The following is a 57,671-nucleotide window of genomic DNA, read 5'->3' on the forward strand; positions in this document are numbered from 1 at the left end:
GCCTAGTAAAAAATAAAAAGAAAAAAATAGGAAGTAATGATAATGATAGGAACCAAACAAAGAAAAAAGATAGTAACTCGGTAAAGAATGGCATATAGCAATTTTTCATATGTTTTTCTGAATTTATTAATTGAAGCATCGCTACAAAAATGAATGTTAAAGATGAACTAATTAATGTCGTATTTATTATTATTTTAAATAATTTCTTTGTCATTTTAATTTTATTTTAGTTAACCAAATAAAAGATAATACATCTTTTTCCACTGCTATATATTTATTAAAGCTGTCGATGTTTAATCTATTAATGTAATATGGCATAATGTCAATTTCTCCGTTTAAAGGAAATATCACAGCATTTTCATTTTTATTTTGAGTATATGGATTCACTGATCCTTTGTGTCCGTATGAATGAATAGTTCCTCCGTAAGCTTTTAAAATTGTATGTCCTATTTCATGAGCAGAGGTAAACATAAAATCACAATCTTCGCTTTCTTCTTCATAATAGTCCCATCTCTCATTTTTGATATATGCAATATTATAACAAATTGCTTTTCTAGATACTAGATTACCGACTGCTGACATTGGGTCTTCAATTGTATCAGGATTTCCAGATCTCAACCAATTACCATTTGTATTATATATTAATTTTATACCTCCAATTGAATTTTGATTTGTATTTATACTATTTATAAAAACTTCAAAATCTACTTTATTAATTTTTACATTTTTCCCTTCATTATGATTTCTATTCCTTCCCCAATGATAGTTTAAACCTTCAATAGCCAATTTTTCTAATTCCTTAAAAGAACGAGTTCTCTTTTTTATAATTGGTTTGTCCGGAGTAATTATATCTTCAGGTATTTTATCCCAAGGACAAATTTTAGCAACTATGTCTTTAAACGGATCTAGCTCGTTGCTAGTAAAAGTTTCACTACTAATTTCCTCTCCAATTTTAAACGTATTACATTCCAATCCCTGAGCCCCACCATCGGTAAGATTTACTCTCAAAGTTACATCAATTCGTTTTGTTTTTTTATCAATTTTTACATCGGTCCATTTTACCTCATTGTATTTTGTAGAGAAATCTACGGCAATAGTTTTTGGGATGTTGTCTTTTATTGCTGTAATTCTTGCCGTTATCTCTTTGCCATTAAATCGGGTACTATCATAAATATCATCATTATCAAATCCATCCCAACTAATTGTGTAGCTTCCCATTGTGGTGTAATCAACGGGTTCAAAATCAGGACTGCCTATAGTCGCTTCTGCAGAAGCCATTGGAATCTGTGACGTTTTTTCGGTCTTGAAGAAGTGTTCTTTATTTTCATTTTGAATAATTACCGGTTTCAGGCACGTATAAGCATATAGCTGCTCGCCGTTTTCGGCAATTATCTCAAAATAAAGCTTGTCAATATTATTTTTTTCAAGTGTGTATTTAAACCTGAAAAACTGATTCTCTTCTTTATTTTCAAAATCCAATATCCCAAAAGGAACTATTGTATTTTCGGTTTGGTCAAGTTCGAATTTAACATCAAAATCAGGCGTAAAATCAGGTACTGCTAAACCTGTTGTATCCAGATTAATAATTTCGTTGCGTTGTCCGCAATCCCAAATTTTGATATCGACACCTCCGTATTCGCATTTTATGGTACTTCTTAAAAGCACTGCCAACTCATCCTGAAAATAGACCGTTCCGGGATTCTTCCATTCTCCCAATTTCATGACTGTGGCACAAGGACTGGACCTGAAAAAGCTTTTTTTGCAATTGCCTTTAAAGATCAAACTTGTCCTGTCTCTCTCGACCACGGTAACAACGCGCTTGTCTTGTATGCTTGGCGCATCGTAATTTGTTTTTAGATCGCCATCTGGGATTGTGCATAAATCGCACCTGATTTTGGCTCCATCAATAACAAATTTTAAACCATCCTCAGCATCTTCTTTCTCTTCACGCAGTTTTCGTCTTGCAGTAATATCCGGTTTTGCCATTATAGGGTGGTTTTATAAATGTTATACAAAATGGTTTTTTTTTCTTTTTCTACTTCAATTGTAGCCAGATCTATTTGATCTTTTCTATATTCGATAATACCATCATATTTTATAAAATCGGTATCTTGGTTATCCTCAATAGCCGCTGCTTTTACTAAATAAGTATCAAATTTTTCATCTTTTGGATAAAAGTGTTCTGTTATCACAGCTTTTTTACAATCCAGTAATTTTCTTTTCCTCTCGATAGCATAAGAGTTTCTGTAGAGGCTTGAAAAATAGAGACCAAACATTTTATAATCAGAAAAAAAGGACAATAGCTTTCGCTCTTCTTTTACTATCTCTGTAATATTTTGCCTGTACGATTCTGCGCTAAGACCTATATTATCAATTGCTAGTTTGGCGCTTACAATTTTCCATCTTTCCTTTAGTTCTTCAAAATTTAGGACTTTGATGATTTTGCCGTATTCGTTTATTTCTAGTTCTATTTCGTCAAAAGCGGATCCTGTTTTCTTGAGAAAAAAGATATTTTCTACAGACATATTACTTTTGATTTTTATATCTGAAAGAAATACATGAAACAACATCTCATTTCCATCCCGTTGGTATCTTGTGATAGAAATTTCTCTTGTTTGTCTTATCTTTTTTACCTTTTCAGGATTCGAAAAATCCGATGTGAGGGATTCAAATATAAAATCGTTCGTTTTATCAAGTTCAGGGAGTATACTGCTGTAGTCTAAATAATTCATCCTTTTTAAGTATTAGTCTTTATAACTTTTGCTACTTGTATGATTGTTTTAGGAGGAACATTTTTTTACAAATAAGATTTTATAAAGTTTAAAAAGCACAATTATTCCGCTAGCCACTATAAGTTTTATTGGTAACAGAATAAGACTTTTTTAGAAATAAAATATTGCGATAAATTATTGTCAAGATAATTTCAAAAAAAAGACGATACACTTTTCAGCGTATCGTCTTTTACAATTCAATAAATAGTAAAACCTTAAACAGGCAATATAATATGAAACTCGGCACCAATATTTTCTTCGGCTTTAGAGAAGATGATACCTTTATGGTTTTCTACGATTTTTTTGCCAATGGCAAGACCAATTCCGGTTCCGGTATAAACTTCGTTATTGTGTAAACGCTGGAAAATAGTGAAGATTTTATTCTCGTATTGTTTGTTAAAACCTATTCCGTTGTCTTTTATGATAATTTCGCAATAGCTTAATTTGGGATCTAAAGTGGGATATTTTTTAACCTGACCCGCACTCACTTTCTGAGAATATATTTCGACTTTAGAGAGCGAACCATCGTTTTTGTAAAACTTAAGAGCATTGCTTATTAAATTATAAAAAAGCTGATTCATTTGCAACGGAACTGCCTTAATAACAGGCAATGGTCCTACTTTTATTTTAAGATCACGTTCTTCGATCATTAACTCAAAATCGACCATTATATCAGCTATAATTACATTTAGATCCGTGGTTACAAATTGTCTGTCGGGATTATTAAGATACGAATATGCTAATAAATCTTTGATAAGCGTATTCATGCGTATAGACGATTTACTGATTTTTTCGACCAGACCAAGCGCATCGGCAGAAAAGTTTTCGTTCATTTCCAGAAGTCGGCTTATAAACATCAATATTTTGCGCAAAGGTTCCTGCAAATCATGGCTCGCTACATAGGCATATTCCTGTAGCTGCACATTGGCACCGTGCAAATTCTTGATTAAACTTTCGAGTTCTTTATTTGCGGTCAACAAATCGGCAGTACGTTCCTCTACTTTACTTTCGAAACCACTTGATAATACCTGCAATCTTTTCTCGATAATTCTACGTTCTGTAATGTCTTCGATTGCCAGTAAAATCAATTGCTCTTTGCTGTTTTCGTTGGTCACTTGTCTGGCATTTAGCAGCATGATGCTTTCGCCATAAGGCAGGAGATTTACTGAGATCTGATAATCATCAAGCTGTGTTTTTTCAGGAAGCACTTTTTCGAGCATGGCGCGCATCGGAATGTTATCAAAAAGATGGTTCTGAATTTCGTAAATTAGTTTTCCCGTAGCTTCTTCTTTGGCAATATTATACTTTTTAGAGAACGCTCTATTGATGTTTTTAATCCTTAAATTGGTATCCAATACTACAATAGGTTCTCGAAGAGTCGCTACAATAGCCTCCGTGTAGTTTTTAGAAATATTAATTTGTTGCTGTTTGTTTAAAAGCTCCTGATTAATTTGCAAAAGCTCTTCGTTACTCGATTGTAACTCTTCTTTTGAGGTTTCCAATTCTTCATTCAGACTTTGCAACTCTTCGCTCCCACTCAATAATTCTTCGTTGGCACTTTGCAGTTCTTCGTTTGATGCCTCTTGTTCTTCGCTAATTGCGTTTACATCATCGTGTATTTTTGCGAGCTCTTTTTCGAGTTGGGCAATTTTTCTTAAGTTCGCATTCTCGCTAATTTCTTCTGCCGTAAATTCGCCAGAAGAGATATCTTCTTTTCTAAGGATACTTTTATAAAACAAAACTAAAAAATAAGGCTCTGAAGTATCTTCAAGCGGGCAAATTTCGATCGTAACTTCACTAATTGTTCCTCTACTTTTTACCTGTATCCCTTCTTTTTTTATCAATGAACCTGCTTCTTTGGCTTTATGCCAGGTATTTCTAAGTTCAAATGCCAGGCCTTCGCGAGCCATTTTTAGTAGATTAAAAGTGGGTTTTCCGGTAGAAAGCTCAATAAATTCGGCTATTGATCCGTTAATATGCACGATATCCATTTGCTCGTTTACGATAACACTTGCCGGAGTATAATTGGATAGTAATACTGCTTCGGCACTTTTTCTAAAATCTTCTTTGATAATTTCTTTTCTTGGTATATTGGTTTTCAACGTTTTTAATTTACCATTCGATTGCATACCAGAATGTACGAATCTGCCGGAAACCTGTTTGCGGGTATAAATTTTTCCTGCTTTCTCAAACGGCTGAAAAAGTTCAGCAGCAGGAACAGCAGTTTCTGATTTTCCTAACAGTAAAAATCCGTTTTCTTTTAAGGCATAATGAAAAGTCGCCAGTGCTTTTTTCTGCAACAGCGAATCCATATAAATAAATACATTTCTACAGGTAATTAAATCCATTCTGGCAAAAGGCGGATCTGTTAAAAAATTATGAACCGCAAAAATGCATAAATCCCTAATTTGTCTTTTAATTTTATAACCGCTGGTATTGGCTGTAAAATATTTTGTCAGAATGGTTTCAGACACATTTCGCATTTGCGATTTTCTGTAAAACCCTATTCTGGCTTTTGCAATCGCTACTTCTGAAATATCCGAGGCAAAAATCTGGATTTCTTTTCCCTCCAGGTTTTCACCTAAATATTCGTGTAGCGCAATTGCCAATGTATACGCTTCTTCGCCTGTAGAACAGCCTGCAATCCAGATACGTATTGAGTTTCCTTCGGTTACCCTGTTCGTCAATATCGGAAAAACTCTTTCTCTCATGATCTGAAATATCTTGGTATCTCTAAAAAATTCAGTCACAGGAATCAATAAATCGTTAAACAAGACTTCAGATGCTACTTTATCACCCTGAAGTACTTTTAGATAATCTCTTAAAGTAATAATTTTATTCAGTGCCATTCGCCTTGCAATGCGTCTGCGAATGGTTGTTTGTTTATAATAGGTAAAGTCTACTCCGCTATGATGGCGTAATATTTTTATAATTTCCTGAAAAGCCAGTTCATCATTGGGGTCATTTTCTTCGGTAAAATTGTCTCTTGCCCGGGTAAGTTCCATCAATTTTTCTACAATTTGTTTTGGTGATAAAACATAATCTACTACACCTGCATTAATTGCATTTTGTGGCATTTCGTTATTCGCTGCTTCGATATCCTGTGCAAAAGTAATTCCGCCATGTTTTTTGATTGCTTTAAGTCCAATAGTACCATCAGAACCATTTCCGGAAAGCAAAACGCCATAAGCCAAATCAAGATGAACCTCTGCCAATGAATTAAAAAAAACATCTATAGCCTGATTTTTAGTATCTTTTATACGCGGACTCAACTTAAGAACACCATCAAAAGAAGTCAGCATTTTATTCTCCGGAATCACATAAATAGTATTGGGGGCCAAATGAATATCATCGGTGATTTCATTGATTGGAATTTTGGCAACACGCGATAAAAGTTCTGTAAGCATGCTGTCATGCGACGGATGAAGGTGTTGTACAATGACATAAGCCATTTCAGAATTAGACGGAACTGCTTCGATAAATTGTCTAAAAGCCTCTAATCCTCCCGCTGAAGCACCAATACCTACAATAGGAAAATCCTGGCGCGTAGCCTTAGGTAAACTGTTTTTTTGCGTAGACATGATTTCAATTTTTAGGTGTTAAGGAATGATCTGTAAACAATATTCCATGTAAACTCTTTGAAATCTATACTGTAATGATATATGACTCAATTTTTGCATGCTTCAACTTTTCCTGCCAATCTGTTTCGATGACCTTTTTTAATAACTTTTTCAAATCACCAAAAGCAACTGGTTTTACAATGTAAGCATTTGCGCCCAGACCAAAAGTATTCGTGATACCATCAATAGTTGCTGAAGTTGAATAAATAGCAATCATTGGTATATCCTTGAATCTGGAATCTTCCCTAATTTGTTGCAAGGTTTCGAAACCCGACAATATGGGCATATTAAGGTCTAAAAAAATAATATCGGGAATCTCAAATTTTTTGTCATTAAGACGGTCCAGAAGCTCTACACCATTTCTACAAAATTCAACCGGATGATTTAAATGCAGGTCTTCTACTGCTTCGGCAAAAAACTCTCTGTCGTCTTCGTCATCATCAGTAAGTAAAATTCTAATATTCTCGTTTATATTCATTTTGGGCTAGCGTATATCTCAAATGTACACTTTAATAAACGGGAATAGCCAAAACATAGTAATTTACTTAAAAAATTGGCCTTTACATTCTTATTGCATCTCAAAAATAACGGTTGAACGAGCTATACCATTGCTACCTATGATTTGAAATCTATTATTGTATTTTTCTAAAAATCAAAAGATAAATAGTATTTAAGCTACATACAGATAAAAAGTGCGGTTTTTGCTTTCTTTTAAAAATAAAGATAAAGCCTGTGTTCTACGAGAGGTTTTAGAAATGAAATTAATCGTTTATTTTTGTGAGATCCAAAACGAATGGTAACACAGGCTACAAAATGAAAGAAACAATAGCAACGGTTTATTTTTACATTCCGCAACACGTTACACTTCTGGACTTGAGTGGCGTTCTCGAAGTATTTCAGGAAGCGATAAGGCTTGGATTCCCGTATCAATTGCAATTTATTAGCAGTCAATCCAGTGTGGTTTGTTCTTCCGGATTAGAATTGGCGGCACTTACCCACTTTTCTAAAGTAAAACCGCAGCAAAACGATCTTGTTTTTATTTCCGGGTTCAGCACGCATCAAATCGATCTAAATTTAGAAGATGCTTCTTTTTTTAAATGGCTGGAGCTAGTAAACACCAATAAAACAACACTTTGCAGTATTTGTTCGGGTGCATTTATTTTGGCAAAAGCCGGACTTTTGGATCATAAAGAATGTACCACACATTTTAAACTGGTCGAAAAACTCAAGAACGATTTTCCGCTTGCCCAAACACAAAATAATACCTTGTTTACCCAATCCGAAAATATTTATACAAGCGCCGGAATTATAACCGGAATCGATCTGGCATTGCATATTATCGAACAGCGACACAACAAAGAAACCGCAGCTATAATAGCCAAAGAACTGGTAGTTTATAAACGAAGGCACGGAAATGATAAACAGGAAAGTGTTTATTTGCAAAACCGAAACCATCATGACCAAAAAATTCATATCCTTCAGGATTGGATTATTTCAAATCTGGATAAAACATCAACAATCGATTTTTTGTCCCAATTAGTGCATATCGGCCCTAGAAATCTAACCCGAATTTTTAAGAAACAAACGGGAATCACCATTGCTGAATACCGCACTAAATTAAGAATCGAAAAGGCAAAAAGCCTGCTCACCAATTCTGATTATAAAATAGAACATATTGCCCATTTATGCGGTTACAAAACCTCAAAACAATTGCGCGTTATTCTTGAAACACATCTTGAAGCTTTGCCTACAGTCCTTAAAAAAAGACTGTCTTAAAACGACTATCTTTTGTCCTTTTTTGATCCTGAATACAACGGTATATTTGTATCTAATAATCTAATTTATAAAAAGATGAAGCTTAGAGACCAAAATACAGCCTTGATTCTAATTGATGTTCAGAAAGGTTTTAATGATGAAGAATATTGGGGCGGAAACAGAAATAATAAGGATGCCGAAACAAAAATGATTCAGATCCTCAAACAATGGAGAACGCTTGAATTACCTGTTTTTCATATTGTTCACAGTTCTTTGCAACCCAACTCAAAATTGCACGGTTCTCATCCGGGATTCGAAATAAAAGACGAAGTAAAACCTGTTGCCGGAGAACCCGTAATTACAAAAAATGTAAACAGTGCTTTTATAGGAACTGACTTAAAGGAGCGATTAGATGCTCTTAAAATTAATAAGCTTGTTATTGTAGGTCTTACAACCAATCATTGTGTGTCTACAACGACAAGAATGGCAGGGAATTTAGGATTCGATGTTTATTTAATTTCGGATGCTACGGCGACTTTTGACCGAATTGGGATTAACGGAGAAAAATATGAAGCGGAGTTAGTGCATCAAATCTCTCTGGCAAGTTTGCATAATGAATTTGCTAATGTTATTGATACTGCAAAACTTCTTGAACTGGTATAATTTTTTTTGCCACGATTATTTTGAGGAAAAAAAAGTTTGCCACGAATAACACCATTTTATACAAATTATTTTTTTAAAGATTGCGCACAAACTTAATAATGAGTCATTTGACCAATTTATCAACGTAATATTGTCGGTATCTTTGTTTTTTATTCTCAAAGAGCACAAAAGAAATTAGCAAAAATTCGTGCAATTCGTGGCTAACTTTTTTAAACACAAGCACAACAAAAGAAATTAGCGAAAATTCGTGTAATTCGTGGCAAACTTAAAATTAGCGAACTCATTTTATTGACCTATATCAAACTTTTGCGTGTTTAACAACTTTAGATTTGTTGCTTATTAATTTTCAAAAAACATTCAAAGCAAAATGATAAGCACACTCACCTATCCTCTGGAAAAATTTGGTCTAACAAGTATAAAACGTGTAGAAAATGCGTTGCGGCAGTTGCAAAACGGAAAAGGAATTTTATTAACCGATGATGAAAATCGGGAAAATGAAGGGGATTTAATTTTTTCGGCACACCACATGAGTGTTTCAGATATGGCTCTGATGATTCGGGAATGCAGCGGAATTGTTTGCCTTTGCCTGACCAATAAAAAAGCAGATGATCTCGAATTGCCTTATATGGTTCAGGAAAACACGAGTAGTTTCCAGACTCCTTTTACCATTACGATCGAAGCAAAAAAAGGGGTTACCACAGGAGTTTCGGCAGCAGATCGAATCACTACGATTAAAGCGGCAAGTGCGCTAAATGCAAAAGCTTCAGATTTAGCCAGACCGGGACATATTTTTCCGTTGCGTGCCAAAAATAATGGGGTTCTCGAACGAAACGGACATACTGAAGGTAGTGTAGATTTGATGAAATTAGCGGGTTTACAACCGGAAGCAGTTTTATGTGAGTTAATGAATGAAGATGGCAGTATGGCAAAACTTGACAAAATCATTAGCTTTGCAGCACAACACGATTTGGTAGTATTGTCTATAGAAGATATTATTTATTACCGCAAATTTGTGAGAGATTATAACCAATAATGATATACGAACAACTTGGCTCTTATATAAAAGATCGTATTGCGGTTTCTGATGAAGACCTCCGTACGATTTTGTCGTATTTTAAACCTTTACAACAAGGTAAAAATGATTTCTTGCTTTCGGCGGGACAAACCAGTCAGAATACCTATTTTGTAGGCAAAGGCTGCCTGAGGATCTTTTTTATCAATGAAGAAGGAAAAGACGTAACCCGATATATTGCTTTTGAAAATCAGATTGCAACGGCATTGGTGAGTTTTATTACCAAATTGCCTTCTACAGAATACATTCAGGTGGTCGAAAAATCAGAATTATTGTTTATAAGTCACGAGGATTTTGATCATTTAATACAAATTATTCCGCTTTGGAGAGAGTTTTATTGCCGGTACTTAGAAAGGGCTTATGTCAATAATACCAACAGATTAATGTCATTTACGACTATGGATGCGCTCGAAAGATACCAGTTATTGCTCAAAATAAATCCAACGATTGTAAAACGATTGCCCAATAAAATAGTGGCTTCTTATATAAATATTTCTCAGGAAACTTTAAGCAGGTTAAAATCTAAGGTTTGATACTGTTTTGGATATAAAAAAAGCCGGATAAATCCGGCTTTCGTTTTTTATGATTCGCAACTGCTACAGGTAACAAGACTTGCAACAAGCTCTTTTGATACACTCTGACTGCGTTGGTAATATAAACTTTTAACCCCCAATTGCCATGCTTCGATCATTAAACGGTTTACTTCTTTAACCGGCAGATCTGATGGGATGTTAAGGTTTAAACTTTGTCCCTGATCTACATATTTCTGGCGTATTGAAGCTTGTTGTATAATCTCTAACTGACTGATTTCTTTAAAGGTTTTAAATACATCTTTCTCATTCTGGCTTAACTGGCTCATGTGCTGTACGCTTCCGCCGTTTAGCATGATTTCTCTCCAGACTTCTTCATTATCAAGTCCTTTTTCTTCAAGTAAAATTTTAAGGTATTTATTTTTACGCATAAAATTTCCTTTGCTCAGACCTGCTTTATAATAATTACTGCTAAAAGGCTCAATTCCGGGTGATGTTTGTCCTAAAATTGCCGATGATGATGTTGTTGGTGCAATAGCCATTGTGGTGGTATTGCGTCTTCCGTATCCTTTTAATAGTTCAGGCTCACCATAAATTCGTGCCAGATCCTGAGTTGCTTTATCTGCTTTGTCACTTATATGCTGAAAAATTTCTGTGGTTTTCATCTTGGCTTCAAGACCTTCAAACGGAATCATATTTTTTTGCAAATACGAATGCCATCCCAGTACGCCAAGTCCTAGTGCACGATGTCTTTTGGCAAAACGATTTGCTGCCGCCAGATAATAATTACCTTCTGTTTTTTCTATAAATTCCTGCAAAACGGCGTCTAAAAAAAAGATCGCTAATTTTACGGCTTCAGTATCTTTCCACTCTTCATAAAGTTCCAGGTTCATAGACGAAAGACAGCAAATAAACGATTCATCTACACTTGATGGCAACATGATCTCGCTACAAAGATTGCTGGCATTAATACGCAGGTTTTTATCTTTATAAACTTGTGGTTTGTTCTTGTTTACGTTGTCACTAAAAAAGATATAAGGCAATCCTTTTTGCTGACGGCTTTCGAGAACTTTGGCCCAAATTTGTCTTTTATCACTATCGCCATCAATCATTTCCTGCATCCAGTAATCCGGTACACAGATTCCGGTAAACAAATTCTGAATAGGATTTCCGATGCTCTTGATCTTCAAAAATTCTTCAATATCCGGATGATCTACATCCAGATAAGCTGCAAAAGCTCCTCTGCGAACGCCTCCTTGCGAGATAGTATCCATGGTAGTATCAAAAAGTTTCATAAAACTTACAGCTCCACTACTCTTTCCGTTGTCCGTTACGGCGCTTCCTCTTTCGCGCAATTCTCCAAAATAGCCCGATGTTCCTCCACCAATTTTGGTTTGCATGATAACCTCGCCTAATTTATGGGTAATTCCTTCGATTTCGTCAGGAACGTGAACATTAAAACAGGATATTGGCAAACCGCGCTCTGTTCCCATATTAGCCCAAACAGGCGAACTAATACTCATCCAGCCCCGTTCGATCATTTCTACAAAAGACTCTTTTAGCTCCGGTTTATAAAGTCTTTTTGCCGCAGCAGTACAAATTCTGTCAATTGCACCTTCTACAGTTTCCCCCTTTAAGAGGTAACCACGATTTAAAATTTGTTCACTTTCAGAGTTTTTCCACCACATTTTATTATCGGCTTCGCTTAACGGAGCACTATTTCCTGAAATTGTGTCTATTATTGTCTTCATACTTGTCAATTGCTGTTTTTAGAAAAGGTCGTTTGCGGTAATACTTTTGTCATGTTTGGTATATTCTACCGGTCTTTTTGCAAAAAAATCATCCAGACTATTCGCAAAAACTTCTTCCTCAAACCACGCCATTGCTTTATAATCTTCGGGCGCAACATTAAATATGGTTGGAATATTAATTTGAGTCAGACTTTCGTCGATTCTAAATTTCATAAAGTTCACCAAATCTGCTTTTTTGATACTTTCGATTTCACCATCTTCAAATATCCAATCTAATATGTCTGCTTCTACACTTATCGAATTTTTGACTGTTTCACGAACAAGGTCTAAAGTTTGCTCATCGAAATAATCCGGAAATTCTTCGCGTATTTTATTGATAATGTAAATACCGCCATTGGCATGAATTTGCTCATCGATAGAAGTCCATGCAATAATATTACTAACGTTTTTCATGTATCCTTTAAATCTCGTAAACGATAATAAAATAGCAAATTGACTAAAAAGGGATACGTTTTCGATCAGAATACTGAATAATATCAGTGATACTACATATTTTTTATTGTCTTGTGATTTGGTATCTTTAAGCACATCCGAAAGATAATCGACACGCTTGCGCACAACCGGAATATCCATTAATTTTTCGAATTCATCATTATAGCCTAAAACCTCCAAAAGACGCGAATAAGCCTCTGAATGCCTGAACTCACACTCGGCAAAAGTACTGCCTAAACCATTGAATTCCGGTTTTGGAAAGTGCTCGTAAATATTGCCCCAAAAACTTTTTACCGCTACTTCAATTTGTGCAATTGCCAATAAACTATTTTTGATTGCTGTTTTTTCAGCAGCATTCAAATGCGAATGAAAGTCTTGAGTATCAGCCGTAAAATCAACTTCGGTATGAACCCAATAGGCTTTATTGATGGCTTCTGTAAATTGCAATACCTCTGGATATTCAAAAGGTTTATAATTGATTCTTTTATCGAAAATAGACATATATATAATATTAAATGGTGACTTATCAGGAATAAAAATGATTCGTTTATCGGGGAGTTTTAAACGTCATTTCGATCTGTACAAAATTAACCCACAGTTCTTCTTTTGCCCCTCTTTTGATGTTAAAAAACCATTCAATTATCAACAGGTTAAGCGACCCTTAATCCCGGTAAAAAACTACTTTTTATCAACAGCAATATAATAATGGCTAATAGCCGTAACATCAGTTATTTGTATCAAATCTAAATAGAGTTATCAACATAAAAAAGAGGTATCAATCTACCCTTTTCCAAAAACACTTATCAACAGTAAAACTCTAAAAAATAATCTTTTTACTACAAAAAATTAAGGTTCTGAAAAATAATTTAGTCGTGCATACCTATTTTTCAATTGCTATTCCCTGCTTTGAGATTTGTATTTTTTACACTTTTTAAATTCAACTAACTAATTGATTTTAAGTTTTTTAAACCCTAAAAACAAACCCGTTTTAAGGCGCCCTGTTTTATCGAAAACGCAAAAAAAGGAATCGATTTTAGCATTAAACAACTAAAAAACGCCAATATTTAAAAGTTACCGTAATTTTGTAACATCATAAAAGAAAAAACATGACGATTAGAAAAGCAACTTTTGAAGATTCTGAAATTATAGCAACACATTTGTTGCTTGCGATGGAAGAAATAATCTATAAATTTATTGGGATAAAAGAGTATAAAACGGCTTATTATTTCCTGCTTCATTTTGTTGAAACAGAAAATAACCAATACTCCTACCAAAATTGTTTTGTTGCCATAGACCAAGACGAAATTATAGGCGCTGTCTCCGTTTATGACGGAGCAAAAATACATACTTTAAGAAAACCTGTTGTTGATTATGTTCGCCTGAATTTTAATCCGGATTTTGATCCTGAAGATGAAACGCAAAGCGGCGAATTTTATATTGATTCTCTGGGTGTAAATCCCAAATGTCAGGGAAAAGGTATTGGCTCTAAAATATTGCAGTTTTTGATTGAGGAATATGTAACTCAAAATAATCTGACTTTGGGATTGCTGGTCGAAGAAGAAAACCCAAGTGCCAAAAAACTCTATTTAAAATTAGGTTTTAAAATTGTTGGTGTGAAAACTTTGGTTGGGAAAACGCTGGAACATCTTCAGCTAAAAAAGGAGTTTGTTTAGTTTCATTCTTTACTTTAACTATTTTAACACATAGAAAAAACAGGCGTAACAATTTTGTTTTGATAAGATCCTTATGATTTGAATCATAAAATAGAGCTTTGTGGCTGGTTTAAATTTGTAACTATAAATTCTAAAAAGAGTTTAGTACTACTTAAAAATTTAAATCCAAATTCAAATTATCAAAATGAATCCACATCAAAAAGAATTAATCAAAGCTACAATTCCTATTTTAAGATCAAACGGAGAAGATCTAACCACTTACTTTTATGCCCGAATGTTCAAGCATCATCCTGAGTTAAAAAACATTTTTAATATGGGAAATCAGGCAAATGGAAGACAAAAATCGGCTTTGGCAAATGCCGTGCTGGCTTATGCCGAGAATATCGATGCTCCTGGTGTATTGATTCCTGTTTTGAGAGGAATAGGAACTAAACACAGAAGCCTGAACATCCAGCCGGAACAATATAAAATCGTAGGAACGCAATTGCTTGCTTCTATCGCAGAAGTTGTAGGCGATGCTGCAACTCCCGAAATTCTCGAGGCCTGGACGGTTGCTTATTATGAGCTTGCACAAATTATGATCGATCTCGAAAAAGAATTGTATGAGCAAAATGCTGCGAAACCCGGAAGTTGGAATGGCTGGAGAAATTTTGTCATAAAAAAAATAACAGAGGAATCCAGCGAAATTAAATCCTTTTATCTTTATCCGGAAGACGGACAAAAAATTACAGATTTTGATCCGGGACAATTTATAAGCGTTCAGGTTTTTGTTGCTGAATTAGGCTTTCTACAACCCAGACAATATAGTTTATCGAGTGCTTTTAATGCCGAATATTATCGAATCTCAGTAAAAAAAGAAATCGGAATTGGTACTAATCCATCTGGTTTGGTTTCAAAAACCCTTCATTCAAAATCAGAAGGTGATGTAATTTCAATTTCGGCTCCGGCAGGATTATTTCACTTAGAAAAAGATTCCCAAAATCCGTTGATCCTAATTAGCGGTGGCGTTGGGTTAACACCAATGTTGAGTATGCTTGAAACAAATCTAAACGCAATACAAAACAAAAAAACAGTTTGGATACACGGTTGCAGAAACGAAACTGTTCATGCTTTCAGGGATCAGATTGCCACTTTAAAACAAGAGGTAAAATGGCTCGAAACTTTTACTTTTTATGATACGCTACAAAAACCTGATGCATCAGACCAGATTATCGAAGGTCGTGTTGATCTATCTAAATGCAAAGATTCTATTTTATTAGAAAACGCAAAATTCTATATCTGTGGACCGGAAATTTTTATAAAAACACAATATGAGGCGCTGATCGATTTAAATATAAATCAAAGTAATATTTTTTATGAAGAATTTGGACCGCAACTTATTAATCTGAATTAATTTTAACCTTATTCTTCCGTTAACAAGATTTTTACTAAACGACTTGTCGAAATAGGTGTTAACTTTTTATAACTAAAAGGCTATCAGACAAAAAGTTTTATATTTGCACACGAAAAAATTAAAACCACAGTGTAATAAGAGCTGAAATATGCTCTTATTTTTTAATCTTTACTTTTGAAATTTACTTTAAAAAATACTTTTTCCGGCAGGAACTTCTTCATTTTAGGAATCATTTTTATTATTCTTACCTTAATTTCGACTTATGTTTTAAGTGGTTTAATCACGCAGATAACCGAAAAAACAAAAAGTGATACGGAGCAACGTAGTTTGGTAAAAAAACAGGAAACTATAGCCCGGGAATTTTCAAGCTTTCTGGATACGCAAAAAGAAATCGTACATGTTATAGCGATTAGTAATTCTAAAAATTTATCTGATAATCTAAAGGTTTTAAGTGCCATTCATGCCAATGACAGTTTGGTAAAAAACAACTGGTTTAAGATCAACGACCAAAAATCAGAATTTACGACTTCTAAAAACAGTAGTAATCTGGAATCTTCCCTTACTAAACTTATAGTTCAAAACGGAGATAAAGACCAGTTTAATACTATTATAAAAGACGGTTCTGTTTTTTTATGGCGTATAATCTTCAGGGCTGTAGCGGCAAACGGAACCATAGTTCGATATGGGTACGATATTAACCTGCGATCATTGCAATCCTGCTTTATGAATCTGGAACAGCAAACTACCAGTTATGCTTTTGTTTTTGATGAAAAAGGAACAATACTCTATCATCCGGAAGTAAAACTTTTGAAGAAAAATGTTTTTAAAATTTCAAATCTACATCCGGCAGATACGACTTTAACGACCAAATATCCTATTAACAGAACCATTGCAATTTCAGAATATTTGGGACTGGATATTGTGCGCTATACAAAACGATTAAATGTAAAAGGGACGCATTGGTACATATCGATCAACTTTCCTAAAAAAATCTCAAACGAAGATGTCGAAGCGGTTCAAAAGTATGCTTCGTTGATTTACTTTATTACAACGGCAATTCTAATATTGTTCTTTTACCTGTTTACCGTTTTTACGCGCAAAAATTTTCAGGAAAAAGAAGTGCTTGCCGAAGAAAAAAATAATCTTTTGGTCGAAAATGAAAAGATCAATAAAGAAAAAGCCCTAATTCAGCTGCACCAGTTAAAAGAACAAATCAATCCGCACTTTTTATTCAATTCGCTCAATTCGCTTTATATGCTTATTGACAGTAATACCGGAGTTGCAAGAAAGTTTACGCTAAATCTTTCCAAAATTTACCGCTATCTTATTAATCCTCCTGTCAATAATATTGTTACGGTTCAGGAAGAGTTACTATTTATAGAGAAATACATCTTTTTGCAACAAACGCGTTTTACAAACGAATTTGTTTTTACAATTAACATTCAGGACGAAAATATTCTGGCCAAAAAAGTACCGTATCTGGCTTTTCAGATTGCGGTCGAAAATGCCATAAAACACAATATAGCATCTGAAGAAAACCCTCTGCAAATCACAATTGACATCAACGAAAATGTTGTAATTATTACCAATAACTTAAACGAAAAGCAAAACTTCGAGAAAGAATCCAAGTTTGGTCACAAATACTTAGCAAGTATCTATAATTATTATAATAAAAATGATTTTGAAGCCTTCAAAAAAGACGGAGATTTTACTTGCATTTTGCCCTTAATTGGATAAAAAAAAATCATTCACTCCCGAAAAAAAGCCACTCACTCCTTTTTGTTTTTTTTAACGTTAGCCTTGCAATATTTTTAGCAAAAAATTAACCTAAACTTAACTTTCTATGAAAGAAAAGGCAATGTTGAGAAATCTAAAAAATATCGCTTTAGCGGTATTAGTATTGAATGCCGGTACTGTGATTGCTCAAAAAAAGAATAAAAAAAATAAAGAAGACAAAACAGAACAAGTAAAAGATTCATTAAAAAATTCGAAAGGACAAAAATATGATGATCTTATAAAAAAAGGAACTTTCAAGAAAGGATTGTTCAATACGATTCAGGTTAAAACAGATTTATATTTAGAGATCAACGATTCGCTTTTTCAAAGAGAATTTCTGGTTGTCAATAAAATTTCAAATGTTCCTTTGCCGGTTAATGATGCGGGATTAAATAAAGGAATGAATTACGAAAACAAGATCATTACTTTTCATAAAGATCTTGTTGCCAAAAAAGTTTGGGTAAAATCATCTGTGCCTAAAGTTTCCTCTCCTGTTGGAGACGCTATAACTGCATCTGTAAATAGCAATTTTTCAGAATCTATAATAGAAGTTTTTGATATCGAAACCAAAAACAACGATTCGACTTCGGTTGTCATTAAAGCAAACAAAGTTTTTGACGGAAAACAAAAAAGTTTCAATGATGTTTTAAGCAACATTGGTTTTGGAGGATCTGTAAAATCTGAGCTTTCGTATATAGAAAGTGTGAAAACTTTTCCTAAAAATATCGTAGTCAAATCGCAGCTTACTACTTCTGTAAACGAAGGTGGTCCTGCGCTGTCTGTTACGCTTGGAGTAACTTCAAATATTATTTTATTAGACAAAGTACCTATGCAGGCTCGTTTTGCAGACAAACGTATTGGATATTTTGCTGAAAAGCACTGGTATTTTAGCGACAGCCAGCATGCAATGCTCGAAAAAGAGTTAATCACGCGTTGGCGATTAGAGCCTAAAAAGGAAGATATCGAAAAATACCGCAAAGGCGAATTGGTAGAACCTAAAAAACCTATTGTTTATTATATCGATCCGTCGACACCCAAACAATGGCGCTCGTATATTATAGAAGGAGTTCGCGATTGGCAAGCTGCTTTTGAAAGAGCCGGTTTTAAAAATGCTGTAATTGCAAAAGAACCTACTGAAGCCGATACTGATTTTGATATCGATGATGTACGGTATTCGGTTATTACATATGTAGCTTCTCAAAAATCGAATGCGATGGGACCTGCAGTTGTAGATCCAAGAAGTGGTGAGATTATCGAATCTGATATTATCTGGTGGCATAATGTTATGACGTCACTACAAAGCTGGATGCGCATACAAACCGGTGCAATCGACCCAAAAGCAAGAGCAAACAAATTTAGCGACGAACACATGGGCGAAGCGATACGTTTTGTATCGTCTCACGAAGTGGGGCACACTTTTGGTCTTAAGCATAATATGGGAGCTTCGTTTGCTTATCCGGTAGAATCGCTTCGATCTGCGGCTTTTACAGCAAAAATGGGAGGAACAGCGCCTTCGATCATGGATTATGCACGTTACAATTATATTGCACAACCGGAAGACAACGTCGAAGCCATTACGCCAAAAATTGGTGAATATGATAAATATGCTATCGAATGGGGTTACAGATGGTATGCGGATCAAATTGAAGAACACAATGCGCTAAACGCTTTGATTACCAAAAACCAGAACGATCCTGTTTATTTTTATGGAGAACAACAAGATGGTGACAGCACAATAGATCCTCGTTCGCAGTCTGAAGATTTAGGCGATGATGCCATGAAAGCAAGCGAATACGGACTTAAAAACCTTAAAAGGGTTGTTGCCAAAATCCTGGAATGGACGTATGATAAAGACGAATCATATTACGAAACGGGCAAACTATATATAGGTGCAATTGGTCAATGGAATCTTTATAACTATCATGTTTTAACCAATGTTGGTGGTATCTACCTGAACACAACAGTTCATGGCGATAACAAACCAAGTTATGTTGCGGTTCCGGCTGCGATCCAGAAAAGAGCGGTTTCTTACTTATTAAACAATAGTATCAAATTGCCGGAATGGTTATTCTTTAACCCAATTCTGGATAAAACAAACCCATTAAAAGATTCTCCTCTGGGACCTTTTGAGTATACGCCTTATACGCTTGCCAGAGAATTGCAATACAGCGTGATATACAACTTATTAAGCGACGACCGTTTGTTGAGGATTACAGAAAATGAGTTGTTTCAGCGTAATGAAGCTAAAGAAAATGTGTATACCGTAACACAATTATTCAAAACAATACACCAGAGCATTTTTGCTCCTACGATCCAGAACAAATCGCTAACGATTATGGAGCGTATGACTCAGAAAAATTATGTCGATGTGCTGATTGTTTCGACAAATAAGCTTTTTGAAAAAACAGATGCCAAGAAAAGCATTCAGTTAGAAGAAACTTTAAGTATGCCGCATTTATGTGATTATCTCGAAGAATCTAAAATGGCACGCAATATTAATCAGTCTTCCCTAAAAAGAGTTTCTGAAGTTACATCTGATAAAAAAGGAGAATTAAATCAGGTTTTACACTTATTAAAAGCAAAAAGAAATATTGGAAATCAGGAAACCAGAAACCATTATTTTGATTTGATTCAGCGTATCGAAAAAGCATTAAACAACACATTATAATTAACACAAATCCAAAAACAACCCAATGAAGAATTTATTTTACATGCTGAGTTTCCTTCTTACCCTATCTGGGTATGCGCAGGAAAGGACTATAAAAGGAAAGGTGCTCGATGCAAAAGACGGAATGCCAATGCCGGGAGTTACTGTTTTTCTTGAGAACAGTTCCGTATCAAACAACACCCAACAAAAAGGCGTAATTCAAAGTGCCAGCTTAGGAACCGTAACCGATTTTGATGGTACATTTGAATTTAAGATCAACAATAGTATGAAGAGTTTAAGAGTAACTTATGTAGGTTACCAACCTTATACAATTGATATTACAGGACAAAATAACTATACTATTTCTTTAAAATCTGATTTAAGCGAATTAAAAGAAATTGTAGTAACGGGTTACCAAAAAATCGAAAAAAGAAAATTAACATCGGCTGTTGCACAAGTCGAGATGGCAGATATCAAACAAGCGGGTGTTGCAAGTTTGGATCAAATGTTAATTGGTCAGGTTGCGGGTGTAGCGGTAACGCAACAAACGGGAGCTCCGGGAACAATATCTAAAATCAGAATTCGTGGTACAGCCTCACTTTCAGGAGCTCAGGACCCATTATGGGTACTGGATGGTTTACCTCTGGAAGGAAATGATGTTCCTCAAAATTATGACAAAGACAATATCGATGTATTAAACAATTTTTCTATAGCAGGTTTAAACCCTGAAGACATCAAAGATATTACCATACTAAAAGATGCTGCTGCAACTGCAATTTATGGTGCAAGAGCTGCAAACGGAGTTATTGTGGTAACAACTAAAAAAGGAAGAAAAGGAAGCATGAAAGTAGACTTTAGCGTAAATACTTTCGTGACTCAAAAACCTGATTTTTCTAAATTAAACCTTTTAAATTCATCTCAAAAAGTAGATTTTGAACTTTCGCTAGCTTCTAGAGAGGATTTGACTTACAGAGACACAAACGGAGAAATTTCCCGTATTCTAAACCAGGCTAATGAATTAGGAGCCTATAGATCGGGAGGTTTTTCGTCTCTAAGTCCTGCAACACAAAATTCGATCAACACTTTAAGAAGCAATAATACCAATTGGGGTGATTTGTTGTACCAAAGTGCGATCAACAAACAATATGCATTAAGCTTGTCCGGTGGTGGAGAAAAATCTGATTACTATTTCTCTTTAGGGGCGTATGATGAACAAGGTACTACTATTGGAACAGGTTTTAAAAGATACAATCTTACCTTAAAAAACAACTACGAGGTAACCGATAAATTACATGTAGGTATTGGAATATTTGGTACTCAAAGCAAAAAACAATCTTATATTACAGATGCAGATGCTTATACAAATCCTTCTAATTACTCCAGAAATGTAAACCCATACCTAACTCCGCTAAATGCTGACGGAAGTTACAATTATGACAAAGATATCAGAGGATACGCAGGTAATTATATTCCTTTTAACATCTTAGAAGAAAGAGCAAATACCAATTACGAATTAACAACAAGATCTGTAAAAGCGATACTTGATATTGATTACAGAATTGCAAAAGGCTTAAAAGCAAGTACACAAATTGGTTTACAGTTTGACAATAATGCATCTGAAAAATATGCCGCTCAGGAAACTTACTATACCAGAAAAGAAAGAGAAAAATCACGTATTTTTACAGATGATGGTGATACTTTTTTCCTTCCTGCCGGAGGAATCATTCAAAACTCAAACACAGACTTTTTTCAATACAACTGGAAAACAATGCTTAACTACAGCACCACTATCAATGGTAAACATGAGATAGAGGTTATGGCCGGAAATGAGTTAAGAAGAAACAACAGTACTTCTATTGCTACAAAAGGATTTGGTTTTGATCCAAAAACACTGACTACAACTCAAATTACTTTTCCAAATGCAAATTCTGCGGCTAATGCAAACTGGAGAACGTATCAAAAGAATGAAAACGAAAATGCATTTGCTTCCTTTTTTGCAACAGCATCTTATACTTACGATAGAAAATATACTTTCTTTGGAAGTGTTCGTTACGACGGATCAGATTTATTTGGTGCAGATCCTAAATACAAATACTTGCCATTATGGGCAGTGTCAGGTTCATGGTTAGTATCTGAAGAAAATTTCTTGAAAGAAAGTGCTGTAATTTCTAATTTAAGATTACGTGCTTCTTACGGTTTACAAGGAAACATCGACAAAAACACCTCTCCTTTTGTAGTAGGACAAAACCAGACAACGGTTATCTTACCGGGACAAACAGAGCCTGTTATTTCTGTATCGTCACCACCAAATGATAAATTAAGATGGGAGAAAACCACCAATACCAACTTTGGGATGGACCTTGGTTTGTTCAACAATCGTATCAACATTGTAACAGATGTTTATGGTAGAAAAAGTACCGATTTGATTGGTTTACAATCTCTGCCTCTTGAAAACGGATTCGAATTTACAAACGCTAACTGGGCGCAGGTAACCAATAAAGGATTTGAAATTGCTTTGTCTACACAAAACATAAATAATCCAAATTTTAAATGGAGTACAACGATTAATTTCGCTCACAATAAAAGTAATGTAGATCGTATTCAGGTAAGATCAAACAGTTATTTACCTTCTAGAGAAGGCCTCCCGGTCAATGCGGTATTCGCATTAAAAACTGCAGGAATTGATGAAAATGGTTATCCTTTATTTGTAAATAAAAAAGGAGAAACTGTAAACTCACAAACCTTTTTTGCCCTTTATGACCCCTACGCAGATGTATTTCCGGGAGTACTCTCTACAACAAAACTTTCAGATGCAGACACAAGAGACTTGTTTACGTATGCTGGAGATTTAGATCCTAAATTTACAGGAGGTTTTACTAACACGTTCAAAGTGAGTAATTTTGATCTTACTATTGCTACTACTTTCAACATCAAGCAAACTGTAGTACAAAAACCTACTTTTAATGGTACAACATTAGATCGTGGTCAAAACTATACTACAGATGCCTTAAAAGCATGGTCACCAACTAATACAAGCTCAAACATACCGGGTATTACAAGCGAAACTTCAGGAACAGGAGATTCATGGATGGCGTACCAATGGTATTCTGGCGGAAACCAAATCGAAATGTACAACTATCTGGATACATGGGTGCACGAAATGAGTTTTATGCGTTTAAGCAGTGTTCGTTTTGGATATACTTTGCCTAAAAAAGCAACGAATAGTATGTTTATGGATAACATTAGATTTAGTATAGAAGGTAGAAACTTATTCGTAATCAGTTCTGATTACAAAGGGTACTTTGATCCTGAAACATACGGAAATATCTATGCACAACCAATCCCAAGATCATTGTCTTTAGGATGTAACCTAACTTTTTAAACTGACTTAAAATGAAAAATATATTAAAATACGTATTCTTTGCCAGTGTTGCCATCACTACTATAAGCTGTGATCACTATCTTGATGTTAAACCAATTGGTAAAGTAATTCCGGAAACCCTGACAGATTACAGAGCAGTATTAACCAAAGGATATTCTGCTTATCAGGCGCATAAATCATTGTCTGCTTTAAGAACCGACGAATTGTTTTTGAATGAAGATAATGACAACTCTTTTTATTACAGAGACATTTTTATCTGGAAAGATACCAATCCTGATAAACTTACAAACGTTTTTCCGTATGCCGGTTTGTACAACAGGATTTTCTATACGAATGTAATCATCAATGAAGCAAGCAAAAAATTAGCATCATCACCAGAGAAAGATCAATTGATAGGAGAAGCTTATGCCTTAAGAGCACTAACTTACTTTGATTTGATTAACTTGTTTGCAAAACCTTACAATGCAGCAACAGCAGCAACAGACAAAGGGGTGCCATTGGCCTTAGAAATTGATTTAGAACAAGCTTATGTTCCTGAAAGTGTAGCTGTAATTTACAAACAGATTCATTCTGATAAAGAAGAGGCAAAAAAACTGCTAAACTTAGACACTCAGACAGCCGGTATCAATTATCGTTTCTCGAAAGTTGCCTTGTATGCAATGGAATCCCGTATTTATCTGTACCAAAAAGAATGGGCCAAAGCTATCGAAGCCGCAGATAAAGCAATGACCTACAATAATGCTTTAGCAAACCTGAATACAAAAGCCGTTTTGCCAAACCTGTACAATGGTCCGGAATCTATACTAGCGCTTGAAGATACTTTTATCAACCTGCTCAAAGGAGCTTCGTTTGTATCACCTGCATTAACGGGTGTTTACGATAAAACAAACGATTTGCGTTTTGCTTTGTATTTTCAAGCAAGCGGAAGCAAATTCAAGTTTAAAAAAGGAGGCGATATCAATCAAAAATGTACGTTTAGAACTGCTGAGTTATACTTGACAAAAGCAGAAGCATCTGCGCAATTAAGCGATTTGCCAACCGCAAGAGCAACTTTACTGACTTTTATCAAGAACAGATATACGGCGACAGGCTTTAATCAATTAAGCACATCGATTGCCGCAATGACACAAACACAACTTCTTGATTTTATAGCTCAGGAAAGACAACGTGAGTTTGTTATCGAAGGACAGCGTTGGTTTGATTTAAGAAGAACTACTCAAAAACAAATCATCCATACCTTCAATTGTGAGAACTATACTTTACTCGAAAATGATCCGCGATATACATTGCCATTTCCGCAAGAAGCCCGATTAAACAATCCTGAATTGTAATTAAATTAGCTCCGTTTTTAACGGAGCTTTTTTTTTAACTTTACATAAAATTATACCTAATGAAAATAGTTATTATTGAAGACGAACATCTGGCTTCAAGCTATCTAAAATCAATATTAGAACAACAAAGCATAATCTCGATAAACGAAATAACGGTACTAAAATCTGTAAAAGATTCCGTTGCTTTTTTTAAAACGAATGTGGTTGATCTTGCTTTTATGGATATTCATTTGGGAGATGGCAAGAGTCTTGACATTTTTGAACAAGCCCCTGTTTCATGCCCCGTTATTTTTATTACCGCCTATGATTCTTATGCTGTAAAAGTGTTTAAACATTTTACCATAGATTATCTTCTAAAACCTTATGAAGAAGAAGAATTATTAGAAGCTCTGGTGAAGTATGAAAACATCAAAAAAACTTTTAATACCAACCTTATTGTTGAATCATTGGTCGAAATCGAAAATCAAAGCACTGTTCAGCACCATTTTTTGGTCAGCCACAGAGACAAACTTATTTCTGTCAATGACACTTCGATTACTTATTTTTTTGCCACAGGAAAACACCTGTTTATTTACACCAATTCTGGCAGTAGCTACCTGTACAACAGTAATCTTACAGATCTTGCTGGCAAGCTCAATCCTGCGCTTTTTTTCAAAATAAACCGAAAATACATTATCAACCGTCATCATATTCAGGAAATCATTAAGCACTCCAGTCAAAAAATAGAAATTTTGTTTAATGTTGCCGTTCCCGATACAGAACCTATTATTTTAAGCAAAAAAGAAATCAATCATTTTAAGATCTGGCTGGATTCTTAAAATCCTGTGTGTTTAATTTTTTTCACGCAGATCCAGCAGATTTAGCAGATTTTTTTTAATCAATCTAATAGCTTGTCCTATAGCTCCGTAATTGCGCTATGCGGTAATATTTTGAGTAGAACGCCTTTTACGTCCTCCTAAAAACTATGTAGCTATGTGTTTAATTTTTTTCACGCAGATCCAGCAGATTTAGCAGATTTTTTTTTTAATTAATTTAATAGTTTGTCCTATAGCTCCACAATTGCGCTATGCGGTAATAGTTTAAGTGAAACGCCTTTTGCGCCCTCCTAAAAACTATGTAGCTATGTGTTTAATTTTTTTCACGCAGATCAAGCAGATTTCGTAGATTTTTTTAATCAATCTACTAGTTTGTCCTATAGCTCCGTAATTGCGCTATGCGGTAATATTTTAAGTGAAACGCCTTTTTCGCCCTGCTAAAAACTATGTAGCGATGTGTTTAATTTTTTTCAAGCAGATTTAGCAGATTCAGCAGATTTTTTTTAATCAATCTAATAGTTTGTCCTATAGCTCCACAATTGCGCTATGCAGTAATATTTTGAGTGAAACGACTTTTACGCCCTCCTAAAAACTATGTAGCTATGTGTTTAATTTTTTTCACGCAGATCAAGCAGATTTAGCAGATTTTTTTAATCAATATAATAGTTTGTCCTATAGCTCCGTAATTGCGCTATGCGGTAATATTTTAAGTGAAACGTCTTTTGCGCCCTCCTAAAAACTATGTAGCTATGTGTTTAATTTTTTTCACGCAGATCCAGCAGATTTAGCAGATTTTTTTTTTAATCAATCTACTATTTTATCCTATAGCTCCGTAATTGCGCTATGCGGTAATATTTTAAGTGAAACGCCTTTTGCGTCCTCCTAAAAACTATGTAGCTATGTGTTAATTTTTTTCACCCAGATTTAGCAGATTTTTTTTAATCAATTTAATAGTTTGTCCTATAGCTCCGTAATTGCGCTATGCAGTAATATTTTAAGTGAAACGTCTTTTACGCCCTCCTAAAAACTATGTAGCTATGTGTTTAATTTTTTTCACGCAGATCAAGCAGATTTTTTTTAATCAATCTACTATTTTATCCCGATAATTATCGGGACTGCCTACTCGTTTTTCTTCAATCCTAATTAAATTTTATTGATATTTGTACCAGTACTTCTCTCCTACTTTTAAAACAAATGAAAAAAATAATCCTGGTTTCTGTTATCGTTTTAGTCGTTTTTTATGTTATTCGGGAAAAAGTCTACAAACCTTATATCTGGAAAAAAGCGATCAGTACCAAAGCACATCAACTGCAATTAGGAAGCTTTATTTTTAGTAAAGAAACAGGTATAAACGGAAGTCAGAGCTATCAAAAATATTATTTTGTGTTTAAAGTTATCGAAATCGATGGCGATTATGTCCGACTTTCGGTTATCCGACAATTGTCTCAAAAAGATAATTTGAAGGAATCTGATTTTTCTATGACTTCAGATCAATATCAAAACTTACAGCAACATATTAAAAACCTAACCATCACTCCTATATTATCTGAAGATTTATACAAAGGCGATAGTGCTTCACTTACTTTAAATGATTATTTACTTGATAAATATCCGGTTTTAAAGCAATCCCGATATTATTATGAAGATATTCCCCAGGAATCCAAAAACAAAGGTGTGCCAAAAGATGCAACTGATTTAGAATTATATTTCAGTCTTGTTTATTCTAAAAAAGAAATCATCGAAAACAGAAAACTTATTCCCTGGACGATGACCAATAGTTTTAATGGTAAACCTTTATTATCTCAATATTCTAAAAATATAGATTTAATCATCAATTAATAATCCTTTTTTGAGCAACTTATCCCATTGAACTTTGTCTTTATTTATTATTATTTTTTTCTTTATGGAGTAATATCTTCCAAAAAAAATATACTAAATTCTCTAAACAGCTGTTAAAAGAGTAATAAATAGTATTTGTTACTATTCTAAGAAAACGTATATTTGAGTAAACAGAATATTAGATATCGTGCAAGAACAAACAAAATCACATAGTTTTATATTTCCCAAAACTCCTACTGGAGTAGACGGCCTTGATGAGATTACAGATGGCGGATTTCCACAAGGACGCCCTACTTTAATCTGTGGTGGCGCCGGCTGCGGAAAAACATTGTTATCAATGCAATTCCTTATCAAAGGTATTACAGAGTATAACGAACCCGGAGTTTTCATGTCTTTTGAGGAACCTTCAGACGACCTTACTTTAAACGTTAAATCCCTTGGTTTTGACCTCGATGAGCTTAAAGCAGAAAAAAAACTCGTGGTAGATCACGTAAGGGTCGAAAGATCTGAAATAGAAGAAGCCGGCGAATATGACCTTGATGGTTTATTTATCAGGCTAGGACATGCCATTGATTCGATAAAAGCAAAACGTGTTGTGCTCGATACGATCGAATCTCTTTTTGCAGGTCTTGACAATCAGGCGATTCTAAGAGCCGAATTGCGAAGATTATTTCATTGGCTTAAAACCAAAGGAGTTACAGCAATTATAACCGGAGAACGTGGCGAAGCGACCCTGACTCGTCAGGGACTGGAAGAATACGTCTCAGATTGTGTTATAGTTCTGGACCACCGTGTAATCGAGCAGGTCTCTACCAGAAGACTTCGAATTGTAAAATACAGAGGATCAACACACGGTACAAACGAATATCCCTTTTTAATTGATGAAGACGGAATTTCGGTACTGCCTATTACCTCATTAAAACTCGACAATGAAGTTTCGTCAGATATAATCCCTACAGGAGTTCCCGGATTAAACGATATGTTTGAAGGTGGCGGATTTTATCGCGGAAGCAATATATTGGTTTCCGGAACTGCCGGTACAGCAAAAACAACAATTGGATGTTATTTTGCCAATCAGCAATGCGAAAAGAAAGAAAAAACAATCTATTTTGCTTTTGAAGAATTGCCACAGCAATTGGTTCGAAACATGAAATCTATTGGTATTGATCTTCAAAAACATATTGAAGACGGTACTTTGCAAATTCATTCGTCACGTCCGTCGCTTAATGGTCTGGAGCTGCATCTGCTTACACTTCGAAAATTAATCAGGGAATTTAAACCTACCACAATAATTATTGACCCTATTAGTAATTTGATATCGGTAGGAAGCGAGCATGAAGTCCGTTCGATGCTGGTAAGGCTTATCGATATGCTAAAAGCAAATAATATTACGGCCCTTTTTACGTCATTAAATAAACAAACCGATAATTTAAGACCTGATCTTGCAGAAGAATCTGTATCATCATTGGTCGATACCTGGATTACGGTTCGTGATATGGAAGGAATTGGCGAAAGAAACCGCGGAATTTTTATTGTAAAAGCGCGAGGAATGGGACATTCGAATCAGGTAAGAGAATTTATTATTACCAACAGCGGTATAGAATTACTGGATGTAGAATTAGGCCCGCAAGGTATACTTACCGGTGCTGCCAGACAATCGCACCAGTTTAAGAGAACTATTTCTGAAATCAAGCTACAAAATGAAATTAGCCGAAAAGACCGTGAAATCGAGCGCAAGCGCAAAGTTCTTGAAGCCAATATAGAAGCCCTTAAAAATGAATTCGAATCTGCCGAAGAAGAATTAAGCATCCTGAAAGCTACAGAAGAATTGCAGGAAAAACTGGCTTCTAAAAAAAACAATTAAGATGAAAAAAGAAGTTGTAGCCGAGTGGCAATTGAGATTATATATAGCAGGACAAACGCCAAAATCAATAACGGCGCTCGAAAATATAAAAAAATATGCCGAGGAACATTTGAAAGGAATTTACAGTATCGAAATTGTAGATTTACTTAAAAATCCACAATTGGCAGAGGGTGATCAGATTTTTGCTGTGCCTACATTAGTTAGAAAATTTCCAGAACCGATTCGCAAGATAATTGGTGATTTGTCTAATGAAGAAAGAGTACTTGTAGGGCTAAACATAAAACCTTTAAACTCCTAACAATGGAAAAATCATCTGATGGTACAAGTGCGTCCAGACATAAGTTTATGCTTTTTGTTTCGGGTATGTCTGTAAAATCAGGTCATGCTATAGAAAACCTGCGTAAAATATGCGACACTTATCTTCGAGATAATTATGAACTCGAAATTATAGATATCAGTCGAGATACAGAACAGGCGGTAATACATCAAATTGTAGCAATACCCACACTGATAAAAACAAATCCTGCTCCAAGACGAATCATTTTAGGTGATTTATCAGACCTGGAAAAGGTATTGAAAATCCTAAACATAAAAGTGTAATTTGAAGGACAATAATACAAATATCGAATCTCTTGAAGCTGAAATAGCCTCGTTGAAAGAACAACTATATGAATCTAAAAGTATTGTTGACGCTATTAAACAGGGTGATGTAGATGCATTGGTCGTAAATACCAACGGAACACCGCAACTGTATTCGCTCGAAACGGCTGATTATACTTTCAGGCTCCTTATCGAAAAATTTGGGCAGGGTGCCCTGAGTATTGCAAGAAATGGTCTCATATTATATTGCAACGACTATTTCTCTAAACTGGTAGGCATACCCTCTGAAAAAATAATTGGAAACTACCTTTACGAGTACTTTAATACTGCAGGAAATTTTGTTGCGCTAATCGAATCTTTAAAATATGGCGTAACGACACATGAAATCGTTTTTAAAACCCTTCACGATCAAAAAACATTTCCTGCCAACATTGCGCTGACAGATCTTGAACCTGCGGTTCAGGGTATCGGAATTATCGTTACCGATTTGACCGAGAAGAAAAAAAATGAAGATGACTTCATACAGCATCAAAAAGAACTTGAAGAAAATATAAACGAGTTAAACCGAATAAATGACAATCTCGAAGAGTTTATTCACGTAATATCGCATGATCTTAAAGAACCGCTAAGAAAAATTGTAATGTACAACGGAAGAATCGACGCCAGTTATCTCACTGAAGCCGATGCAAAATCAATGACCGTCATGAAATCATCTGCGCTACGATTGAATTCTCTGGTAGATGATCTGGTAAGTTATTCTTCTCATACAGCACAGGAAGAACGTACAGATGTTAATTTACTTACCGTTATATCTGAAGTTACAGACGATCTCGAAATTATAATTACAGATAAAAAAGCCGCCATTATAACCGGCAAACTACCAACATTAAAAGTCTCAAGGGTACAAATGCGTCAACTCTTTGCCAATCTTATCTCAAATGCGATAAAATACAGCAAAACAGATACACCGCCTGTTATCGAGATTAAGCAGATAGACCCTTTTGAATCCGAAATTCCGGACCAGTCGCATCAGTTTATAAAAATCCAGATAAAAGATAACGGCATTGGAATGGAAAAAAGCCATCTGATCAAAATTTTTACTATTTTTCAACGTTTACATGCCAAGAACGAATACTCCGGAAACGGAATTGGCCTTGCGATTTGTAAAAAAATCATGGAAAATCACTCCGGAAGTATTACCGTAGAAAGTACGCCAAACGAGGGAACCACATTTAACCTTTTTTTCCCCCTATTATAAAATGCCAAAATTATATAACTTACATATTGTTATTGCCGAAGATGATTGCGATGATGCTGATATTATTTGCCAGACCTTTACTAAAAATCCTGATTTTATAAAAGTAACCCTTGTTGCCAACGGAGAAGAACTTTTAAACTATTTAAAAGATACTGCGAACGAGAATCCTGATGTAATTTTGACCGATATAAACATGCCTATATTAGATGGTATCGAAGCACTAAACGAAATTTTGAACAACAACGACCTTAAAAGTATTCCCTGCTTTGTTTATTCGACAAGTATCAATCCATCTTACAAAGAAAAATGCGACCAGCTGGGCGTCAAAGCCTATCTTATCAAGCCCTACTCTATGCAGGATTTTGAAGAAATCCCTAAAAGTATACTTTCTATGATCGCAGACTAGTTATATCTCTTCAAACGATCCTGATAAAGTTGCTATTGTACAACCAAATTTAGTGCAATACCAGATCAAAACTATTTATAAAAAGAGCTGATTATAAAATCAGCTCTTTTTTTGTTTCTCTGCATTAAAATTAATTTCCTCGTCACAACATTCTCAATTATTGCTTTTTTAGTACAAAAACCGCATTATTACTGCATTTTGTAAGAGTAAATAAAGCTCTCAAATTTATTATTTTAACATAGGAAATTACTTCAACTATTTTTCATTTCACTACATTTTATAAGATTTTTTTCAATATATTTGAGATAACCTACTTATTTGTATTACAATTAAACAGGTTAAAAGACTGCGAAAAGTTCAAAATTTGAATGATTAAGGAGTCTTTTTCGTAAGAATCTATTATAAATTAACATATTGTTGTACAAATAATTCTTTACCAGCACTTTAAGCCTTACATGCCCTCATTTTCAAAATTTTAGTTTACAACAAGCCGTTCTTATTTTATATAAAATTATTCTTACCTAATTTAAATCAAATGCAGTAAAAATAATTTCCGCTTTATGAATTTTATTTACCCCAAATCTAGAAATATCATATGAAAATTAGAAAGTCAAAGTTACTACGAGCCTTATTATCAGGTGCAACTTATCACAGTATTGCACCAGCGCTACAAGCACAATCGATCTCCCCGCCATAGGTGTGACATACCTGTTGAAAATCAAAAATCGAATATTATTAACACTAAAGAAGTGAAAGTTATGAAGAAAATTACATTCCTTATTTTGATACTGGCTACTACAAAGTGTATCTCACAAATTTATTTTGGTCCTACTGCAAACATGTATGTACAAAACGAAGTACTCTATGTGCAACAAGAAGTAAATATGGCCTCGACATCAAATCTATATTTAAGAAATAATGCGCAACTTGTGCAGGGAACTACAGGAGTTTCAAGCAATACCGGAGCAGGAATATTGTCTCTTTATCAAGAAGGAACCTCAGACAATTATGATTATAATTACTGGTGCTCGCCCGTTGGGAACGCTTCTGCCACAACCGGAAACGAGAATTTTGGTATTACAATGTTAAGCCGGCCAACAAGTTCTATAGCCTCTGTAGCACCAATCATTTTAGGATCCGGGAGTTCAAACGGAACTTCGGTTCCTTTTGCAATTGCTTCCGATTGGATTTTTAAGCTCATAAATGCTAATAATTATTCGCAGTGGATTTTTGTTGGTGGCGCTACAACATTAGCCCCGGGAGAAGGTTTTACGATGAAAGGAACCAGCGGAACTGATACAACAGATCCGGAAGGAACCGGGATTACAAACAATCCGGGAGGTGCCCAAAGATATGATTTTAGAGGAAAACCAAACGATGGTAATATCACCATTACTTTAGGTAATGGAAATACGACCCTGACCGGAAATCCATATCCATCTGCCTTGCACTTAAATGCTTTTCTATTGGACGGGACAAACACAGCAACTGGCGGAATCGCTTATTTCTGGGAGCAGGACAAAACCGTAGACTCTCATGTACTTGTCAATTATAGAGGTGGTTACGGCAGTTATTCTCCCGTAAGTTTAGGTTCTAATGGTGTATATGTACCTGCAACCTTCAATTCGTACAATGCAGATGGTTCTGTAAACAATACCGGATCATCGTCTGGACTTGCTATACAACGCAAATATTCGCCTATTGGTCAGGGATTTGTCATTAACGCTACGGCAACCGGAACGGCAATATTCAAAAATAGCCACAGAGCATTTTATAAAGAAGGAAGCGGTTTTTCTCAATTTGAAAAACATGCTCCAAAAGAAAAAAACGCAAATAAAGAGGCGACAACCGAAGAAGTTATCGAGGAAGTTTCTCATTTTAAAATCAATGCGATGATCAACAATCAATTTACCAGACAGCTGGCTCTCGCATTTGTTCCTGAAGCCACAGACGGAATTGATTTTGGTATCGATGCCTTAGATGTAAATGATGCGCTGCCCAACGATGTTACTTTTTGGTTAGACGATCATAATTATGTTATTCAGGGAATTAATTTTGATGATACCAAGAAAATTCCATTAGCCGTAAAGGTAGCAACCAGCACCACTTTTAAATTTTATATCCCGGAAGTTGTAAATTTTGATACTTCGCAAAAAATATACCTGTATGATGCTCTCGACAGCTCTTATCATGATATAAAAACGGGAACGTATGAAGTAACTGTTGCACCGGGCATCTACGCAGACCGATTTAAAATTACATTCAAAAACGAAACAACATTGGGCATAGGCGATCAAAGCAGTAAACACTTTTTTATTGCACAGGATAATGTCAATAGCCACCTGAAAGTTTCAAATCCTAACAATTATGCCTTAAAATCATTTAAGCTATACGATATGCTTGGCAAAGTAGTATTGGCTAAAAAAGATTTAGGATCAGACCAGAATTATATTTTTTCGACTAGCGGACTCAGCAATGGTGTTTACATTACAGAGTTTTTAACTACTGATAATGAACGTTTCACAGAAAAAATTATCATTTCGAATTCCGGTAAATAAAATTAAACGAGTCAAAAAAAAATCCACATCATTAACTAATATTAGAAATTATGATCAACAAACCAACTCTTCAAAATTATAAGACATTTTTATTGTTTTTCTTACTTCTTATTACGCTAAACGCAAATGCCCAAATTGGAATTGGAACGATAACTCCAAACGCAAGTTCAGCACTTGATATAACTTCTACCACAAAAGGGTTGCTGACACCCAGAATGACAACGGCCCAAAGAACTGCAATAACCACTCCCGCAGATGGTTTGGTAGTCTATGATACTGATTTAAAACTGTTACATTATTATTCGACAGGTACATCGACATGGTTGCCGGTTGTTAGTGGTACTCCGGGCCGAATCAATTTTAAACGTATAAAATCTACAGATGTTCTCGCAACTGTTTTGGCCACAGAGCTTGCTGCAGGCGGAGGATCTAAATATCTTTTAAGTTCCAACACGCTGTATGAGATTAACGGTACGGTAGCTTTCAATTTTCCTATTGATATAAACAATGCTTATGTACAGGGATTAGACGCAAATGAAGATATTATAATCAGATCTTCCGGAAATATTTTTGAAGGGGCAAATGGCGGAAGTATCAGAGGTGTAACTCTTATTGCTACAGGCGGAAATGTGTTTAACCTAAGCGGGGCAGCAACGCAAAATTTAATCTTTAGAGATTGTATTGTCGCAAATTCTAATACGGTAGGTACCGTATCCGGTTTTGGATTGGTGTTTTTTAGTATTATTCAGTTTTCAGGAAATACCAACGGTATCACGTACAACAACATTACGCAATTATTACTGAGCAATTTAGGATGGTTTGGTAACAATACCGGAACCTACGAAAAACTGACCGGAACTTTTATGCTGGTAGAAAAACAAGGAGGTTTTAGTCAGGTAGATGGTTCTGCAATAGGGTTTGATGTGTCCGGAAACCCAACTATAAGTGGTGATGCTGTACTGGAATCAGTTGTGTTTACAGGCGCAAACACGACAGGATTTGTAAAACCATATACGGTAGGAACTTATACAGGCTATAATTTTAACAACAGCTGGAACGTAAGAGCTGCCGGAATACCAACAGAAACAGATGCAAATGCTGTTGGAGATTTCTCTATGGATTATGTAGTGGGAGCTGGTGCTGCTACTGCTTTTAATACGACAAATCCCAGTACTACAGTAAAAGTTCTGGGAACTTCAGCATCATACAATCTTTTTAGATTTTCGAATGATGGAGGAATTAGTAACAGGCTAAAATATTTAGGCAAAAAGAAACGAATATTTCAAATTGCAGGTTCTATCTCTTTTCAGGTTCCGGCGGCAGGAACTTACATAATTTATATCGCTAAAAATGGTGCAATTTTAACACAATACAAAATTTATGGCAGAGGCCAGGTAAATGGTGATATTATTGTTCTTCCGCTAAATGCATCTGTAGAATTAATCAATAATGATTACATCGAAATATATGCCCAACGTTACACCGGAGGTACTTTGGATGCTATTATCACTCCAAATATGACAGTCACTATAAAATAGTTTTATAGCACAATTATAAAAAAATCAAAATCTTACTTTACTGCAATAAGGCTGTCCCAAAAGACAGTCTTATTGTTTTTTAGGTTACTCTGGTATTACCAATATAATCTCAGTAACGGCATAAGCAGATAAGACAGCACTCTTGTTTTGTTAAAGAAAATCTTATTACAAAAAGTTCATTACGAATAGAATTGCTTTTTTAATCACGTTATGGTATATTTGACCACAAGTTAAATTTTAAATAATATAATGTATGACTTTATATGCTTCTCTCTTAAAAAGAATAACCTTTGGTCTGTTTGCTTTATATGCTTTTTCAGGTCATTCGCAAGCACAGGATCCCGGCATCAAAAATGGTTTTTATCAAAATCCTGTATTTGCCGGAGACCATCCTGATCCCTCGATTATAAGAGATGGCGAAGACTATTATATCGTACATTCGTCTTTTAACTATTTTCCCGGTTTATTGATCTGGACATCCAAAGACCTGATCAACTGGCAACCTGTTACTCATGCCCTTACCAAAAATGTTGGTGCAGTCTGGGCACCTGATTTAGTAAAATACGACAACAAATTCTACATCTACTTTCCGGCAAATAATACCAATTATGTCGTTTGGGCAGATAAAATAAACGGTCCCTGGAGTGCTCCCATAGATTTAAAAATAGGAAACATAGATCCCGGACATGTTGCAGATCAGGACGGTAATCGTTTTCTTTATTTCAGTAATGGCAGTTATGCTCCCTTAGCCAAAGACGGACTTTCGATAACAGGCGAAGCAAAACAAGTGTATGACGGATGGCCAATACCCGAAAATTGGTCTATTGAATGTTTTTGTATGGAAGGTCCGAAAATTATAAAACACGGAGACTATTATTATCTTACAACTGCCGAAGGTGGCACCGCAGGACCCGCAACAAGTCACATGGTGGTTTCGGCACGATCAAAATCTCCTCTCGGACCATGGGAAAACTCTCCTTATAATCCCATTATCAGAACCAATAGCAGTACCGAAAAATGGTGGTCAAAAGGTCATGCAAGCCTTATTGATGATGCCAAAGGCAATTGGTGGATGGTTTTTCACGGATATGAAAACGGACATTATAACATGGGACGCCAAACGCTTTTGCAACCTGTCGAATGGACAAAAGACGGATGGTATAAAAGTCCTGAAGGAATAAAAACCGAAGCTACTTTAAAAAAACCTGCCGGACAGCCCATAAAAAGTACTTTTTCTCTATCAGATCCTTTTACAACCGCAACATTGAGTTCGCAATGGCAATTTTTTGAAGATTATGATCCTCAGCGTTTTAAACTTACGCCAAACGGAATACAAATTAAGGCTAAAGGAAAAAGTATTGGCGAGAGTGCACCATTGCTTTGCACACCATCTGACCATTCGTACACCGCTCAGGTCGAAGTAGAAATTGAAGGAAAAGCAACCGCCGGACTTATCCTTTTTTATGACAATCGACTCTATACCGGTATTGCGGCAGATGCACAAAATATATTGGCAATACTTCGTTCCTGGCAGTTCACTACCAAAAAAGACATTAACAAAACCCATCTTTATCTGCGTTTAGAAAAAAAAGAACAACTCGTAAATATGTATTACAGCACAGACAATAAAGAATGGCATAAAATCGAAAACTCAGCCGAAGTAAGCTCTTTTAATCACAATGTATTAAGCGGCTTCATGAGTCTTAAATTAGGACTTTCGGCTGTTGGAGACGGACAAATAACTTTTAAAAACTTTATATACACGCCTCAAAAATAAGATAATCAGACTTAAATCCTCCTCAAAATACCTCTTTGTTTTAAAAACAAATGAGGTATTTTTCTTTAATATAAAGGTCAGAAATCCGTTTCGCCCACCATTTTGTCCGTCTCCACCCAATTTATCAGCTACACAAATTGAACTCCTTATACTTTTGACGGTATAAACAATAATTAGTATCAAATAAAATCTTTAAATTATGAAAATCGTCAAAAATTTATTCATTGGTTGTATTCTCCTTGCCTCTACAAGTGGTTTTAGTCAAAGCTTTTTCAAAAACATAGCAGATCGTCTTTATTTTGGTGTAAAAGCCGGAGCCAATTACAGCAATTTTACCAATGCCAGCTTTGATACCGAAGGCTTAACAGGATTTCATGCAGGTGCACTTGTAGGATATAAATTCAACGATCATTTTGCCGTACAGGAAGAGTTTTTATATTCGACACAAGGAGCAAAAATCAAAGGCGGACTTATGGATGGTGAAGACATAAAACTGTCGTATGTTACAGTGCCGATTCTTTTAAAATACAAAACCAATTTTGGATTGTATCTTGAAGCGGGTCCACAAATTGGGATTCTGGTCGATGAAGATTTTACAAGCCTGGGAATTAGCAAAGACACTAAATTTGCCGAGAAAATCGATGGTGGTGTTGCAGCAGGAATTGGCTATCAATTTCAAAACGGACTTGGGATTGGAGCCCGATATTATTTGTCTCTGACAGATGTTAGCAAAATAAAAACTGCGGGAATTAACACTGATTTTCAAAACAATACCGCACAAGTTAGTTTATCTTATATCTTTTAACAGATTAAAATCTTATTCTAAATTTCCGACTACTATAAGTGGTCGGAATTTTAGCAAAAGGTACTACTATCCTATGTGGGTATCTATGTGTCGAAAATAAGTAAGCCAAACGAATTATGTACGCAGATATTTGTACATTTCGTATACCAAATACAATACCCCGATTAGATCCTGTATTTCTATGAACAATACTATAAAAAGAACCATAACGCCTTACAACATCAAAGAAATCCGGCGATTGAATATGCTCCTGGTAAGTCTCGCCTTTCCGTTTACTTTTTTATTGCTTTTTTTATTCGAAGAAATCCTCTCGGCATTGTTTGTTTTGGCTATCAAAACCGCTTGTTATATGTTTATAACAAGTAACTTATTAGTCTGGATTTTAAAATTTAGTGCTAAAAAATTTCCGGACGATTTGTTCCAATTTAAGCTTTGCAGGTTGAGCCTGAGTTATATCTCCGGTATAGGAATCTACCTCACCCTGTGGCCTATTTTCTCTTATCTGGCCAAAATACCAAGCCACCTTGATAATTATAAACTCCTTGCTGCTTTTATAGCCATTTCGACCGTACTTACAACCATTATATTATTTCTGCATGACTTTGTCATATTTCGTCAGAATAAAATTCAAACCGAACTCGAAAATTCCCGTTTGCAGCTTCGAAGTACGCAAGCCGAAAACCTCTTATTAAAGCAGCAAATTCACCCGCATTTTTTATTCAATTCCCTCAATACCTTAAAGGCCTTATATAAAAAAGATCCTAAACTGGGCGAAATCTATTTGTTGCAACTCGCTGATTTTCTTCGCTCTGCCGTATCTCTTAATAATAGTCCTGCCACAACACTCGAAGAAGAATTAGAGATTTGTAAAAACTATCTGCAAATGCAAAAAATACGTTTTGGCGAAGCGCTGGAATGGAATTTAAACATCGAAAATCCTGAAATGTTAAAAGGATTTGTACCCTCTTTCTCCCTGCAACCCTTATTAGAAAATGCGATTAAACACAACATCTTTACCAAAGAAACCCCTTTGAAATTGGTAATAGAACAACACAACAATTACATAAGCGTATTCAATCCCATAAACCCCAGAAATGCAGGAGAAACATCTACAAAAAGCGGCTTGAGCAATCTCGCAGAACGATATCAATTGTGGTCAGGAGAAGAAATTATAATTAAGAACGACGGAAAATCTTTTTCGGTAAGCTTTAAAATCATGCCCCATGAAAATAGTAATAATTGAAGATGAACTACTCGTTGCCGAAGACCTCGTTAGTAATCTGAAACAAATAAAACCGGATGTCGAGATTGTAAGCGTTCTTAGTTCCGTAAAAGAAGCTGTTGCTTATTTTACAAAAAATCCGCAACCGGATCTTATTTTTAGCGACATACAATTGGGCGACGGATTAAGCTTTGATATTGCAAAAGTAATCTCGATAGAAGTTCCGGTAATTTTTTGTACCGCCTTTGACGAATATGCCCTCGACGCTTTTAGAGCAAACGGCATCGAATATATTCTAAAACCTTTTAGCATTGAATCTCTCGAAAAAGCATTACTTAAATTTCAAAACATGCAAAAAGTAATGGCAGGAAGTATTGCCTTAAAATATGAGGCTGCAATGGCAACATTAGAAGCCAGAAACAAAAACAACAGCAGCACCATTATGGTCAAATACAGAGATCGTTTATTGCCCTTTACGCTCGATAAAATCGCTTTATTTTGTCTCGATAACGAGATAACCTATTTGCACGCCCATTCCGGAAAAACATACGCAATGACCGAAAGTCTCGAAGAACTCGAGCATAAAACCGGTTTAACTTTTTTTAGAATGAACAGGCAATTTCTCGTCAATCGCAACGCCATTACAGATGCCACAGATTATTTTCCCAGAAAACTTAAAATTAATTTATCCTTTGCTTTCGATAAAGACATTATTGTAAGCAGAGAAAAAAGAAGCAAATTATTGACCTGGCTTACTAAAAACTAAACCATTATTTTACAAAAAAAAAGAGCTGATTTTACAACCAGCTCTTTCTATAAAAATTAAAATTTAGAAGCAAATTCTTTTGCAAAATCCTCTAACTTAATTTTTCCTGTAGCAGCAATTTTATTCGTTAAAAAATCTTCCTGTATTTGACCACTTCTTAAACCCGACCCCATTTCTGCATACAATCCGGCTATTTCATCCGGTAAACCAGCTTGTTTCATTCCGCCAAGAGCCTGTTCATCTGTAAACTCAACCCAAGGCAACTCCGGTTTATCGATTGCCCCGCCTAAGATTTTTGCCACATCCTCCGGCGTACGAAGATCACTGATAATATAACGAATAGTGTTTCCGGATACCGTTTTTACCAGCTCTTCGGCAGCAGCATTTGCAATATCTTCAGGGTGTACAAAAGGCATTGCTGTTGTCGATGGATAGTTAGAACCAATAATTCCCGCACCCTTAATCAGGGGTACATCATTGTATAAGTTGGTAAGGAAAAATCCGGCACGAAGAAACGTTACCGCTACGTTTTCTAGTGTTTCGTATATTTTTTCGATGTTATAAAGTCCCGCAATCGGTCCATTCCCGCCAGGCAAATGAGCACCAATGCTACTTAACATAACTACACGCTTTACCCCTGTTTCCTGAATGGCTGTTGCCAAAGCTTCGCCGGCAGCTGTAGTATTCGCAATAATATGATCTCCACCCATATTAGGTGGTGTCAATGCAAAAACGGCATCAGCACCTGCAAAAGCATTTTTCAAAAAAGCAACGTCACCAACAGATCCTACTGCGGCTTTTGCACCCAAAGTTGCAATAGCGGCTACCCTGTCTGTACTGCTTGTAATTACCGTAACTTCATGTCCTGAAGCAATAAGTTGTGTGGCCAAAGGTTTTCCTATATTTCCTAATGAACCTGAAATTGTAATTTTCATATCTAAATTATTTTTTTATTAGCAGTAACAAAGGTATATTTGTACTTACTTTTATACAAGTACTTACCCTAAAGTATGCACAAATGACAGCAATCAAAGAATCATCGACAATACAGGAAAATAAGCAATACGCCCTGGAACAATGCCCGGTAACCTATGTAATGGAAAAAATTGGAGGCTATTGGAAACCCATTATTATTTATCATCTGTCAAGCGGAGCCCTGCGTTACAGCGAACTAAAAAGAGCTATTCCGGCAGTAACCGAGAAAATGTTGATTCAGCATTTAAAACAATTAGAAGCAGATAATCTGGTCATCAGAGAAGCAAAACCAGTAGTTCCTCCTTTTGTAACCTACAGACTCAGCAATGCCGGAAACGGTTTAATGCCCGTTATTCAGGCAATGGCAACATGGGCATTTAAGGAAAAAGAAGATGGATTTAATGCCTCTTAAAACAGTTAAATCAAACTAAAACTCTTTTTTACAACAATTACAAAAGCTTAATCTGGGCTGTAGTATTTATAAAAACTGGTATACTAAGATCATCATCATCTTTTTATTTTTACATAAAAATTTATCCAAATGAAAAACATATCAATACCACAAGCAGGCTTAGTTTTAAGAATAATTTTAGGAATCACAATGCTTTCAGCAGTTGCAGACCGTTTTGGACTTTGGGGCGCACCGGGAGCTCCGGGAGTAGCTTGGGGAAACTGGGAAAATTTTGTCGCTTATACCCAAACTTTAAATGCATTTGCCAGTAAATCTGTTGCCGGAATATTAGGCGGATTGGCGACATTTTTCGAAATTTTGTTTGGCATTTGCCTAATCATCGGCTTCAAAACCCGAATCATAGCGCTGGGAACCTCCGGGTTAATGCTTCTTTTTGCAATCGCAATGGCACTATCATCAACCATAAAAGCACCTTTGGATTATTCTGTACTAACCAGTGCTGCCGCTGCTTTATTGCTTTCTGCAATTGGAAAAACCACTTTTGCAGCAGACCATAAATAAGCATCAGATTGTTTGTTTTTTAGTCACTAAATTAGATTTGACCTTTTAAAATATCTTTTCATATTCAAAATTACCAAGGAGCTTTACAGCTCCTTTTTGTTTATAATTAAATCCTTAAAAATCAGCATTCTCCAACACTAAACTTTTTTTTAAGGTTTTATTAAGGTCGTAATTTTTTCAGAAACTAATAACTATTCGTAAATTAGCTGCAACAAAATTTATCCGAATGACAGTACTTACATTTACCCTGATTATGATTCTTGGTGCTTTTTTAGCAGGTTTTATTGGCTCATTATCAGGTTTAGGTGGCGGAATTATAATAATTCCCCTTTTAACAGTTATTCTTGGCGTTGACATACATTATGCAATTGGTGCAGCTTTAGTTTCTGTAATTGCTACTTCATCCGGTTCTGCCGCCGCTTATGTCAGGGAAGGAATCACCAATATGCGATTGGGAATCTTTCTGGAGATTGCCACAACCATTGGAGCCGTTTGCGGAGCCTTACTTTCTACCATCGCTCCTACCTCCTTTATAGCAGTCTTGTTTGGACTTACCTTAATTTTTTCGGCTATAAATTCGCTTCGTAAAAAAGAAGAACACATTGTTTTACAATCAAGTCCGTTAGCCAAAAAACTTAGGCTCGAAGGAACTTATCCTTCGCACGATGGCGAAGTAATCAGTTACGGTACCAAAAATGTTGTGGGTGGTTTTGGTATGATGGGAATCGCCGGAATGATGTCCGGACTATTAGGGATTGGTTCTGGCGCTTTTAAGGTAATTGCCATGGATAATATCATGAGAATCCCGTTTAAGGTTTCGACCACAACCAGTAATTTTATGATGGGAGTTACCGCAATGGCAAGTTCTGTAATCTACATTCAAAAAGGATATATCGAACCCGGAATTTGTATGCCCGTAGTCATTGGTGTTTTATTTGGCGCTATGGCAGGAGCTAAAGTTCTGGTAAAAACAAACCCTAAAAAATTACGAATCTTTTTTGCGTGCCTGATTTTTGTGCTTGCAGTTAATATGATATATAACGGACTTAATGGAAAAATCTAAAGTTATGCAACACGAAAAATTTGGAGAAAAAGATTTTCAGACCATTATAGGAAATTTATTGCGCTACGGTGTCTGGATCTCATTGTCAGTAGCTTTTATTGGCGGCATTGTCTATTTGACGGGACATAGCACTGATATCGAAAACTACGCTGTATTTCATGAAAATGATCGTAATATATTCGAAGTAATTTCGGCAATATACAAGGGAGCAATTCAGGGAAATGGAGAATCACTCATATTTGTTGGGATTATCCTTCTTTTTCTAACGCCTGTATTGCGGGTATTACTGTCGTTATTTTCTTTTCTTTTAGAGAAAGATTATCTGTATGTAAGCATCACGCTAATCGTTATTCTGATCATTCTGATCAGTGTTTCATTTGGATTCTCACATTAGTTCATTGGTATAGGCGTTAAGCCGGAAACTTTGTAAAAAAAGCTCTGGGTAAAAAATAAAAAATTATGGAAATAGGAATAGACAGTTTTGCTTCGGCAATGTACGGAGACAACAATACTTTGAGCAGTGTCGATGCAATGGAGCAACTGCTTCAAAGAATCGAGCTGGCAGACCAGGCAGGTCTTGACGTTTTTGGAATTGGCGAGCATCATAAAAAAGAGTTTTTAGATTCGGCAACAGCCGTAATATTAGCCGCAGCAGCAGCAAGAACAAAACGCATACGATTAGCAAGTGCAGTTTCGGTTTTAAGTGCCGCCGATCCGGTTCGATTGTATCAAAATTTTGCAACCTTAGATTTAATTTCTAAAGGAAGAGCCGAAATTGTGGTAGGTCGCGGATCAGCAATCGAAGCTTATCCGCTTTTTGGATACAGTCTAAACGATTACGACGAACTTTTTAGCGAGAAACTAGACCTTCTTTTACAAATTAGAGACAATGAATTTATAACATGGTCCGGAAAATTTCGTCCGGCTTTGAATAATCTTCCCATATACCCGAGAGCTTTACAAGAAAAACTACCTATCTGGTTGGGCGTTGGCGGAACTCCGGAATCTTTTGTACGAGCAGGATCTTTGGGTTTACCCTTGATGGTTGCCGTTATTGGCGGACAAACACACCGTTTTAAACCATTAGTCGATTTGTATCGCGAAGCCGGAAAAGCCGCAGGTTACCAACCCGAAGAACTTCAGGTAGGATTACATTCGCCTGGTTTTGTGGGAACCACAACCCAAAAAGCCATAGACGAATATTATCCGGGTTATGCTGAACTTTGGACAAAATTAGGAAGAGAACGTGGTTGGCCACCGGTTACCAAAGACAAATTCGACGGACTTATCGATGATCAGGGAGTTCTGGTTGTGGGTGATCCTGAGCGAATCGCAGAGAAAATTTTGCGCCATAGCGAATCTCTTGGCGGAATCTCAAGATTTACCTTCCAAATGGATAATGCCGGTCTTACACATACACAATTAATGAGTGCTATCGAACTTATTGGAGCCAAGGTTATTCCTTTAATTCAAAAAGGGTAATTTTTTTTTGCCACTGATTATACTGATTAAAAAGATTTTTAGCAAATTAAAAACTAAAACCTCTGAACCTTTGCTACTCTGAGCCTTTGCAACTCTGAACCTTTGCAGCTCTGAACCTTTGCAGCTCTGAACCTTTGCAGCTCTGAACCTTTGCAGCTCTGAACCTTTGCAGCTCTGAACCTTTGCAACTCTGAACCTTTGCAACTCTGAACCTTTGCAACTCTGAACCTTTGAACCTAATAAATAATAAAAAAATCCGCTAATAGCGGATTTTTTTATTATTTAATCTTCTAAAATTAGAATTTATAAGTAACTCCTACTCTAAAGTTCACAGGTTGCTCTGTTTGCCAGTAATACGCTTTAAGATATTCATTATACGAACCACTGTACAGGTATTTGTTTAAAATATTGAAGACATTTGCTGTAATTTTAAACTTTTTAGTATCATAGGATAAACCTCCGTCGAGTTTAAAATAATTAGGAAGTTTTTCAAGTCCCACACCCCATGTATCTGTTTGGCGACCTGCAAGATAAGTACCACCAATAGAAGCTCCAAGACCTTTTAAGGTCCCGTCCTGAATACTATAGTTTAACCATGCATTTGCAGTATGTTTTGCATATCCCGGAATAATATCTCCAACACTAATTCCCGGAATAGTCCCATTTAATTTAAGAACAGTAGATTCTGTAAAAGCATAATTGGCAATGACATTAAAACCATCAAAAATCTTTCCTCTCAAATCAAATTCAACCCCTCTTGCTCTTTTTTCTCCTAAAACCACACTATACATTTCTCCCGGTTTGTTTAAAGGATCTGAGGTAAGTTCGTTTTGTTTTAAAATACTGTAAGCAGATACTGTTGTACTCCAGGTACCATCAAACCAATCTTTTTTAATACCAAATTCTGTATTACTGCCTGTAAGCGGTTTTACTCTTTCTCCGCTTAAAATAATACCGGCTTGCGGAGTAAAAGCCTGATCGTATAATCCGTAAACCGCCAAACCTTCGGTAATAGAATAGCTTAAACCTGCACGTGGCGTGATATGACTGGCAGATATTGGATCTCCGCCCCAACTTGCCTGACTAATCCAGGTATAACGTGCAGCAAGAGTTAATCTTAGTTTATTTTCAAAAAAACCAAGTTCATCCTGGATATATCCCGCAGCATACTCCGTACTTATTAAGCCACCCGCAGCTTTTGCACGGATAGAAAGTGGTGTTGTATGATCAAAAGCAGGTAAACCATTTGATGGTGTGCCATAATTGGGATCCAGCAAATTAAACGGATTATCTACCGTATCAAGATTATGCGATTGTCCCCAATCTGCCATATAATCTTTATTTCCTAAATCTACTCCTGTCAATATTTTATGAGTAACTGATCCGGTATTAAATTTTCCGTTCAAAAATAGCTGACCTAAATACATATTACTTTCTGCATCCCAAATACCAACATTTCGGATCACTTCGTTTTTTGCAATATCAGCTGTTGGCCCCACAGAGCTTGGCCATGAACTATACCCTTGTTGTATGTATTTAAAATAAGACGTTTGTGCCGTCAGTTTCCAGTTATCATCAAACTTATGCTCAAACATAAGATAGCCGCTATGATCCTGAATATTAGTATCCGGCAACCCTGGTTGTGTCATCGTGAACCCAACCGGCAAAGTTGCATATCCGTCAGATCCGGGACCAAATACATAATACGAACCAATTTCGGTCATATTAGCATACTGAAAATTATATTCGGCTGTAATCTTTGTTTTATCATCAACCTGATACGTAATTACGGGAGCAATTACATAACGATCGTTGTGTTCAAACGGACGGTGCGAGCCCTTATTTTGTGCCGCCGCATTAAAACGGTATAACAATTTTCCTTTTTTATCTAATTTCCCGTCAAGATCAACACTTGCTCTGTAAAAATCATAACTTCCTGCCATTACAGTAGCTTCACCTTTTGTAATTCCGGTAGGTTTTTTGGTAACCACATTATAAAGTCCGCTTGGATCACCACTCGAAAGCATGAATCCTGCAGGTCCTTTTACAAACTCAATATGATCTACAAAACTCATATCCTCAGTAAGAGGTCCCCAAAAAGACGAAACTACGTTAAAACCATTACGGAAAGCCTGAATTTGAGATCCGCGCATCGTAATATTGGTATACAAATCGCCCCAGTGCTCTAAACGTACAGCACCACTTACATTGCGAATAACACCATCGCTCATACTAATAATTTGCTGGTCTTTTAGAGTCTGGTTACTTACAATTTGTATGTTTTGAGGAATTTCAAGTATAGGCGTCTGAAGGCGTAATGATAAGGAAGGTTTATCCTGCTTGTACTTATTTTTGGTAATAACTACTTCATCAAGATCCTCCTGACTTTCAGAAAGCATAAAATTTTTGCTTGTTGTTTGCTTTGCGGTAACCGTAATTCTATCTTCGATCAAATGAATTCCTACACCGCTAATACTTATTGTATAATTGGCCGGTTTTACATTTTTGATCTCATATTGCCCGTGCTCGTTCGTAACGGCAGCATATTTTGTTCCTCTTAGAACTACAGAAACATTCTCTGCAGATGCATTTCCGCTTAAAGAAACTTTTCCAACTACTTTTCCCAGTTCCTGGCTCATCATGGGTAATGAGCTTAAAAAAATCAGGCAAAGTATACCTTTTTTTATAGTCATGATATTCATTTTTTTGGTTTTGATTTCGCTGGCAAAAGTAACAGCTAAAAGTCTGTTATGCAAATTATTTTTAATCATTCTAAATAAATATAATTTAAAACCAGAATTTAGCGCTCCAATTCAAAAAAAGCAACAATATTGTTACTTCATACCTCAAATTATAAATAACTCTGCTTATCTTTAAGCTGGAAAAAACACAAAATTTTCGTCAAAAAACAAAAACTAAGCTTATGAATACCACCACCACAGTTAGAAAAGTTGCCATTGTAGGATACAACCGCATTCCGTTTGCAAGGGCTAATACCGCTTATGCCGAAGTTGGAAACCTACAAATGATGACTGCTGCCCTTGATGGTCTTATCGACAAATACAATCTAAAAGGACAATTATTGGGCGAAGTCGCCGGCGGAGCAGTAATCAAACATACTTATGATAATAATTTGATTAGAGAATGTGTCCTGAAAACGGCTCTTGATCCTGCAACTCCTGCCTGTGACTTACAACAGGCGTGTGATACCGGAATAGAAAGCGCTATCTATATTGCCAATAAAATTGCTCTGGGACAGATCGAATCAGGAATTGCGGGCGGAGTTGATTCTATAAGTGATATGCCAATCGCTGTTAGCGAGAAACTAAGAAAGATTTTGCTAAATGCGCGGAAAGCAAAATCATTGGGCGAAAAAATAAAACTTTTTTTAAAAATTCGTCCCAAAGATTTATCGCCTTTGGTTCCCCGAAATGAAGAATCGCAAACCGGACTTTCGATGGGCGGTCATACTGAAATTACAGCAAAACATTATAAAATTTCAAGGGAAGATCAGGATAATCTCGCCCTTAAAAGTCATTTGAATATGGCAAAAGCGTATGACGAGGGCTTTTTTGAGGATATGATTACTCCGTTTAACGGATTGGATAAAGACAATAACCTGAGAAAAGACAGTAGTATCGAAAAATTAGCCAGGCTAAATCCTGCCTTTGATAAAGTAAACGGAACACTTACAGCAGGCAATTCGACACCACTTACAGATGGTGCGTCTTGCATACTTCTCGCTAGCGAAGAATGGGCAAAAGCACAGGGACTTCCTATTTTAGCCTACATTAGTTTTGCTGAGATTGCTGCTATCGAATATGTCAAAAATCAGCAAAATCTTTTGCTTGCCCCCTTATTTGCTGCCAGTAGAATGCTGGACAAAGCGGGACTAACTTTGCAGGATTTTGATTATTATGAAATACACGAAGCTTTTGCCGCACAAGTTCTTGCCACCCTGAAAATTTGGGAAAGCCCGGAACTAAGTGCACAACTGGGCTTAAAGAAAACCCTTGGCGCGATCGACAGAGAAAAACTAAATGTAAAAGGAAGCAGCCTTGCTGCTGCACATCCCTTTGCTGCAACCGGAGGACGAATAATTGGCGTAATGGCAAAATTATTAAACGAAAAAGGTTCCGGACGTGGATTTATCTCTATTTGTGCCGCCGGAGGACAAGGCGTAACCATGATCATTGAGAAATAATAAGATTTTTTTAGCCACTAATTGCACCAATTTTCACGAATCATTTTTAAACTTTTGTGACTAAAAATTAGTGAGAATTGGTACAATTGCTTCGCCTGTTCGCTTTTGCTCGGGTCGTGGCAAACAATCTTTTTAAAATAATTTAAAACCCAACAGTTCTTAATTCTAAAGAAAAAGACTGTCGGGTTTATTACATACGAAAATGTCCAACCTTCGTACTTTTATTTTCAATTTAGAAAGCGAATTCTTCTACAGCAGTCAAAGCTTTTCGCAAAGCATTTTCGGCAAATTCAGGTATCGCCGTTCCTTCTACACGAAAAGTCGTAACATCTGTAATTCCTAAAAAGCCTAATACAGCACGCAAATACGGCTCAGAAAAATCGTAACTTTTGTACGGACCTTCAGAAAATATAGCACCAGAAGCAATCGATAAAAATACTTTTTTATCTGTTAGTAACCCTTTTGGTCCGCTTGCATCGTAAGTAAAGGTTTTACCCGCTCTTGCAACCTGATCAATCCAGCCTTTTAATACTGCGGGAATTCCAAAATTATAAAGCGGCACACCAATTACAACAATATCTGCATCGATAAGATTACTTGTAGCTTCATCAGAGTATTTCAGGGTTTCTTTTTGCGCTTCTGTATGCTGATCTGCAGGAGTATAAAATGCATTAATATCCAATTGGCTCAAATAAGGCAAAGGCGTTTTAGAAAGATCAAGCGTTTGTACTTGTGCTTCGCTATATTCTGCCTTTAGTTTTTCAAGAACAGCATTCGATAATTTATTACTAAAAGAAGCATCTCCTTTGATGCTTGTCACTATATTCAGAATTTTTTTGCTCATATTTATTACTATTTTGTTTTATGATACAAACTTATATACATTTGCTATCTCTTTTATAGTACTATCCTCAAGGATAGCGCTATCCTTGAGGATAGTAACACGAAAAATATGAAAACAAAGAGCGAATTAACAACAGATATGGGTTGTGGCCAACCAGAAGAATGCCTCGCAGCATTATTGCCTGTAAGAGATGCTCTGGAAGTTTTAAGCGGCAGATGGAAATTGCCCATTTTGATTGCATTATCAAACAGACCTAAACGATTTAAGGAAATCTCGAAAGACATCAACGGGATCACGGATAAAATGCTTTCGAAAGAACTTAAAGATCTCGAGATAAACAAACTGGTAACCAGAACCGTTTATGATACGTTCCCTCCTACTGTAGAATATGCACGAACAGAACACAGCCGTACTTTGTATAATGTTATTGGGGCTCTCAATGAATGGGGAACCTTACATCGAAAAGAAATTATTGGACATTAATTTCGCAAAATCAAAGCAAAAAAATAAACCAGGTTGCGCTAAAATTCTCAAAGAAAACACATCAAATCCTTATCAAATTTTATCACTATTGTAATAAGATCAGGAAATCTATAAGTGTAAGAAATTACTCAATACTAAGCGATTATAAAGAAAAAGTTATATTTGGTTACCCAAATTATAAATTCATTCTTAATAATCTATGAAAAAAAATCTACTTTCCAAATTTCAAGAGAGGCGACCGTTAGCGCATTTGTTCTTTGCTTTTTTTCTATTGCTTTCCTGGCAATCCCACTCTCAATACATAACACAAAACCTTGCTCCTACAGCTGTAATCAAAGAGGGACTTTCGTTGGAACAATCTTCAGATGGGAGAATATTTATCGCAGAAAGAGCCGGTATTGTCAAAGTGTTTCAAAACAATGTTGTTTCGACTGTTTTTACAGTAGCAACTGTTACGGATAACGAACAAGGATTACTTGGATTGACTTTGCATCCTGATTTTGCTACAAACGGCTATATCTATGTCTTTTATTCGATTAACGACGGTGTTATCAGGCATCGAATCGAACGAATAAAAATTGACAATGCCAATCAGGTTGTGAGCAGACAGGAAATTTTGTTGCTTGAACCTATTGGTGGTGGTTTTCATAATGGTGGTGATCTAAAATTCTTTAACGGATTTTTGTATGTAACCGTTGGAGACAGTCAGCAAAATACAAACTCTCAGGATCTTGATACTTACAAAGGAAAAATTCTCCGTCTTACCGAGGATGGACAACCTGCTCCCGGAAATCCTTTTTACGGAAGTGGTTCTGTACAAAGACAAAGTATCTGGGTTTATGGTTTTAGAAATCCGTGGAGACTTGTAGCCAATCCAAAAGCCAATAAATTATTTGTGCTCGATGTTGGAACTTCTTGGGAAGAAATCAATGAAATTAGCAATCCAACAATTCGAAACTACGCCTGGGGACATCCTCAAGGTGGCGACGGAAAACAAACCGAAACAAATTTATTTACCAATCCTATCTTTACTTATGCCACCGGAAGCATTGGTAATGCTTTGACCAATGGTGTTTTGTATAACCCCAACACACCGCGTTATCCTAATCTTGAAGGCAAATTTATTATCAAAGATTTTGTTCGAAATGCCATTCGCTCTTTCGATCCAAATATTGCTGATCCGGAATCGGTCGAATTTTATTCGGCTCCACAGCAACAAGCACTTGGAATGATGTTGGGCAATGATGGATACATTTATTATTGTGCTTACGGCAATAACGGTTCTTTAATTAAGCTTGATTATATCGCCACTGCGGCACCAACCATAGTAAATCATCCTGTGTCGCAAACCATCATGCAAACAACTCCTGTAACTTTTGCAGTATCTGCCAGTGGTGTGGGACTTTCTTATCAATGGCAATTTAATACTGTAGATATTCCCGGAGCAACTGCGGCAACCTATACAATACCTAATGTAACAACAGCAAATGCAGGAGCTTACAGAGTTGTTGTAACCAATACCGCCGGCAATGCCACCAGCAATCCGGCAACATTAACCGTGACACCTTTTAGCAATGCACCTACTGTAACGATTGTTGCACCGTTGCCAACATTAAAATGGAACGCTGATGATGTTGTGCATTTTGAAGCTACAGGAACAGATATCGAAGACGGGACACTACCTGCCAGCGCTTTTTCGTGGAGCATGGATCTTTTTCATGAAGATATTCCCGGAGCAGGACACTCGCATCCCGGTGCAAGTCCGCAGGGTATAAAATCCGGAAACTTTACAACTTCGAACCAAGGCGAAAAAACACCAAATGTCTGGTATCGTTTTACCGTAAAAGTAACAGACAGTAATGGCTTGACAGGAACTGCATTTGTTGATATCAAGCCCAATTTGGTCGATGTTACCGTAACGAGTACTCCCGCTTTATTAGCTTTAGAATTCAATCAGAAACCAGTTACAGCACCGGCAACAAAACAAGTTGTGGCAAATGCTGCTTTGCAAACCCTGAATGCTCCTACCCCGCAATATGTGGGTAATATAAGATATGATTTTGATCATTGGAGCCATGGCGGAGTTGCGAATCAAACTTTTAAAGCACCCGCAACAGGAACCATAACATATACTGCTGTTTATACGGCAACAACACTTGGCAATGCCCCTTATTTAGGCATCATTGGGCAAATTCCGGGCGTGATCGAAGCCGAAAATTATGATGTGGGCCCAAGTGCGTATTTTGACAGTAATGGTGGCGGAGATAATGTGTACAGAGCCGGAGATGGCGTAGGAACAGAAGCCTGCAACGAAGGCGGATACAATCTTGCTTATGTTGCCCAAAACGAATGGCTTAAATACACTGCAAGAGTAAATACGACTGGCCTTTATACTATCAATTTAAGAATTTCATCGCCTTACGCCAATAGAAAATTACATCTTGAAGTCGATGGTGTAAATGCGACAGGAACGGTAAATATTCCTAATACAGGAGGTTTTCAGGCGTGGCAAACCACTACAATACCTAATATTGCGCTAACTCAGGGAACTCATATTATTACTTTGTTTTTTGAAGAGGGTGATATCAACATCAATAAAATGGAATTTGTATTAACCGGAAGTTCTACTGCCCCTGTTGCAGACTTTGAAGTCAGCAATCAAATGGGATGTCTGAATGCTCCCGTAACGTATACCTCTGTTTCTATAGGAACTGTTGCTAGTTATGCATGGAGTTTTGGAGAAAACGCAACACCCGCAACCGCAACCGGAGCCGGACCTCATACTGTAATTTATGGTACCGAAGGAACAAAAACGGTTTCGTTAACCGTAAGCAACAACATAGGCAATAATAAAAAAGAAATCGCTTATATGGTACACAACTGTACGACGCTTGGTATTGATATCCCAAATCAGGAATCGAACAAAATTAGCGTTTTTCCTAATCCTTCAACAGGTGTATTCCATTTATCCAAAGCCTTAGAATGGAGTGTATATTCGCCTTTGGGAATCAAAATAAAACAAGGATCAGGAGATTTAATCAGCATCTCTGAACATCCTACAGGAATCTATTTTGTAAAAACAAGTGCTGGTAACAAAGCAATTTCTATTAGTAAACAATAGTATTAACGGATTAAGATTAAAATGTGATCCCTATTTTTGACAGCAATTAAACAAATTTGCTTCGCCTGATTAGTATCGATCGGGAGAAGCAAATTTTTTAATTTATAATCCTTATAATCTGCGAGTTTAAACTAAATCCTTAGGCTTTTCTATCTCTAAAATCATTTTTTTGTAGTAAATTACCTCTTCTTAAAATTAGGTATTCATTTTAAATACACAAAAAATGATAGACTCAAAAATACCGGAAGGTCCACTCGCAGAAAAATGGAATACGTATAAGGCGAAAGCAAAACTTGTAAATCCCGCCAATAGAAAAAAACTGACTATTATCGTTGTAGGAACTGGTCTTGCAGGTGCTTCATGTGCTGCATCATTGGCAGAACAGGGCTATAATATACAGTCATTTTGTTTTCAGGATTCTGCCAGAAGAGCACATTCTGTTGCGGCACAAGGTGGTGTGAATGCTGCAAAAAATTATAAAAACGACGGTGACAGTACTTATAGAATGTTTTATGACACTATAAAAGGCGGCGATTTTAGATCCCGTGAAGCCAATGTTTACCGTCTGGCAGAATGCTCAGCGGCATTAATCGATCATGCTGTGGCACAAGGTGTACCCTTTGCCAGAGAATATGCCGGATATCTCAATAACAGATCTTTTGGAGGTGTTCAGGTTTCGAGAACCTTTTATGCCCGCGGACAAACCGGACAGCAGCTGTTGCTGGGTGCTTATCAGGGTTTATTGCGTCAGGTTTCTTTGGGCAAAGTAACGATGCATACCCGACACGAAATGCTGGAATTGGTGGTAATCGACGGCAAAGCCAAAGGAATAATAGCCCGAAATCTGGAAACCGGAGCACTCGAACGTCATGTTGCAGATGCTGTAGTATTGGCCTCAGGAGGTTATGGCAAAGTCTATTATCTGTCTACGCTGGCAATGGGTTGCAACAGTTCTGCCATCTGGAGAGCGCACAAAAAAGGCGCTTACATGGCAGGTGTGAGCTGGATTCAGTTTCATCCTACCTCACTACCGCAACACGGAGCCAATCAATCTAAACTTACTTTAATGTCTGAATCGCTTCGTAACGACGGGCGAATCTGGGTCCCTAAAACCGCACGCGACGACAGAAATCCAAATACAATTCCCGAAGAAGAGCGAGATTATTATCTGGAACGTAAATATCCCTCTTTTGGCAATCTGGCGCCCAGAGATATTTCGTCAAGAGCGGCAAAAGAACAAATTGATGCCGGACATGGCGTTGGCCCAATGAAAAATGCCATTTACCTTGACTTTTCTGATGCGATTAAAACACAGGGAAAAAATACAATCGAAGCCAAATACAGCAATCTGTTTGCGATGTACGAAAAGATTACCGGAATCAATGCCTACAAAGAACCCATGTTGATTTCGCCATCGGCGCATTTTACAATGGGCGGACTTTGGGTCGATTATGAGTTAATGACTACTATCCCGGGTCTATTTGCCTTAGGCGAAGCCAATTTTGCCGATCATGGCGCCAACAGATTAGGCGCAAATTCGCTCCTTCAGGCTTGTGTCGATGGTTACTTTATTGCGCCATACACCATTCCTAATTATTTGTCAGGAGAATTAAAAACAGATAAAGCAGACACCAATCATCCTGCTTTTGAAGAAGCCGAAAAAGTTGTCAGAGCACAATTAGACAAATTCCTGAACAGCAAAGGAACGCTCTCTACAGATTATTTTCATAAAAAAATTGGGCGATTACTATATGAAAAATGTGGTCTTTCGAGAAGTAAAGAAAAACTCGAAGCAGCAATCGAAGAAATTAAAACCTTAAAAGCTTCATTCGAAAAAGACTTACTAATTACCGGAGATGATACGCTAAACAGCGAACTGGAAAAAGCCGGACGCATTGCCGATTATATCGAACTGGCAGAGCTAATGTGTTATGATGCCCTGCAAAGAGAAGAATCCTGCGGTGCTCACTTTCGCGAAGAATACCAAACGGCAGATGGCGAAGCGGTTCGCAATGATGTCGATTTTTGCTACGTTTCGGCCTGGGAATGGAAAGGAAAAGGACATCAGCCAGAATTGCACAAAGAGCCCCTAGTATTCGAATCTGTTGAGCTGGCAGTTAGAAGTTACAAATAATTGTTAATTGTAAATTATTAATTAACAATCCATAGAGCTCCATTTCATAACCTACAAACAATTCATAATTAACAATTTATAATTAATAATTAGCTATGAAACTATATCTTAAAATATGGCGACAACTCAATACTTTTTCTAAAGGAGAAATGACCGATTACGAAATTGATGAAGTTTCTGAGCACATGTCTTTTCTGGAAATGCTCGATTTATTAAACGAATCGTTAATTCAGAAAAAAGAACGTGTGATAGAATTTGATCACGATTGCAGAGAAGGTATTTGCGGTCAGTGTGGCGTTATGATCGACGGGAGAGCGCACGGCCCCTTAAAAAATACGACTACGTGCCAACTTCACATGCGTAGTTTTAAAGACGGAGATACAATTTATATCGAACCCTTTCGAGCCAAAGCCTTTCCGGTTTTACGGGATTTAAAAATCGATCGGTCTGCTTTTGATACGATTATAGCATCTGGCGGGTTTATTGGCGTTTCGACAGGTCAGGCTCCCGAAGCCAATAGCATCCCGATATCTTACGAAACTGCCGAAGCCTCCTTTGATGCCGCCGCCTGTATTGGTTGTGGTGCTTGTGTCGCAACCTGCAAAAATGCAAGTGCTGCACTGTTTGTAGGTGCCAAAATAACGCATCTGGCTTTGCTCCCACAAGGAAAAACAGAAGCATCGAAAAGAGTTCTGACAATGGTACAAGAAATGGATCAACAAGGTTTTGGAAATTGTTCTGACACCAGAGCCTGCGAAATCGAATGCCCGCAAGGGATTTCGATCCTTTCGATTGCAAAAATGAATGCTGAATATACCAAAGCTTTAATTTTTAGAAAGTAATACACAATAAAACCCGACAGGTTTAGAAAACCTGTCGGGTCTATGATTTGTTTAAAGCATTAGATCTTATTCTTTTTTATAAAACTTTTCCTGTCCGTTCTGATAAATCCTTTTGATTCCTGTTATAACGTTGTTTTCAGAAATAACTTTTATACGGAAATCATCGATCCCGTCAACCAGAAATAAATCCTGTTCCAAGGGAATCAGAGCAAAAGTTGCTATATTATTCCATTTATAATATAAAGTATTTTCTTCGAATACCAACGCTGCTTTTGCATATTTACCCTGATACGATTTTAAAATTGCACTGTCGACACTAACTGATTTTTGTCTGTTTTTAACAATAGGAATATACCAATCGAGGTTGTTTACTGCCTCTTTATTTTTTGAAGATAATTTTTGTAATGCCAACAAATGCGAGGTGTTTACAGCTTCTTCGCTTTTGCATAAAACATCCGGGATAACCCCTTTTCCTTCAAAATCCTGATTGGTAATAGGGTCTTTAACTTCTCCAAAAGGAATATTTACAGCAAAACCATTTGGCAATACCTTGCGATCAACAGGATGTGCACCTCCGGCAGTTTTCTCGCCCACGATAGTAACACGCTTTAAATTCTGGAGCGAATAACTCATCCACTCTGCAGCAGAAAAAGTAATTGCACTTGTCAAAATATATATATCGATATCCTCCAGGCGTTTACCCGGAACAGACGGCAATAACCACATTTCTCTTTCTGTTTTTTTTCGGTTTTTCTCGTAATAGTAATATTTATAAAGCGGTAATTCCTTGCCCGAATAGAAGTAACTGCTTAAAAATTGCCCCATTTCCATCGCACCACCATTATTTTTTCGCAAATCGATAATCAGAGCATCTGTGTTGTTTAAAAATTGCATGGCTGCCGCTGCAGTTTCACTTGCTATTGCAGGATCTTCGAAATAATCGAACTGCAAATACCCAATATTTCCCTCTAAAATTCGGGTTTGCTGAAAACCAAAATTTTTCTTTTTTGCTTCTGCTAACTCCTGTGCTTTAATTTTTTTCTGTGTCTCTTTATCTCCCTTTTTTTGCTGATCCTCTGTCCATTCCGGATCATATCGTACCCCAAAATGCAAATCTTTGCTCACCTCAATAAGGTCTGTGGTCAGTTTACCTGCAAATTCATTTGGCTTCACGACGTCTTTGTAACTCCCCTTTTTATAATTTTCATTCAGTTTTTTCTTTATCTCTCCAATAGCGTTTGGCCGT

Annotated in this window: 44 protein-coding genes (1 of these 44 running past the window's edge); 33 read left to right on the forward strand and 11 right to left on the reverse strand. The window is 36.3% G+C overall.

Going from position 1 to position 57,671, the window contains the following annotated elements; translation table 11 throughout:
* The 5 genes from B0A64_RS25415 to B0A64_RS15235 all read right to left on the reverse strand — a co-directional run.
* Positions 1-214 (reverse strand): hypothetical protein (locus B0A64_RS25415; protein WP_208863541.1); only part of this gene is annotated, 214 nt, incomplete at its 3' end.
* Positions 211-1,986 carry a PAAR-like protein gene (locus B0A64_RS15220; protein ID WP_089480366.1) on the reverse strand — a complete coding sequence of 592 codons (1,776 nt, stop codon included), beginning with the start codon at positions 1,984-1,986 and terminating at the stop codon, positions 211-213. The genes B0A64_RS15220 and B0A64_RS25415, both read right to left, overlap by 4 nt.
* Entirely contained in the window at positions 1,986-2,732 is a 747-nt protein-coding gene (locus tag B0A64_RS15225) for a hypothetical protein (protein ID WP_089480367.1), read from the reverse strand. The genes B0A64_RS15220 and B0A64_RS15225 overlap by 1 nt, the downstream gene beginning before the upstream one ends.
* Before the next feature lie 254 nt (positions 2,733-2,986).
* Positions 2,987-6,352 (reverse strand): CheR family methyltransferase, encoded by a 3,366-nt coding sequence (locus tag B0A64_RS15230; RefSeq protein ID WP_089480368.1) that lies wholly within the window; start codon positions 6,350-6,352, stop codon positions 2,987-2,989.
* 64 nt (positions 6,353-6,416) lie between these two features.
* Positions 6,417-6,869: a response regulator gene (locus tag B0A64_RS15235; RefSeq protein WP_089480369.1), complete on the reverse strand. Its 453-nt coding sequence runs from the start codon at positions 6,867-6,869 to the stop codon at positions 6,417-6,419.
* Between the two features lie 335 nt (positions 6,870-7,204).
* On the opposite strand from B0A64_RS15235, the gene B0A64_RS15240 reads away from it, so the two are divergent.
* The 4 genes from B0A64_RS15240 (at position 7,205) to B0A64_RS15255 (ending at position 10,414) form a co-directional block, all read left to right on the forward strand.
* Positions 7,205-8,167: a GlxA family transcriptional regulator gene (locus B0A64_RS15240; protein ID WP_089480370.1), complete on the forward strand. Its 963-nt coding sequence runs from the start codon at positions 7,205-7,207 to the stop codon at positions 8,165-8,167.
* Between the two features lie 75 nt (positions 8,168-8,242).
* Positions 8,243-8,809, forward strand: coding sequence for a cysteine hydrolase family protein (locus B0A64_RS15245; RefSeq protein WP_089480371.1), 567 nt, complete (start codon positions 8,243-8,245; stop codon positions 8,807-8,809).
* A gap of 367 nt (positions 8,810-9,176) precedes the next feature.
* Entirely contained in the window at positions 9,177-9,842 is a 666-nt protein-coding gene (ribB, locus tag B0A64_RS15250; RefSeq protein ID WP_089480372.1) for a 3,4-dihydroxy-2-butanone-4-phosphate synthase, read from the forward strand.
* Positions 9,842-10,414, forward strand: coding sequence for a Crp/Fnr family transcriptional regulator (locus B0A64_RS15255; RefSeq protein ID WP_208863542.1), 573 nt, complete (start codon positions 9,842-9,844; stop codon positions 10,412-10,414). The genes ribB and B0A64_RS15255 overlap by 1 nt, the downstream gene beginning before the upstream one ends.
* 47 nt (positions 10,415-10,461) lie before the next feature.
* Here the strand turns inward: B0A64_RS15255 and B0A64_RS15260 are convergent, their stop codons facing one another.
* Positions 10,462-12,162, reverse strand: coding sequence for a ribonucleoside-diphosphate reductase subunit alpha (locus tag B0A64_RS15260; protein WP_089480373.1), 1,701 nt, complete (start codon positions 12,160-12,162; stop codon positions 10,462-10,464).
* A gap of 18 nt (positions 12,163-12,180) precedes the next feature.
* Positions 12,181-13,155: a ribonucleotide-diphosphate reductase subunit beta gene (locus B0A64_RS15265; RefSeq protein WP_089480374.1), complete on the reverse strand. Its 975-nt coding sequence runs from the start codon at positions 13,153-13,155 to the stop codon at positions 12,181-12,183.
* Between the two features lie 605 nt (positions 13,156-13,760).
* On the opposite strand from B0A64_RS15265, the gene B0A64_RS15270 reads away from it, so the two are divergent.
* From B0A64_RS15270 to B0A64_RS15360, 19 genes are all read left to right on the forward strand, one after another.
* Positions 13,761-14,327 carry a GNAT family N-acetyltransferase gene (locus tag B0A64_RS15270; protein WP_089480375.1) on the forward strand — a complete coding sequence of 189 codons (567 nt, stop codon included), beginning with the start codon at positions 13,761-13,763 and terminating at the stop codon, positions 14,325-14,327.
* A 184-nt stretch (positions 14,328-14,511) separates the two neighbouring features.
* Positions 14,512-15,720, forward strand: a complete 1,209-nt coding sequence (gene hmpA / locus B0A64_RS15275; RefSeq protein ID WP_089480376.1) for an NO-inducible flavohemoprotein — start codon at positions 14,512-14,514, stop codon at positions 15,718-15,720.
* A gap of 174 nt (positions 15,721-15,894) precedes the next feature.
* A complete protein-coding gene (locus tag B0A64_RS15280; protein WP_089480377.1) occupies positions 15,895-17,457 on the forward strand; it encodes a histidine kinase in 1,563 nt (520 codons plus the stop codon).
* A 106-nt stretch (positions 17,458-17,563) separates the two neighbouring features.
* Positions 17,564-20,164, forward strand: a complete 2,601-nt coding sequence (locus B0A64_RS15285) for a zinc-dependent metalloprotease (RefSeq protein WP_089480378.1) — start codon at positions 17,564-17,566, stop codon at positions 20,162-20,164.
* Between the two features lie 25 nt (positions 20,165-20,189).
* The gene (locus B0A64_RS15290) at positions 20,190-23,525 is read left to right on the forward strand and encodes a SusC/RagA family TonB-linked outer membrane protein (protein WP_089480379.1); all 3,336 of its coding nucleotides are present in this window, start codon (positions 20,190-20,192) and stop codon (positions 23,523-23,525) included.
* Between the two features lie 11 nt (positions 23,526-23,536).
* Positions 23,537-24,856 (forward strand): RagB/SusD family nutrient uptake outer membrane protein, encoded by a 1,320-nt coding sequence (locus B0A64_RS15295; RefSeq protein WP_089480380.1) that lies wholly within the window; start codon positions 23,537-23,539, stop codon positions 24,854-24,856.
* A 59-nt stretch (positions 24,857-24,915) separates the two neighbouring features.
* On the forward strand, positions 24,916-25,674 hold the full coding sequence (locus B0A64_RS15300) for a LytR/AlgR family response regulator transcription factor (RefSeq protein ID WP_089480381.1): 759 nt from the start codon (positions 24,916-24,918) through the stop codon (positions 25,672-25,674).
* Positions 25,675-26,865: 1,191 nt separating this feature from the next.
* Complete coding sequence (locus B0A64_RS15305) at positions 26,866-27,510, forward strand: hypothetical protein (RefSeq protein ID WP_089480382.1); 645 nt, start codon at positions 26,866-26,868, stop codon at positions 27,508-27,510.
* A 187-nt stretch (positions 27,511-27,697) separates the two neighbouring features.
* Entirely contained in the window at positions 27,698-29,374 is a 1,677-nt protein-coding gene (gene kaiC / locus B0A64_RS15310) for a circadian clock protein KaiC (protein WP_089480383.1), read from the forward strand.
* Between the two features lies 1 nt (position 29,375).
* Positions 29,376-29,672 carry a circadian clock KaiB family protein gene (locus B0A64_RS15315; protein ID WP_072953993.1) on the forward strand — a complete coding sequence of 99 codons (297 nt, stop codon included), beginning with the start codon at positions 29,376-29,378 and terminating at the stop codon, positions 29,670-29,672.
* A 2-nt stretch (positions 29,673-29,674) separates the two neighbouring features.
* A complete protein-coding gene (locus B0A64_RS15320; protein WP_089480384.1) occupies positions 29,675-29,974 on the forward strand; it encodes a circadian clock KaiB family protein in 300 nt (99 codons plus the stop codon).
* A 1-nt stretch (position 29,975) separates the two neighbouring features.
* Positions 29,976-31,232 carry a PAS domain-containing sensor histidine kinase gene (locus tag B0A64_RS15325; protein WP_089480385.1) on the forward strand — a complete coding sequence of 419 codons (1,257 nt, stop codon included), beginning with the start codon at positions 29,976-29,978 and terminating at the stop codon, positions 31,230-31,232.
* Between the two features lies 1 nt (position 31,233).
* Positions 31,234-31,638, forward strand: coding sequence for a response regulator (locus tag B0A64_RS15330; RefSeq protein ID WP_089480386.1), 405 nt, complete (start codon positions 31,234-31,236; stop codon positions 31,636-31,638).
* Between the two features lie 758 nt (positions 31,639-32,396).
* Positions 32,397-34,196, forward strand: coding sequence for a T9SS type A sorting domain-containing protein (locus B0A64_RS15335; protein WP_244285417.1), 1,800 nt, complete (start codon positions 32,397-32,399; stop codon positions 34,194-34,196).
* A 50-nt stretch (positions 34,197-34,246) separates the two neighbouring features.
* Positions 34,247-35,734 carry a hypothetical protein gene (locus B0A64_RS15340; RefSeq protein ID WP_165769824.1) on the forward strand — a complete coding sequence of 496 codons (1,488 nt, stop codon included), beginning with the start codon at positions 34,247-34,249 and terminating at the stop codon, positions 35,732-35,734.
* 253 nt (positions 35,735-35,987) lie between these two features.
* Positions 35,988-37,511, forward strand: a complete 1,524-nt coding sequence (locus B0A64_RS15345; RefSeq protein ID WP_089480388.1) for a family 43 glycosylhydrolase — start codon at positions 35,988-35,990, stop codon at positions 37,509-37,511.
* Between the two features lie 199 nt (positions 37,512-37,710).
* A complete protein-coding gene (locus B0A64_RS15350; RefSeq protein WP_089480389.1) occupies positions 37,711-38,316 on the forward strand; it encodes a porin family protein in 606 nt (201 codons plus the stop codon).
* Between the two features lie 181 nt (positions 38,317-38,497).
* Positions 38,498-39,559: a sensor histidine kinase gene (locus B0A64_RS15355; RefSeq protein ID WP_089480390.1), complete on the forward strand. Its 1,062-nt coding sequence runs from the start codon at positions 38,498-38,500 to the stop codon at positions 39,557-39,559.
* A complete protein-coding gene (locus B0A64_RS15360) occupies positions 39,540-40,304 on the forward strand; it encodes a LytR/AlgR family response regulator transcription factor (RefSeq protein ID WP_089480391.1) in 765 nt (254 codons plus the stop codon). Before B0A64_RS15355 ends, B0A64_RS15360 begins: the two co-directional genes overlap by 20 nt.
* Before the next feature lie 56 nt (positions 40,305-40,360).
* On the opposite strand, the gene B0A64_RS15365 is transcribed toward B0A64_RS15360, so the two are convergent.
* On the reverse strand, positions 40,361-41,239 hold the full coding sequence (locus tag B0A64_RS15365; protein WP_089480392.1) for an NmrA family NAD(P)-binding protein: 879 nt from the start codon (positions 41,237-41,239) through the stop codon (positions 40,361-40,363).
* 83 nt (positions 41,240-41,322) lie between these two features.
* Between B0A64_RS15365 and B0A64_RS15370 the strand changes: the two genes are divergently transcribed.
* The 5 genes from B0A64_RS15370 (at position 41,323) to B0A64_RS15390 (ending at position 44,797) form a co-directional block, all read left to right on the forward strand.
* Positions 41,323-41,691 (forward strand): winged helix-turn-helix transcriptional regulator, encoded by a 369-nt coding sequence (locus B0A64_RS15370; RefSeq protein WP_089480393.1) that lies wholly within the window; start codon positions 41,323-41,325, stop codon positions 41,689-41,691.
* A 129-nt stretch (positions 41,692-41,820) separates the two neighbouring features.
* On the forward strand, positions 41,821-42,252 hold the full coding sequence (locus tag B0A64_RS15375) for a DoxX family membrane protein (RefSeq protein ID WP_089480394.1): 432 nt from the start codon (positions 41,821-41,823) through the stop codon (positions 42,250-42,252).
* A 226-nt stretch (positions 42,253-42,478) separates the two neighbouring features.
* Positions 42,479-43,315 (forward strand): sulfite exporter TauE/SafE family protein, encoded by an 837-nt coding sequence (locus B0A64_RS15380; protein ID WP_089480395.1) that lies wholly within the window; start codon positions 42,479-42,481, stop codon positions 43,313-43,315.
* A gap of 4 nt (positions 43,316-43,319) precedes the next feature.
* On the forward strand, positions 43,320-43,709 hold the full coding sequence (locus tag B0A64_RS15385) for a DUF1634 domain-containing protein (protein WP_244285418.1): 390 nt from the start codon (positions 43,320-43,322) through the stop codon (positions 43,707-43,709).
* Positions 43,710-43,774: 65 nt separating this feature from the next.
* The gene (locus B0A64_RS15390; RefSeq protein ID WP_089480397.1) at positions 43,775-44,797 is read left to right on the forward strand and encodes an LLM class flavin-dependent oxidoreductase; all 1,023 of its coding nucleotides are present in this window, start codon (positions 43,775-43,777) and stop codon (positions 44,795-44,797) included.
* A gap of 296 nt (positions 44,798-45,093) precedes the next feature.
* On the opposite strand, the gene B0A64_RS15400 is transcribed toward B0A64_RS15390, so the two are convergent.
* A complete protein-coding gene (locus tag B0A64_RS15400) occupies positions 45,094-47,568 on the reverse strand; it encodes a TonB-dependent receptor (RefSeq protein ID WP_244285419.1) in 2,475 nt (824 codons plus the stop codon).
* A 152-nt stretch (positions 47,569-47,720) separates the two neighbouring features.
* Here B0A64_RS15400 and B0A64_RS15405 point away from each other — a divergent pair, with 152 nt between their 5' ends.
* A complete protein-coding gene (locus tag B0A64_RS15405) occupies positions 47,721-49,001 on the forward strand; it encodes an acetyl-CoA C-acetyltransferase (RefSeq protein WP_089480399.1) in 1,281 nt (426 codons plus the stop codon).
* A 232-nt stretch (positions 49,002-49,233) separates the two neighbouring features.
* On the opposite strand, the gene B0A64_RS15410 is transcribed toward B0A64_RS15405, so the two are convergent.
* Entirely contained in the window at positions 49,234-49,845 is a 612-nt protein-coding gene (locus B0A64_RS15410; RefSeq protein ID WP_089480400.1) for an FMN-dependent NADH-azoreductase, read from the reverse strand.
* 108 nt (positions 49,846-49,953) lie between these two features.
* Between B0A64_RS15410 and B0A64_RS15415 the strand changes: the two genes are divergently transcribed.
* The 4 genes from B0A64_RS15415 (at position 49,954) to B0A64_RS15430 (ending at position 56,425) form a co-directional block, all read left to right on the forward strand.
* Positions 49,954-50,328 carry a winged helix-turn-helix transcriptional regulator gene (locus tag B0A64_RS15415; RefSeq protein WP_089480401.1) on the forward strand — a complete coding sequence of 125 codons (375 nt, stop codon included), beginning with the start codon at positions 49,954-49,956 and terminating at the stop codon, positions 50,326-50,328.
* A gap of 199 nt (positions 50,329-50,527) precedes the next feature.
* Positions 50,528-53,449: a PQQ-dependent sugar dehydrogenase gene (locus B0A64_RS15420; RefSeq protein WP_089480402.1), complete on the forward strand. Its 2,922-nt coding sequence runs from the start codon at positions 50,528-50,530 to the stop codon at positions 53,447-53,449.
* Positions 53,450-53,672: 223 nt separating this feature from the next.
* Positions 53,673-55,583 (forward strand): fumarate reductase/succinate dehydrogenase flavoprotein subunit, encoded by a 1,911-nt coding sequence (locus tag B0A64_RS15425; protein WP_089480403.1) that lies wholly within the window; start codon positions 53,673-53,675, stop codon positions 55,581-55,583.
* A 95-nt stretch (positions 55,584-55,678) separates the two neighbouring features.
* Complete coding sequence (locus tag B0A64_RS15430) at positions 55,679-56,425, forward strand: succinate dehydrogenase/fumarate reductase iron-sulfur subunit (protein WP_089480404.1); 747 nt, start codon at positions 55,679-55,681, stop codon at positions 56,423-56,425.
* A 66-nt stretch (positions 56,426-56,491) separates the two neighbouring features.
* Here the strand turns inward: B0A64_RS15430 and B0A64_RS15435 are convergent, their stop codons facing one another.
* On the reverse strand, positions 56,492-57,671 hold the 3' portion of the coding sequence (locus tag B0A64_RS15435) for a S41 family peptidase (protein WP_089480405.1). 152 nt of this gene lie beyond the right edge of the window; the window shows 1,180 of its 1,332 coding nt (coding positions 153-1,332); its start codon lies off the right edge, out of view; its stop codon occupies positions 56,492-56,494.

It is taken from the genome of Flavobacterium araucananum (assembly GCF_002222055.1).
Taxonomy (GTDB): domain Bacteria; phylum Bacteroidota; class Bacteroidia; order Flavobacteriales; family Flavobacteriaceae; genus Flavobacterium; species Flavobacterium araucananum.

What these genes read in the sequence shown, in the direction of transcription:
- B0A64_RS15305 (WP_089480382.1), top strand. Translation starts at nt 26,866, where the DNA reads ATGAAAAAAATAATCCTGGTTTCTGTTATCGTTTTAGTCGTTTTTTAT.
- B0A64_RS15360 (WP_089480391.1), top strand. Translation starts at nt 39,540, where the DNA reads ATGAAAATAGTAATAATTGAAGATGAACTACTCGTTGCCGAAGACCTC.
- B0A64_RS15365 (WP_089480392.1), bottom strand. Translation starts at nt 41,239, where the DNA reads ATGAAAATTACAATTTCAGGTTCATTAGGAAATATAGGAAAACCTTTG.
- hmpA (WP_089480376.1), top strand. Translation starts at nt 14,512, where the DNA reads ATGAATCCACATCAAAAAGAATTAATCAAAGCTACAATTCCTATTTTA.
- B0A64_RS15410 (WP_089480400.1), bottom strand. Translation starts at nt 49,845, where the DNA reads ATGAGCAAAAAAATTCTGAATATAGTGACAAGCATCAAAGGAGATGCT.
- B0A64_RS15415 (WP_089480401.1), top strand. Translation starts at nt 49,954, where the DNA reads ATGAAAACAAAGAGCGAATTAACAACAGATATGGGTTGTGGCCAACCA.
- B0A64_RS15430 (WP_089480404.1), top strand. Translation starts at nt 55,679, where the DNA reads ATGAAACTATATCTTAAAATATGGCGACAACTCAATACTTTTTCTAAA.
- B0A64_RS15235 (WP_089480369.1), bottom strand. Translation starts at nt 6,869, where the DNA reads ATGAATATAAACGAGAATATTAGAATTTTACTTACTGATGATGACGAA.
- B0A64_RS15270 (WP_089480375.1), top strand. Translation starts at nt 13,761, where the DNA reads ATGACGATTAGAAAAGCAACTTTTGAAGATTCTGAAATTATAGCAACA.
- B0A64_RS15345 (WP_089480388.1), top strand. Translation starts at nt 35,988, where the DNA reads ATGACTTTATATGCTTCTCTCTTAAAAAGAATAACCTTTGGTCTGTTT.
- B0A64_RS15260 (WP_089480373.1), bottom strand. Translation starts at nt 12,162, where the DNA reads ATGAAGACAATAATAGACACAATTTCAGGAAATAGTGCTCCGTTAAGC.
- B0A64_RS15255 (WP_208863542.1), top strand. Translation starts at nt 9,842, where the DNA reads ATGATATACGAACAACTTGGCTCTTATATAAAAGATCGTATTGCGGTT.
- B0A64_RS15290 (WP_089480379.1), top strand. Translation starts at nt 20,190, where the DNA reads ATGAAGAATTTATTTTACATGCTGAGTTTCCTTCTTACCCTATCTGGG.
- B0A64_RS15285 (WP_089480378.1), top strand. Translation starts at nt 17,564, where the DNA reads ATGAAAGAAAAGGCAATGTTGAGAAATCTAAAAAATATCGCTTTAGCG.
- B0A64_RS15240 (WP_089480370.1), top strand. Translation starts at nt 7,205, where the DNA reads ATGAAAGAAACAATAGCAACGGTTTATTTTTACATTCCGCAACACGTT.
- B0A64_RS15385 (WP_244285418.1), top strand. Translation starts at nt 43,320, where the DNA reads ATGCAACACGAAAAATTTGGAGAAAAAGATTTTCAGACCATTATAGGA.
- B0A64_RS15330 (WP_089480386.1), top strand. Translation starts at nt 31,234, where the DNA reads ATGCCAAAATTATATAACTTACATATTGTTATTGCCGAAGATGATTGC.
- B0A64_RS15230 (WP_089480368.1), bottom strand. Translation starts at nt 6,352, where the DNA reads ATGTCTACGCAAAAAAACAGTTTACCTAAGGCTACGCGCCAGGATTTT.
- B0A64_RS15350 (WP_089480389.1), top strand. Translation starts at nt 37,711, where the DNA reads ATGAAAATCGTCAAAAATTTATTCATTGGTTGTATTCTCCTTGCCTCT.
- B0A64_RS15245 (WP_089480371.1), top strand. Translation starts at nt 8,243, where the DNA reads ATGAAGCTTAGAGACCAAAATACAGCCTTGATTCTAATTGATGTTCAG.
- B0A64_RS15295 (WP_089480380.1), top strand. Translation starts at nt 23,537, where the DNA reads ATGAAAAATATATTAAAATACGTATTCTTTGCCAGTGTTGCCATCACT.
- B0A64_RS15300 (WP_089480381.1), top strand. Translation starts at nt 24,916, where the DNA reads ATGAAAATAGTTATTATTGAAGACGAACATCTGGCTTCAAGCTATCTA.
- B0A64_RS15225 (WP_089480367.1), bottom strand. Translation starts at nt 2,732, where the DNA reads ATGAATTATTTAGACTACAGCAGTATACTCCCTGAACTTGATAAAACG.
- B0A64_RS15420 (WP_089480402.1), top strand. Translation starts at nt 50,528, where the DNA reads ATGAAAAAAAATCTACTTTCCAAATTTCAAGAGAGGCGACCGTTAGCG.
- B0A64_RS15355 (WP_089480390.1), top strand. Translation starts at nt 38,498, where the DNA reads ATGAACAATACTATAAAAAGAACCATAACGCCTTACAACATCAAAGAA.
- B0A64_RS15315 (WP_072953993.1), top strand. Translation starts at nt 29,376, where the DNA reads ATGAAAAAAGAAGTTGTAGCCGAGTGGCAATTGAGATTATATATAGCA.
- B0A64_RS15320 (WP_089480384.1), top strand. Translation starts at nt 29,675, where the DNA reads ATGGAAAAATCATCTGATGGTACAAGTGCGTCCAGACATAAGTTTATG.
- B0A64_RS15375 (WP_089480394.1), top strand. Translation starts at nt 41,821, where the DNA reads ATGAAAAACATATCAATACCACAAGCAGGCTTAGTTTTAAGAATAATT.
- B0A64_RS15265 (WP_089480374.1), bottom strand. Translation starts at nt 13,155, where the DNA reads ATGTCTATTTTCGATAAAAGAATCAATTATAAACCTTTTGAATATCCA.
- B0A64_RS15390 (WP_089480397.1), top strand. Translation starts at nt 43,775, where the DNA reads ATGGAAATAGGAATAGACAGTTTTGCTTCGGCAATGTACGGAGACAAC.
- B0A64_RS15220 (WP_089480366.1), bottom strand. Translation starts at nt 1,986, where the DNA reads ATGGCAAAACCGGATATTACTGCAAGACGAAAACTGCGTGAAGAGAAA.
- B0A64_RS15340 (WP_165769824.1), top strand. Translation starts at nt 34,247, where the DNA reads ATGATCAACAAACCAACTCTTCAAAATTATAAGACATTTTTATTGTTT.
- ribB (WP_089480372.1), top strand. Translation starts at nt 9,177, where the DNA reads ATGATAAGCACACTCACCTATCCTCTGGAAAAATTTGGTCTAACAAGT.
- B0A64_RS15335 (WP_244285417.1), top strand. Translation starts at nt 32,397, where the DNA reads ATGAAGAAAATTACATTCCTTATTTTGATACTGGCTACTACAAAGTGT.
- B0A64_RS15425 (WP_089480403.1), top strand. Translation starts at nt 53,673, where the DNA reads ATGATAGACTCAAAAATACCGGAAGGTCCACTCGCAGAAAAATGGAAT.
- B0A64_RS15400 (WP_244285419.1), bottom strand. Translation starts at nt 47,568, where the DNA reads ATGATTAAAAATAATTTGCATAACAGACTTTTAGCTGTTACTTTTGCC.
- B0A64_RS15380 (WP_089480395.1), top strand. Translation starts at nt 42,479, where the DNA reads ATGACAGTACTTACATTTACCCTGATTATGATTCTTGGTGCTTTTTTA.
- B0A64_RS15370 (WP_089480393.1), top strand. Translation starts at nt 41,323, where the DNA reads ATGACAGCAATCAAAGAATCATCGACAATACAGGAAAATAAGCAATAC.
- B0A64_RS15405 (WP_089480399.1), top strand. Translation starts at nt 47,721, where the DNA reads ATGAATACCACCACCACAGTTAGAAAAGTTGCCATTGTAGGATACAAC.